This is a genomic window from Salmonella sp. 5800 (genome assembly GCF_046558195.1).
Taxonomy (GTDB): Bacteria; Pseudomonadota; Gammaproteobacteria; order Enterobacterales; family Enterobacteriaceae; genus Salmonella; species Salmonella enterica.
Map to the genome: position 1 here is coordinate 1 of NZ_JBGDOX010000001.1, position 57535 is coordinate 57535.

A 57535-nucleotide genomic window follows, 5' to 3' on the forward strand; every position below is an offset into this window, starting at 1 on the left:
TAACGAAGTTTGATGCAAATGTCAGATCGTATGCGCCTGTTAGGGCGCGGCTGGTAAGAGAGCCTTACAGGCGCATCAGAAAAACCTCCGGCTATGCCGGAGGATATTTATTTATACGTTTTGATTGGCGCTCTGTTTCTGAAACAATTCGCGGAATACCGGATAAATATCCTCCTGATCGCGAATATGCTGCATGGCGAAGTTATCGAACGTCGCCTGCAGATGTTCATACTCGCGCCATAAGGTCTGGTGGGCGCGGCGGGTAATCTCAATATAGCTGTAATAGCGCACTACCGGCAGCAGCTTTTTCGCCAGAATCTCATGACACAGCGGTGAATCGTCGGCCCAGTTATCACCGTCTGACGCTTGCGCCGCATAGATGTTCCACTGACCGGGGTCGTAGCGCTCTTTAACTACTTCGTCCATGAGTTTAAGCGCGCTGGAGACAATCGTCCCCCCGGTCTCTTGCGAATAAAAGAACTCATGTTCATCCACTTCCTTCGCCTGGGTATGGTGGCGGATATAAACCACTTCTACGTTCTTATACGTTCGGCTCAAAAACAGATAAAGCAGAATGTAAAAACGCTTGGCCATATCTTTGGTTGCCTGGTCCATCGAACCCGAGACGTCCATCAGACAGAACATCACCGCCTGGCTGGAGGACTCAGGTCGTTTTTCATAATTTTTATAGCGTAAATCAAAAGTGTCGATAAACGGCACTCGCTCGATTTTAGCCCGTAGTTCGGCAATCTCCCGACGTAACCGCTCCTCTTCAAGCAGTTGCGCTGGTTCGCTGTGGCTGATGGTCTCCAGTTCCGTTTCCAGGGCGTGCAGTTCGCGGCGTTTTCCTGCCGTCATTGCTGTACGGCGCGCCAGAGAGTTTTGTAGCGAACGTACCACGCTGATATTGGCCGGTACGCCGTTTGAGGTGAAACCGGCGCGGTGAGTTTTATACTCGTTAAGCTGGCGATGCTGGTTTTTTTTCAGATTAGGCAGCGCTAAATCTTCAAAGAGCAGATCCAGATACTCATCTTTTGAAATCTGAAAAACAAACTCATCCTGGCCTTCGCCGTCCTGGCTGGCCTGACCTTGACCGCTGCCGGAACCGCCGCCGCCACCACCTTGCGGACGCTCAATGCGATCATTCTGGATAAAGTGATCGTTACCTGGATGGACGCGATGGCGCAGACCGCCGCGCCCCTGATGAAACATCGGTTCGCTAATATCATCGGTTGGAATAGAGACGGACTCTCCGCTGTCGACATCGGTCACAGAGCGTTTATTAATCGCTTCGGAAATCGACTGCTTAATTTGTGCTTTATAACGACGCAAAAAGCGCTGGCGATTCACCGTGCTTTTATTTTTGCCGTTAAGACGTCGGTCTATGAACCAGGTCATATGCCCCCCGTACTGCCAACTGAGCGCCTGTTCTGTCAGTGCCGGATAGCGCTAACGCTTAGCCAGTCTACAGAACATTACTTTGTAGGCCCGGTAAGCGCAAGCGCCACCGGGCATTAATATCACGACGATTTACGCACGCGCAGGTACCACTCGCACAGCAAACGAACCTGCTTACGGGTATACCCTTTCTCCATCATCCGATCGACAAAGTCGTCATGCTTTTTCTGCTCGTCAGTCGACGTTTTGGCGTTAAAAGAAATGACCGGCAACAGCTCTTCAGTATTAGAGAACATTTTTTTCTCAATCACCGTGCGCAGCTTCTCGTAACTGGTCCAGTTTGGATTACGGCCGCTATTGTTGGCTCTGGCGCGCAGGACAAAGTTTACTATCTCATTACGGAAATCTTTCGGGTTACTGATACCCGCTGGTTTTTCAATTTTTTCCAGTTCGGCGTTCAGCGACTCGCGATCGAACAGTTGACCGGTATCCGGGTCGCGATACTCCTGATCCTGAATCCAGAAATCCGCATAAGTCACGTAACGATCAAAAATGTTTTGCCCGTACTCAGAATAAGATTCGAGATAGGCCGTCTGGATCTCCTTGCCGATAAATTCGGCGTATTTCGGGATCAGATAGCCTTTCAGGAACTCCAGATAACGTTCAGCCTGCTCCTGCGGGAACTGCTCACGCTCGATTTGTTGTTCCAGAACGTAGAACAGATGTACCGGGTTTGCCGCCACTTCCGCATGGTCGAAGTTGAATACGCGGGAGAGGATCTTAAAGGCGAATCGGGTGGAGAGACCGTTCATCCCTTCGTCCACGCCCGCATAGTCGCGATACTCCTGGTACGATTTGGCTTTGGGGTCGGTATCTTTCAGGCTTTCACCGTCATAAACGCGCATTTTCGAGTAAATACTGGAATTTTCCGGCTCTTTCAGGCGGGAAAGGATCGAGAAACGCGAAAGCGTTTCCAACGTGCCCGGCGCGCAGGGCGCATGAGTCAGCTCGCTATGATTAAGTAGTTTCTCGTAGATTTTGATCTCTTCGGAGATTCGCAGGCAATAAGGCACCTTCACAATATAGACACGGTCAAGGAACGCTTCGTTATTTTTATTGTTACGGAAAGTCACCCATTCAGATTCGTTTGAGTGGGCAAGTATGATGCCATTAAAGGGCAGAGCAGAAATACCTTCCGTACCATTGTAGTTACCTTCCTGAGTTGCGGTCAGCAAGGGGTGCAGCACCTTAATAGGCGCTTTAAACATCTCGACGAACTCCATGATCCCCTGGTTAGCGCGGCACAGCGCGCCAGAGTAACCATACGCATCCGGATCGTTCTGGGCGTGATGTTCGAGTTTACGAATATCCACCTTGCCGACCAGCGCCGAAATATCCTGGTTGTTTTCATCGCCGGGTTCCGTTTTGGCGATGGCAATCTGCTCCAGAATGGAGGGCCAGACTTTCACCACGCGGAATTTAGTAATATCGCCGCCAAACTCATGCAGGCGTTTGGCCGCCCACGGGGACATAATCGTACCGAGATAGCGGCGCGGAATACCGTACTCTTTTTCCAGAATCTGCGCGTCTTCCTGCGGATTAAACAGGCATAACGGATGATCGTTGACCGGACTACGCTCGCCGTTGGCGCTTAAAACATAAATTGGCACGCGCTGCATTAGCGATTTCAGCCGTTCAGCGAGCGATGATTTGCCACCCCCCACAGGTCCCAGCAAATAGAGAATTTGCTTCTTCTCTTCCAGCCCTTGCGCCGCATGTTTCAGATAAGAGACAATCTGTTCAATCGCGTCTTCCATGCCGTAAAACTCTTCAAACGCAGGATAGCGAGCAATAACCCGGTTGGAGAAGAGTCGGGAAAGTCGGGGTTCCTGGGCAGTGTCGACCATATTAGGCTCGCCGATAGCCATTAATAGCCGCTCTGCCGCGTTGGCATAAGCACTGCGATCTTGCCGACAAATGGTAAGAAAATCCTGCAGTGTGAACTCTTCGTCCTTGGCAGCTTCGTAACGCTGGCGATAGTGATCGAATATATTCATGATATGCCATCCTTTCGTTTTTTCGCACATGTTAAGAGCCGTTCATATGAATAGTAGAGGCTCCCGGAAGAGGTAGACTGAACGCCGTCTCTGCTAAGCAAAAAAAGCAACTCTCATGCCATTTTATTGGTCAGAAGATCAACGTGTCCGGTGATACACCTTCTTAACATTAAGCGTAGATGGCATTTGCAAAACTTGCCTGTACGCGTCAGTGGATTTCGATGACATATCAATAACTCATCAGGTAGAAAAGGCTGGTGGATATCAGAAAAAGCGTTCCCGGTCACATAACGATCATCAGCCGATCATCTGAAAATAATCGGTGATGGTGATATTAAACGGTTACATTGTGTAAAATAGTTGGGCTTACAGGTATTGGCGGTTACACTTTTGCCGCAGAACATTTGAATAAGGAATTATGGATTGTGACCAAACTTAAACTTCTGGCTCTTGGCGTGTTTATTGCAACATCCGCCAGCGTTGCGCACGCTGAAAGCAACCTGACGTTGGGCGCAGGCGTTGGTGTGGTTGAACACCCTTATAAAGATTACGATAGCGATGTTTATCCGATACCGGTCATCGCTTATGAAAGCGAAAACTTCTGGTTCCGTGGTCTGGGCGGCGGGTATTACTTGTGGAATGACAATGCCGATAAGTTGTCAATCATGGCATACTGGTCCCCGATGTACTTCAAACCGGGCGACAGCGATGATCATCAGTTGCGTCGTCTGGACAGGCGTAAAAGTACTATGATGGCGGGCGTTTCTTACGCGCATCACACCCAGTATGGATTCCTGCGTACCTCACTGGCAGGGGATACGTTGGATAACAGTAACGGTATTGTCTGGGATCTGGCCTGGCTTTATCGGTATACCAATGGCGGGCTGACCTTAACGCCAGGTATCGGGGTTGAATGGAATAGCGAGAACCAGAACGATTACTATTACGGCGTATCACGTAAAGAATCTTCGCGTAGCGGCCTGCGCGGCTATAACCCGAACGATAGCTGGAACCCGTATCTTGAACTGAGCGCTAACTATAATTTCGCCGGTAACTGGAGCGTATATGGTACTGCGCGCTACACCCGTCTGTCGGATGAAATTACCGATAGCCCGATGGTGGATAAATCCTGGACCGGTATCCTTTCTACTGGCGTGACCTATAGATTCTGATTGATTGAATTTGCCAGAAAAACCATGACAAAGCCTGCGTTATGCAGGCTTTGTGCTGTCTGAAACGCGAACATGGCGGCTTGCATAAATGCGCTGTTGACCGGGTATGGCGCAGCCTTATGTGATTTATACTTTGTTACATCAATTTAAAAAACTAGCCTTTTATATGAAAAATCCAGGTGATTACAACTGCGCTAACAATTAGCGTAATAATTGTTGCAATGCTGGCTGATATCGCCCTGTCACGTCCCGCTTATGCTATACCCATTCTTCACAGCGAGTAAGACGAATGAGCATAGTATTCAATACCGTAGCCAAGCCCAGCGGCAGTCTGTGTAACTTATCGTGCAAGTACTGTTTCTATCTTGATAAACCCCGGGGCCAGCGCGTCATGTCTGACGATGTGCTGGAGACGTATATCCGCCGGGTAATTGATGATACGCCATCCTCAGAGGTCTCGTTTTGTTGGCAGGGGGGAGAGCCGACGCTATGCGGTCTTTCTTTTTACCAAAAAGTGGTGCGCTTGCAGCAACGCTATGCCAACGGCAAAACTATTTACAACAGTCTGCAAACCAATGGCGTATTAATCAATGAAGAATGGGCGGCTTTCTTTGCGCAGCACCAGTTCCTGATTGGTATATCGATTGATGGGCCGCAAGTCGTTCATGATAATTACCGGAAAACGCCGTCAGGGCGGGCGTCTTTTTCCCGTGTCGTTAATGCTATCCGCCTTCTGCAGGCAAATGATGTCGAGTTCAACACGCTCACTGTCGTGAATGATGTGTCATGCCGTCATGGCAACGCTATTTATCATTTTTTGACGCAGGAATTGGAAAGTAAACACCTGCAATTTATTCCCATTGTTGAGCCGCTCGCGCAAAAAACGCAGCGTTCTTTGACGTTATCTGACAATGAGGATTCGCCTTCGCTGATGCCCTTTTCCGTCACGCCTGAAGGGTGGGGCGCCTTTATGTGCGATGTTTTTGATCAATGGATACGTCACGATGTCGGACGCATATTCGTACAGCTTTTTGACAACTTACTTGGCGTCTGGATGGGGGAGCCCGCCACGCTTTGTACGATGCAGTCGACCTGCGGGCAAAGTTTGCTGGTGGAGCAGAATGGCGACGTGTTTAGCTGTGACCATTTTGTTTTTCCCGCCTATAAACTGGGCAATCTGCAGCAACACTCTTTAGAAGAAATGGCGGCTTCTTCTTTTCAGCAGCAGTTTGGCGCGGCTAAAGCAAACCTTTCCTCACGCTGCCAGAACTGTACGTGGCGCTTTGCCTGTCACGGCGGTTGTCCGAAACATCGAATTTGCATGGACGGCGGCGAACGGCAAAATTATCTCTGTAAAGGATATCTGGAGTTCTTTCAACATGTGACGCCCTATATGAATGTGATGCGTCAATTATTACTGAATCAGCGACCCGCCGCGCATATTACCCGCATCGTCGACATGATTGCGGATGACGTTCGTCAGTGACAAGAAAATCGCCCCCTTGCGCGGTATGATGCCGGACATTACCGTAGGGTCTAAGAGTCCTGTATTGTTTTACCGTCGAGTGACATTGAAAAGGAAATGAAATCAGTGAAAAACGTAACGTTTTGCGGGCAGGTGACGCTTCCTGCCATCGGACAGGGAACATGGTATATGGGCGAGCGCGCGGATCAACGTCAGCGCGAGGTTTCGGCGCTGCGTGCGGGGCTGGATTTGGGGTTGCGCCTTATTGATACGGCGGAAATGTATGCCGACGGCGGGGCGGAAAAGGTCGTGGGCGAGGCGCTGGCAGGGCGACGCGATGAGGCATTTCTGGTGTCAAAAGTGTACCCGTGGAACGCTGGCGGCCAGAAGATAGTTGCCGCCTGTGAGGAAAGCCTGCGTCGTCTGAAAACAGATTATCTCGATCTCTATCTATTGCACTGGGCCGGAAACTTTTCATTCGAAGAGACCGTTGAAGGTATGGAGCGGCTAATCGCGCAGGGGAAAATTCGCCGTTGGGGAGTCTCTAATCTTGCTTATGACGATATGCAGGCGCTGTGGCGCATCCCTGGGGGACAGCAATGCGCGACAAATCAGGTGCTCTATCATCTGGCGTCACGCGGTATTGAGTATGATTTATTGCCGTGGTGTCAACAACAGCGAATGCCAGTGATGGCCTATAGCCCGCTGGCGCAGGCTGGCCGGTTACGTAGCGGTTTACTGAATCATCCGGTGGTGAATGAAATTGCGCAAGCGCATAACGCTACGGCGGCGCAAATCTTACTGACGTGGGTGATTGCGCATCCGGGCGTAATGGCGATCCCGAAAGCCGGAAGTACAGAACACGTGAAGCAAAATGCGGCGGCGCTTGAGATCGCCTTGTCAGCAAACGAACTTGCCTTACTGGACAACGCCTGGCCTGCGCCAAAAGGGAAAACCGCGTTGGATATGGTGTGACGCCGGATAAAATGTGTAAGCGCCGCCATCCGGCAAGTCATGCCTGATGGCGGCTGACGCCTTCCAGAGTCTATAGCAACGCCGTTATCCATTCACTTTTAGCGTTTAGCGACGCAGATAGTCTGCGCCAGACGAGAGGGTTTTTCTTCTGTGGCTTGTTGCGGCGCAGTAGCGTAAACCGTTTCAACGCAGACAAACGTTTTATAGCCGTCATCCGGCATGTCGCCCATGCTGACGGATAACGCCGGGCCAGGGTTCCAGCCTACGACGTTAAGGTGATGGTGGTGGACCACATCAATCGTGCGGTTTAATGTCGCATCGTGGATCACGCTACATGCTTCAGGATTGAGGTAAACGCGATCGGTACGGTCCGGAAAGGTTTGTATACCGTCGGCCAGGACATCTTCTTTAGCGTCGTTAACTTTATCAATAAACCGATCGCCGAGTCCGCTGACCTTAACGTTGGCGATGTCGCCAACGTTAAAATAGCTGTGGAGCGCGGATGTGGTTGCAAACTCGCCATGCGCTTCCAGTTCAATTTCACAGGTTTTGCCCACTTTAAAACGTGCCAGCAGCGTGAAATCGTGCGGCCAGTATTTCCGGGTGGCCTCACTGCTTTGCAGCTCAAATGTCAGCATTACGCCATTATCATCTTCATTATGCGCTTTTAGCGCCCACGGTAGATTACGCGCAAAGCCGTGTGACGGCAGACCCTGTTGAGCCGCAGGTCCAAACCAGGGCCAGCAGATCGGTACGCCGCCGCGTAGCGCCACGCCGGTTTTGAAAGGCGTATTATTACTGAGCCATAATACCTCTTCCTCGCCAACGGGTTTCCAGGAGAGAAGGTGCGCGCCCTGTAATGCAAAAGAGGCTTTAACCTGCGGATGGTCAACGACGATCAGATCCAGGTCATCAAGCTGACGACGGGAAAGGACAGGGGTAAGCTGTTCGATAACCGGGAGGGCAAAAATTTTATTAATCATTACGCAATCCTCTTAACCCTAAATAATTCGAGTTGCATGACAAGGCGCTTGTGCCTTGACCAGTGCTTGCGCTGGCCCGTAGAGGCGGGGCCGCAGGCCGAGTAACGCGGCAAGTGAACGACAAATTCATCGGGAACGAATTTGAACAACCGTAGGTAACCTACGGCCAGGGACATCCCTGATTCATCCCGATAAGTTCGACTTCCGTCAGTGATTCGGGTGAGAAAGCATAGCCAACACACCTGCAACTTGAAGTATGACGGGTATATCTTTAAGCAAAAAAAAGAGCGACCTGAGTCGCTCTTACCAATGACTGTGTCATCTCAACTTATTTGGAGATGTGAGCAATCAGGTCCAGTACTTTGTTGGAGTAACCGGTTTCGTTATCGTACCAGGAGACCAGTTTCACGAAGTTGTCGTTCAGCGCGATGCCTGCTTTAGCATCGAACACGGAAGTGCATACTTCGCCGTTGAAATCGGTAGATACAACGTCGTCTTCGGTGTAACCCAGAACGCCTTTCATTTCGCCTTCGGCAGCAGCTTTAACAGCAGCTTTGATCTGCTCGTAGGTAGCCGCTTTTTCCAGACGAACGGTCAGGTCAACAACGGATACGTTCGGAGTCGGAACGCGGAACGCCATACCGGTCAGTTTGCCATTCAGTTCAGGCAGTACTTTACCTACCGCTTTAGCAGCGCCAGTAGAGGACGGGATGATGTTCTGAGATGCGCCGCGGCCGCCGCGCCAGTCTTTGTGAGACGGGCCGTCAACGGTTTTCTGGGTTGCGGTAGTCGCGTGAACAGTGGTCATCAGACCTTCGATGATGCCGAAGTTGTCGTTGATAACTTTAGCCAGCGGTGCCAGGCAGTTGGTGGTGCAGGAAGCGTTGGAAACGATGTCCTGGCCTTCGTATTTGTCAAAGTTAGCGCCTTTAACAAACATTGGGGTGTTGTCTTTAGACGGACCCGTCAGAACCACTTTTTTCGCGCCAGCGGTGATGTGTTTACGCGCGGTTTCGTCAGTCAGGAAGATACCGGTAGCTTCAGCCACTACGTCAACACCAACTTCGTCCCATTTCAGGTTAGCCGGATCGCGTTCAGCGGTAACACGGATTTTTTTACCGTTAACGATCAGATGACCGTCTTTCACTTCAACAGTACCGTCGAAACGGCCGTGAGTGGAGTCATATTTCAGCATGTATGCCATGTACTCTGCGTCTAACAGGTCGTTGATTGCAACGATCTCGATGTCAGAACGTTTCTGAGCAGCACGGAAAACAATGCGACCGATACGGCCAAAACCGTTGATACCTACTTTGATAGTCATATATTCCACCAGCTATTTGTTAGTGAATAAAAGGTTGCCTGTAAAATTACAAAAACCTTACGCAGCGTCAAGCGGAATCGTGTCAATCATTGCGACAAATCAATCCTCTGCACAACCTTTGCGCGGCTGATTCGCCTCACTCTTCCTTTCGGCTTGAAACCACATGGGGGCGCCGCCCCGAATTTTAAAGGGCAACCGAGATAATAATGTGACATCAGTCACGATTCGTGAGCCGCCATTTCGCAATGATCAAGTTTAGAACAAAAGTTGGTACTGAGGTGTTAATGTTTTGTTAGAATCGGTCAGGCAATGTGAGCACGTTTAAAGTGAGATGTGAGCAAATGGCTAACCAACCTTCAGCAGAAGAACTCAAGAAAAAATTGTCCGAAATGCAATTCTATGTGACGCAGGATCGTGGCACAGAACCGCCATTTACCGGACGCCTGCTACATAATAAACGTGATGGGGTTTATCACTGCCTGGTCTGTGATACGCCGCTTTTTCACTCCCACACCAAATACGATTCAGGCTGCGGCTGGCCTAGCTTTTACCAGCCTGTCAGCGAAGAGGCGATTCGTTACATAGACGATTTTTCCCATGGCATGCAGCGTGTCGAAATTCGTTGCGGTAACTGCGATGCGCATCTCGGACACGTTTTCCCGGACGGGCCGCAGCCAACCGGTGAGCGCTATTGCGTTAACTCGGCCTCGCTGGCCTTTTCTGACGAGAAAAACGGCGATCAACTGAAAGGCTGAAAAAACGATTCAGCAAATTATTCCACAGGAGCGGACACATCATGAATCTTGATGAGATCATTAACAGCATGACGCCGGAAGTGTATCAACGTTTATCCACCGCCGTTGAGCTGGGTAAATGGCCGGATGGCGTGGCGTTGACGCCGGAACAGAAAGAAAACAGCCTACAGCTGGTGATGCTATGGCAGGCGCGGCACAATACCGAAGCGCAACATATGACGATCGATACTCACGGTCAGATGGTGATGAAAAGCAAGCAGCAGCTTAAAGCGGATTTCGGTATTACGTCAAAGCCGATTGCGACATTGAAAATGCAGTAACGGCAGCCGGATAAGAGGTAGCCGCCATCCGGCGGTTTCATTGCCAATGCGTTGTGCTTACCGGGCCTGCTCATTGCTGCCAGACACAGGCCCGCCATATTTTTACGAATAACGCTTAATGTCCAGCGAGTCCGCCAGCTGTTTCGCTAACTGATTATTGTCATCGGCGGCCTATTCCCAGAACATTGCGCCAGCCAGCCCGCGCTTTTTAATCTGTTTTGTTAGAAGCGCTCTCCAGCCTGCGTTGAGCTTTGCCTGGTAGCGACGCTGACGTGACGTATCCGGCCCAAAGATCTATGCAATGGTCTCACCGTTGCGTGATGTATTGACCGGATACGATACCTGCTCCGCTACCTGGCGACAGCCTGGCCCTGCGTCTCTTCCCAGTCTGCCAGCGTATACAGCGTCGCGCCTGCTGCCGCCATCTCCATAAACGCGTGTGCGCTATCCTGCGGGTGAATATTCACGCCGCGACAGCCATCGGTGATAACGTTAACGGCATAGCCCAACTCTAGCGCATCCAGCACCGTAAATTTTACGCAGTAATCGGTCGCCAACCCCATCACGATAAGCTCGGTAACGTCATGCTCGCGAAGCCAGGTATCAAGGGTAGTTTTCTGCCGATGTTCGTTGTCAAAAAACGCGCTGTAGCTATCAATCAGCGGGTTTTCACCCTTATAGATGCAGGCGTCAATCGCATGTTGGTTAAGCAGGGGATGTAACGCCGCGCCGTCGGTATGTTGAACGCAGTGATCCGGCCAGAGCGTTTGCGGCAGCCCGTCCAGCTTTCCCTGACTATAGGGTTCCGCCTGATGCTGGCTGGCGAAGCTGCCATGCTGCGCGGGATGCCAGTCCTGGCTGGCCAGCACCGGAATCTGCCGGGGCTGGCACCAGTCAATAAGAGCGTTGGCGATGTCGATGGTGCTGTCGCCTTCCGCTACAGCCAGCGCGCCGCCGGCGCAAAAGTCATTTTGCAAGTCGACCAGTAATAAGGCCCGGTTTGTCATTATCTTCTCCTTGTCGTCGGGATTTTTTAATCATCCGGCGTCAATTCACCACGCAAGTTTTGCGCCATCGCGCTACGAATCGCCTGAGTGTCCAGACCCTGGCTTAACAAATAATGCAGTTTGGTTAAGGTGGCTTCGACGGTCATATCGGCACCGCCAATCACGCCAGCGTGCGCCAGCGCATTACCGGTAGCGTACCCGCCCATATTGACTCGCCCTGACATGCATTGCGTCAGGTTAACCACCACGATGCCACGCGAACTGGCCTCTTTCAGCTCCTGTAAAAACGCTTTATTTTGCGGCGCGTTGCCTACGCCATAAGAGCGCAGAATCAGCGCTTTTACCGGCTGACGCAGAAAGTTACGTACTACCTCGGCGGAAATCCCCGGATAAATCGTCACTACGCCTATCGGCTGCGGCGTAATAGGGTGAACGATTAATTCACCAGAACCGTAGGGCGCGGGAGGCGTATTTAAACGGCGAATGTGAATTCCTGCTTCCAGCAAGGGCGGCAGATTAGGAGAGGCAAAAGCGTCAAAACCATCCGCATGGGCTTTGGTCGTGCGATTGCCGCGGAACAGACGATTATTAAAAAACAGCGTTACTTCATTAATAGGGTAGTTGGCGGCGACATAAAGCGCATTCAGCAAATTAATTTGCCCGTCGGAACGCAGCTCAGCCAGCGGAATTTGTGACCCTGTCACAATAACCGGTTTACCCAGATTTTCCAGCATGAAAGAGAGCGCCGATGCGGTAAACGCCATCGTGTCGGTGCCGTGCAGAATAACAAAACCGTCATACTCATCGTAGTGCGCTTTGATATCTGCAGCGATATGCTGCCAGTCTTCCGGCGTCATATCTGATGAATCCATCAGCGGGGCATATTCATGGATGGTAAAATCCGGCATCTCCGGGCGGTGGAATTCCGGCATCAGCGCCAGCTGGCGCTGAAGGTGCCCGGACACCGGGATATACCCTTTATCTGAGCGCTGCATACCGATAGTACCGCCGGTATAGGCAACGTAAATTGATTTCTTTTGCATGATAATGTTCAGTCGTGTCGCGAAGGACGTATTAATGATTATCGGATGGCGGCTATGAGCAGACGCCGCCATCCGGTATGGCTATTGATGAAGCATTAGCGAACGTTCGCGCAAGTCAAACAGAACGCATAACGGTTTTGCGGATCGTTAAATGCCGCCAGTTTATCCCCCTCGGCCTTCACCGTGTTGGCGGCGGAAACGAGCGGCGCCGGGAGCATCGCCTGAATGGCCTCCGGCAGCATGGCGCGTACTGATCCGGTCATACTGTCCATGACCATATCAAGGACCGTCGGTTCGTCCTGATAGTAATCAAGATGCCACTGTTTCAGTTTCGCCAGCTCCGCCGCTTTGGCGACGGCGTCGTCAAAGTCGCCGAGACTGTCCACCAGACCATTGGCTTTCGCGTCTTCTCCGGTCCAGACATGGCCTTGTGCGATTTTATCAATCTGCTCCGGCGTACGCTTACGCGCGTCTGCCACCAGTGTGATAAAGCGTTTGTAGCCGTACTCAATACTGAGTTGCATCATCTGCTGCACTTCCGGTGACAGCGCTTTGGTCATCGAAATATCCGCCAGTGGCGAGGTGGAAACGCCGTCGCTGTGTACGCCAATCGACGACAGGCTGTTTTCTACCGTATTGATGACGCCGAAGATGCCAATTGAACCCGTCAGCGTGCTGGGGCTGGCCACGATATAGTTTGCCGGCGTAGAGATCCAGTAACCGCCGGAGGCCGCCATACCGCCCATTGAGACCACCACCGGTTTGCCAGCCGCTCTTGCCGCCGCCAGTTCGGCGCGGATAACTTCGGAGGCGTTGACGCTCCCGCCTGGGCTATTGACGCGCAGCACAATCGCTTTCACTTTAGGATCAAGGCGTGCGTCGCGGATCTGCGATGCCGTAGTGTCGCCGCCGACATTCCCTGGCGTTTCTTCGCCATCCATAATCGCGCCATTGGCGAAAATAACCGCAATAGTACCGCCGGTATCCGCAGGCGTTTTCAGCGAATAATCGTAATAGCTGATCGCGCGATAGTTATTTTCGGTTTTACTCCAGCCAAACTGCTTCGTCAGCGCTTTTTCAACATCTGCGCTGGAGGCGAGGGCGTCCACCAGTTTATGGTTGAGCGCATATTTGGCGGTGTCGCCGCCCACGCTGGTTAACCCGTCGATAATAGCCTGCGCGCCGGGGAAGAGTTGTTGCGGCGAAATCTGGCGATTGGCGGAAACGGTATGCAGGTAGTTCTGCCACAGTTCGCCTATCCAGCGGCTGTCGGCCTCGCGGGCGGCGGGCGACATATCGTCGCGGATAAACGGCTCGACGGCGGATTTATAGGTGCCGACCCGGAAAACGTGGGTAGAGACTTTCAGTTTATCCAGCAGCGTTTTGTAGTACAGGCCATTCGTAGCGAAGCCGTGAAGATCTACCTGACCCTGTGGGGAAAGCCAAATTTTATTGGCGAAACTGGCGAGGTAATACTGACCCTGGCTGTAGTTTTCACCCACGGCGAAAACCGGTTTGCCGCTATCGCGGAATTCGCGCAGCGCTTTACCGATATAGCGCATTGACGGCTGATCGGCGCCGGTGAAGTTTTTCAGATCCAGAACGATACCCGTGATGTTACGGTCATCTTTCGCCTGACGAATAGCGTTGACGATGTCAAACAGGGAGTTTTCCTGCAGACGGTCGGAGCTGGCGCCAAATAACTGGCGTCCCAGCGCGCCCAGACGGTGATTGGTGGAGGGTTTATCCACAATGACGCCGGAAATATCCAGCAGCAAAGCGCCGCGCGCCGTTTGCTCACTGTTGCTGCCGTTACCGATCTGCATCCAGATCCCAACGCCCACCAGAACCAAAAAAATAAAGAACAGGTTGAGTACCATTTCACGGACGAGGTTCAACACTCGCCACGTCCATTTAAAAAATCCGGCAATAAATCGCCACAGGGTTCGCATGTATTCTCCCTATCTGAGTAACAACGCTTATACCTTGGTGAGGATAAAGCATTAAGATGTGGCTATCGTAATGACCCATCAGGCAGTTGTCAGCAGGAATCACTGCCTGCGCTGTAACAAAATCCGCTCCCGTGTTAATTTTGTGAATAAATATCATTACTGGAGTTAATCAAATGGATGCACTAGAACTGCTGGTCAACCGTCGTAGCGCCTCTCGTCTCGCAGAACCGGCGCCTGTCGGAGAGCAATTACAGAACATTCTGCGGGCGGGAATGCGTGTTCCCGATCATAAATCTCTACAGCCGTGGCGTTTTTTTGTGATTGAAGGAGAGGGGCGCGACCGCTTCAGCGCCGTGCTTGAACAAGGCGCTGTCGCTGCCGGGGGCGATGAGAAAGCGATCGAAAAAGCGCGTAATGCGCCGTTTCGCGCGCCGCTGATCATTACCGTGGTGGCGAAATGCGAAGAAAACCATAAGGTTCCGGTGTGGGAACAGGAGATGTCTGCCGGATGTGCGGTAATGGCGATGCAAATGGCGGCGATTGCGCAAGGGTTTAATGGTATCTGGCGTAGCGGTGCATTAACGGAGAGCGCTATCGTGCGGGAAGCCTTTGAGTGCCGCCCTCAGGATAAAATTGTTGGTTTTCTCTATCTCGGCACGCCGCAGCTCAAAGCGTCAACGACGATCAGTACCCCCGACCCCACGCCGTTTGTGCGTTATTTCTGACGCTGAGGGATAAAACTGTCTGGATTCTGAGCAAAGGCGCGGTAATTCAGACAGTGATACTTACCACATCAGGGAATGAGCGCTACCATAGCGCGAATGCAATGACAGGAGATGTCCATGAGCGAGCAAGCCATTCGTTTAACGCAATACAGCCACGGCGCTGGTTGCGGTTGTAAAATTTCCCCTAAAGTGCTGGAGACTATCCTGCATAGCGAGCAGGCGAAGTTCGTCGACCCGAACCTGCTGGTGGGTAATGAAACCCGCGATGATGCGGCGGTTTACGATCTGGGTAATGGCACCAGTATTATCAGCACCACCGACTTCTTTATGCCGATAGTCGACAACCCGTTTGATTTTGGCCGCATTGCGGCAACAAACGCCATCAGCGATATTTTTGCGATGGGCGGCAAACCGATTATGGCGATCGCGATCCTTGGCTGGCCGATTAATACCCTGTCGCCCGATATTGCGCGTGAAGTGACCGAGGGGGGGCGTTTTGCCTGCCGTCAGGCCGGTATCGCGCTGGCGGGCGGACACTCGATTGACGCCCCGGAGCCGATCTTTGGTCTCGCGGTCACAGGCGTAGTGCCGACCGAACGGGTGAAGAAAAACAGTACCGCGCAGGCGGGATGCAAACTCTTTCTGACCAAACCGTTGGGGATTGGCGTGTTGACCACCGCCGAGAAAAAATCGCTGCTTAAACCTGAACATCAGGGGCTGGCGACGGAAGTCATGTGTCGGATGAACGTTGCTGGCGCGGCGTTTGCCAATATCGACGGCGTAAAAGCTATGACTGACGTTACCGGTTTTGGCCTGCTGGGGCACCTGAGCGAGATGTGCCAGGGCGCAGGCGTGCAGGCGCTGCTTTGCTATCAGGACATCCCTAAACTGCCGGGCGTGGAAGAGTATATTGCTCTGGGCGCCGTACCGGGCGGCACAGAGCGCAACTTCGCCAGCTATGGTCATTTGATGGGCGACATGTCGCGTGAAGTTCGTAGCCTGCTGTGCGATCCGCAAACGTCAGGCGGTCTGTTGTTGGCGGTAACGCCGGACGCCGAAGACGATGTTAAAGCCACCGCGGCGGAATTTGGTATCGATCTGACCGCGATTGGCGAACTGGTCGAGGCCCGCGGCGGTCGCGCTATGGTTGAGATTCGTTAACCTGATGCGGTTGTTTATTGCCGAAAAACCGAGTCTGGGGCGCGCCATTGCGGATGTGCTGCCAAAACCGCACCGTAAAGGCGATGGTTTTATTGAGTGCGGAAATGGGCAGGTCGTCACCTGGTGTATTGGTCATTTGCTGGAACAGGCGCAGCCGGATGTGTATGACAGCCGTTATGCGCGCTGGAATCTGGCTGACCTGCCTATCGTGCCGGAAAAATGGCAGCTTCAGCCTCGTCCGTCCGTCACCAAACAGCTCAATGTGATTAAGCGCTTTTTGCATCAAGCCGGTGAAATTATTCACGCCGGCGACCCGGATCGCGAAGGGCAGCTTCTGGTTGATGAAGTGCTGGATTATCTCCAGCTTCCTGCCGAAAAGCGCCAGCAGGTGCGGCGTTGTCTGATAAACGACCTTAACCCGCAGGCGGTCGAGCGTGCTATTGACAGGCTGCGAGCGAACAGCGACTTCGTGCCGCTGTGCGTCTCCGCGCTGGCGCGAGCGCGAGCGGACTGGCTGTATGGCATTAATATGACCCGCGCTTACACGATCCTGGGCCGTAATGCCGGCTATCAGGGCGTGTTATCCGTGGGACGCGTGCAGACGCCGGTACTGGGGCTGGTGGTGCGGCGAGACGAAGAGATTGAGAACTTCGTCGCCAAAGACTTCTTTGAAGTGAAGGCGCACATCGTTACGCCTGCCGACGAGCGTTTTACCGCTATCTGGCAGCCGAGCGAGGCGTGCGAACCTTATCAGGATGAAGAGGGGCGCTTGCTTCATCGTCCGCTGGCTGAGCATGTAGTGAACCGAATCAACGGTCAGCCCGCGCTGGTAACCAGTTATAATGATAAACGGGAATCAGAATCCGCGCCGCTGCCGTTTTCGCTCTCGACGCTACAGATTGAAGCCGCTAAACGCTTTGGCCTGAGCGCGCAAAACGTGCTTGATATTTGTCAGAAGCTATATGAAACCCACAAACTGATTACCTATCCGCGTTCCGACTGCCGTTATCTGCCGGAAGAACACTTTGCCGGACGGCAGGCGGTCATGAACGCGATTAGCGTCCACGCCCCGGATTTACTGCCGCAGTCTGTGGTTAATCCTGATACGCGCAATCGCTGCTGGGATGACAAAAAAGTGGATGCGCACCACGCGATTATCCCGACGGCGCGCAGTTCTTCTGTCCATCTGACGGAAAACGAAGCGAAAGTGTACACCCTGATTGCGCGTCAGTATCTGATGCAGTTCTGCCCGGACGCGGTGTTTCGTAAATGCGTTATTGAACTGGAAATCGCCAAAGGAAAATTTGTCGCCAAAGCGCGTTTTCTGGCGGAGGCCGGTTGGCGGACGTTATTGGGCAGTAAAGAGCGCGACGAGGAAAACGACGGTACGCCGCTGCCGGTTGTCGCCAAAGGTGATGAGTTGCTGTGTGAAAAGGGGGAAGTGGTCGAGCGCCAAACCCAGCCGCCGCGTCATTTCACCGATGCGACATTGCTTTCCGCGATGACCGGAATTGCCCGCTTCGTGCAGGATAAAGATCTGAAAAAGATCCTGCGCGCGACCGATGGGCTGGGGACGGAAGCCACGCGCGCCGGGATTATCGAACTGCTGTTCAAACGTAGCTTTCTGACCAAAAAAGGGCGCTACATTCATTCTACCGATGCTGGCAAAGCGTTAATACATTCGCTGCCGGAAATGGCGGCCCGTCCAGATATGACCGCGCACTGGGAATCTGTTTTGACGCAAATCAGCGAAAAGCAGTGCCGTTACCAGGATTTTATGCAACCGCTGGTCGGCACGTTATATCAGCTGATCGAGCAGGCTAAGCGCACGCCGGTGAAGCGCTTCAGAGGGATAGTCGCGCCAGGCGGCGGAGAAAAGAAAAAGAGCGCGCCGCGTAAGCGAGCGGGCAAAAAAAGCCCGCCTGCTGAGGAGACAGGCCGTCAGACCGAATAAGCGTAAAGCTATCTGGCCTGACGACGGGATTAAATGACGCCCTGCGCCAGCATGGCGTCGGCGACTTTCACGAAACCGGCGATGTTGGCGCCCTGAACGTAGTTGGTATGCTTATTGTCGCCGCCGTACTCGACACAGGCGTGGTGGATATCCAGCATAATGTGATGCAGACGGGCGTCCACTTTCTCGGCTTTCCAGCTCAACCGCGCGGCGTTCTGCGCCATTTCCAGACCTGATGTCGCCACGCCGCCCGCGTTGGCGGCTTTACCCGGCGCAAACAGTACGCCTGCCTCAAGGAAGAGATCGGTCGCTTCAATCGTGGTTGGCATATTTGCCCCTTCCGCCACGGCTTTTACGCCATTGGCAATCAGTACGCGCGCGGCGTCAACGTCCAGTTCGTTCTGCGTCGCGCATGGCAGGGCGATATCCACCGGTACGCTCCAGGGCTGCTGGCCTTCCAGATAGGTTAAGCCAAACTCACGGGCGTAGTCAGCGACGCGACCGTCACGGCTGGCTTTAATTTCACACAGACGCGCCAGCTTCTCTGGCGTGAAGCCACTTTCATCGACCACCGTCCCGCTCGAATCCGACGCGGTAACCACGCGCGCGCCAAAGGCCATCGCTTTCTCAATGGCGTATTGCGCTACGTTGCCGGAACCGGACACGGCGACGCGCATCCCTTCGAAACCGAGACCATGACGTTTAAGCATCGCTTCGGTGAAGTAGACCAGGCCATAGCCCGTCGCCTCCGGACGAATCAGGCTGCCGCCGAAGGAAAGGCCTTTGCCGGTGAAGACGCAGGCGCTGTTATTGGAAAGCTTGCGCATCATTCCCGCCATAAAGCCCACTTCGCGCCCGCCCACGCCGATATCCCCGGCAGGCACGTCGGTATCCGGCCCTAAATGGCGATACAGTTCAGTCATCAGCGCCTGGCAGAAACGCATCACTTCGCCTTCGCTTTTCCCTTTCGGATCGAAATCGCTGCCGCCTTTACCGCCGCCCATCGGCAACGTGGTGAGGGCATTTTTAAAGGTTTGCTCAAAGCCGAGGAACTTAAGGATGGAAAGGTTTACCGAAGGATGAAAGCGCATACCGCCTTTATAGGGGCCAATAGCAGAGTTGAACTGCACGCGCCAGGCGCGATTTACCTGCACCTGGTTTTTGTCGTCCAGCCACACTACGCGAAACTGAATTACGCGCTCTGGTTCAACCAAACGTTCCAGTAAAGACATGTGGCGGTAACGGGGGTTTTGTTCAAGAAACGGCCACAGGGTGGTCATGACTTCACGGACGGCTTGCGCGAACTCGGTTTGATGCGGGTCGCGCTTTTGTACATGGTTGAGGAACGATTCCAGAGAACATGTCTGATCCATAGATATAAAAACCTCTTATATATTAATGTGGTTGTATTTGCGTTTTATCAGAATATGTATTTGCAGTTTTCGACTATACCATCAGCAATGTGACGGTAAGCAAGAAAAAAATGACGCTGCTAAGTAAATTCATAACGGGGCGAGGGTCATAACTAAAAGCGATGACAAAAGAGGATTAAAGTTTTCACGGCGGCTTACCGTTATACTGAGAATATACTTAGAAAAATAAGGAAATCCTATGTGCCGAAGCCTCGTGGTCGCCGTGATGGCGATAATGCCAATGGTCGGGCTGGCAAACCAGAACAGTCGTCCTGATATTCAGGTGAATGTCCCGCCGGAAGTTTTCAGCACGCGCGGTCAGTCGTCCCAGCCCTGCATTCAGTGCTGCGTTTACCAGGATCAGAATTACTCCGAAGGCGCGGTAATAAAAGTGGAAGGCGTCTTGCTCCAGTGCCAGCGTGACGAAAAAACCATCAGCACGAATCCGTTAGTCTGGCGTCGCGTAAAGCCATAAACGCCTGCAATAGCGGAATATCCGCCGGGGCGAGGGGGTACTCCAGCGCCTCTTCCGGCGTACACCAGGCTAATGCCTGATGTTCCAGCGCACGTATCAGACCGTTAAACGCAGGCACATGCCAGGCGTGCAAATGAATTCGTCGGCCAGACACGTCGCGTTGATGACTGGCGATATAGACGCCGGGCGTGGCGTCAATCCCTAACTCTTCGCGTAGCTCGCGGATAAGCGCCTGCGGCTGGGTTTCGCCGGGTTCGACTTTACCGCCGGCAAACTCCCATAAACCGGCTTGATCCGCATGAGCTGGGCGCTGGGCCAGCAGAATTTTGCCGTCGCGTTCAATGATGGCGGCAACAACATCGAGTTTTTTTATCATTGTCGTTAAGGTCGTTATTCCTGCCGGGAAGCGTCGCGCTATCCCGGCCTTACGGTTAATCAGAAAGCGGAATCAAACACGAAACGTCGCCCAGACCGGCGCATGGTCGGAGGGTTTTTCCATACTGCGAATGTCGTAGTCTATACCGGTTTCTGCGCAACATTCCGCCAGCGGAGCGCTTGCCAGCAAGAGGTCGATACGCAGTCCGCGATTATCCACGAAACCTTTTGAGCGGTAATCAAACCACGAAAATTTATCCATCGTTTGCGGATTCGCCTGACGGAACGTGTCCACTAATCCCCACTTCAGTAACCGCGACATCCATTCACGCTCCTCCGGCAGGAAGGAGCATTTACCGGTACGCAGCCAGCGTTTGCGGTTCTCTTCGCCGATGCCAATATCCAGATCGGTCGGGCTGATATTCATGTCGCCCATAATTAATACCGGATTATCGCACTTGAGTTCCGTTTCAAGATAGTTTTGCAAGTTCTGGTAAAACTGCGCTTTTGCGGGGAACTTCAACGGATGATCCCGGCTTTCCCCCTGCGGGAAATAGCCGTTAATGACGGTGATATTACCCAGCGGCGAGGGGATTTCCGCCATGATAATGCGGCGTTGCGCCTCTTCGCCATCATCCGGGAAACCGCGTCTGACGGAAATGGGCGTGGCTTTTGTTAGCAGCGCGACGCCGTAATGGCCCTTTTGTCCATGATAGAAAACGTTATAGCCCAGCTTCGCGACCTCTTCGAGCGGGAACATTTCGTCGTGGACTTTTGTCTCCTGTAGACCGATCACATCGGGCTGGTGTTTTTCGACAATCGCTTCAAGCTGATGGGGACGGGCGCGCAGGCCGTTGATATTAAAAGAGACAAATTTCATAGTCACTGCCACTTTGCAAGGTGAATCGTGTTGGGATGGTAGCAGAAATTTTACCGGGTGACTGCCACTCATCGTCAGATTCGGCCAATGGAAGCGTATGGTGTTTTCTATAGCGCGAAAATGGCACGGTTTGCGTGCAGATGCGCCAGAACGGGGCGGTAATTTCCAGTAAATTTCGTATAAGATCACAATTCCAGAATTATATTTGGCAACTGAATAATATTTCGCTTTTTCCTCTTTTTAGCCACCGATTATGCGGGAATATTCACTTTTCATGCAGTAAAAATGAATATCGCTACGCTGTAACCCATTGATTTACCGTTTATCACTTCTGTTTATGCAATGTTAACGCTGGCTGGCACGAATGCTGCAATCTACATTTACAGCGCAAACACTCATATTAATTAACATATAAATAACTTTATTTTTACCAAAAGAGGTCGCTATGTCTCTGTCAGTTACGCGTGAAAACTTTGATGAATGGATGGTGCCGGTATATGTTCCCGCGCCTTTTATTCCTGTACGCGGAGAAGGCTCACGCCTGTGGGATCAGCAGGGGAAAGAGTACATTGATTTTGCTGGCGGGATCGCGGTCAACGCCTTGGGACATGCGCATCCGGCGCTGCGCGAGGCGTTAAATGAACAGGCGAATCGCTTCTGGCATACCGGGAACGGTTACACCAATGAGCCGGCGCTGCGACTGGCGAAAAAACTGATCGACGCGACCTTCGCCGAACGCGTTTTCTTTTGTAATTCAGGCGCTGAAGCAAATGAAGCAGCATTAAAACTGGCGCGCAAATATGCCCACGATCGTGCCGGCAATCATAAAAGCGGCATTGTGGCCTTTAAAAACGCGTTCCATGGTCGCACGCTCTTTACCGTCAGCGCTGGCGGTCAACCCACCTATTCACAGGACTTTGCGCCGCTGCCGCCGGATATTCGTCATGCAGCCTATAACGATCTGAATTCCGCCAGTGCGCTAATTGATGACAATACCTGCGCCGTGATCGTAGAACCTGTGCAGGGCGAGGGCGGCGTGATCCCCGCCACGAAAGCTTTTTTGCAGGGGCTGCGTGAATTGTGCGACCGGCATCAGGCGTTACTGATTTTTGATGAGGTGCAGACGGGCGTCGGACGTACCGGCGAACTGTATGCATATATGCATTATGGCGTTACGCCCGATATCCTGACGACTGCTAAAGCGTTGGGCGGCGGCTTCCCGATCGGCGCGATGCTGACCACGCAAGACTATGCCAGCGTCATGACGCCAGGCACCCATGGCACCACCTACGGCGGTAATCCGCTGGCGACGGCAGTTGCCGGAAAAGTACTGGATATCATCAATACGCCGGAGATGCAAAACGGCGTCAGACAGCGCCACGATGCGTTTATTGAACGTCTAAATACCCTTAATGTACGTTTTGGCATGTTCAGTGAAATTCGCGGGCTGGGGCTACTGCTTGGCTGTGTGCTACAGACGGAGTTTGCCGGAAAAGCTAAACTCATCGCCCAGGAAGCGGCAAAAGCAGGCGTAATGGTGCTCATCGCCGGCGGCGACGTGGTGCGTTTTGCGCCAGCGTTAAATGTGAGCGACGAGGAGATAGCCACCGGGCTTGATCGTTTTGCCCTGGCGTGCGAACGCCTTCAGACGGGAGGCGCATCATGCGGGTGATTCGTCCTGTCGAACATGCGGATATCGCCGCGCTGATGCAGCTTGCAGGCAAAACGGGCGGCGGCTTAACCTCGCTACCGGCAAATGAAGCGACGCTGGCGGCCCGCATTGAACGCGCGCTAAAAACCTGGTCCGACGAGCTGCCAAAAGGCGAACAAGGGTATGTATTCGTTCTCGAGGACAGTGAAACGGGTGAGGTCGGCGGGATCTGCGCCATTGAGGTCGCGGTCGGTCTTAACGCCCCCTGGTATAACTATCGTGTCGGTACGCTGGTTCATGCCTCCAAAGAGCTGAATGTATATAACGCGTTGCCAACATTATTCCTGAGTAATGATCACACTGGCAGCAGTGAGCTTTGCACGCTGTTTCTCGATCCCGAATGGCGTAAAGAGGGTAACGGCTACCTGTTGTCAAAATCGCGCTTTATGTTTATGGCCGCGTTTCGCGATAAATTCAATGAGAAAGTGGTGGCGGAAATGCGCGGCGTCATTGACGAGCACGGTTATTCTCCCTTCTGGCAAAGTCTCGGCAAACGCTTTTTTTCTATGGATTTCAGCCGGGCGGATTTCTTATGCGGTACCGGGCAAAAAGCGTTTATCGCCGAGCTGATGCCCAAACATCCTATTTATACCCACTTCTTATCTGAAGAGGCACAGGCCGTGATTGGCGAAGTCCACCCGCAAACGGCGCCAGCCCGCGCGGTGCTGGAAAAGGAAGGCTTTCGCTATCGCCACTATATCGACATCTTCGACGGCGGGCCGACGCTGGAGTGTGATATTGACCGCGTGCGGGCCATTCGTAAAAGCCGGCTGGTGGAAGTCGCGGAAGGGCAACCCGCGCCTGGCGACTATCCGGCATGTCTGGTCGCCAATGAAAACTATCACCACTTTCGGGCCGCGCTGGTGCGTGCCGATCCGCAGACTTCACGACTTGTACTTACCGCCGCGCAGTTGGATGCGCTGAAATGTCGCGCGGGCGACCACGTTCGGCTGGTACGCCTTTGCGCTGAGGAGAAAACCGTATGACGCTATGGATAAACGGCGACTGGATAACCGGTCAGGGCGAACGCCGCCGCAAAACGAACCCGGTGAGCGCGGAGATACTTTGGCAGGGGAATGACGCTAATGCGGCACAGGTCGCCGAGGCCTGTCAGGCGGCGCGTGCGGCGTTTCCTCGTTGGGCCAGACAGCCTTTTACGGCACGACAGGCTATCGTAGAGAAATTTGCCGCCCTGCTGGAGGCGCATAAAGCCGATCTCACGGAGGTCATCGCGCGTGAAACCGGTAAACCGCGCTGGGAGGCGGCAACGGAAGTGACGGCGATGATCAATAAGATTGCCATCTCGATTAAGGCTTACCACGCCAGAACAGGCGAACAAAAAAGCGAACTTGTCGATGGCGCCGCGACGTTGCGCCATCGTCCTCACGGTGTGCTGGCGGTATTCGGCCCTTATAACTTTCCCGGCCATTTACCGAATGGCCATATTGTGCCCGCGTTGCTGGCAGGCAATACGCTGATCTTCAAACCTAGCGAGCTAACGCCATGGACCGGGGAAACGGTAATAAAACTCTGGGAACGGGCGGGGCTACCGGCAGGCGTTCTTAATCTGGTGCAGGGCGGCCGGGAGACCGGACAAGCGCTGAGTTCGCTCGACGCTCTCGACGGACTGCTGTTTACCGGCAGCGCCAGTACCGGATATCAGCTTCATCGCCAGCTATCCGGCCAGCCGGAAAAAATCCTGGCCCTTGAAATGGGCGGAAACAACCCGCTCATTATTGAGGATGTGGCAAATATAGATGCGGCGGTACATCTGACGCTGCAATCGGCGTTTATTACCGCCGGACAGCGCTGTACCTGCGCGCGACGCCTTCTGGTAAAACAGGGTGCGCAGGGAGATGCATTTCTGGCGCGGCTGGTTGACGTCGCCGGACGTCTGCAGCCCGGCAGATGGGACGACGATCCGCAGCCGTTTATCGGCGGACTGATTTCAGCGCAGGCGGCACAGCATGTGATGGAGGCCTGGCGTCAACGAGAGGCATTAGGCGGTCGCACGCTACTGGCGCCGCGGAAGGTCAAAGAGGGAACCTCTCTGCTGACGCCTGGCATCATTGAGCTGACCGGCGTCGCGGATGTGCCGGATGAAGAGGTGTTTGGTCCGCTGCTGAACGTCTGGCGTTATGCGCATTTCGATGAGGCGATTCGTCTGGCGAATAATACCCGTTTTGGTCTGTCGTGTGGGCTGGTGTCGACGGATCGCGCGCAGTTCGAACAGCTCTTGCTGGAGGCACGGGCAGGGATCGTTAACTGGAATAAACCGCTCACCGGGGCAGCGAGTACTGCGCCGTTTGGTGGTGTCGGCGCGTCTGGCAACCATCGACCCAGCGCCTGGTATGCCGCCGATTATTGCGCCTGGCCGATGGCCAGTCTGGAATCTCCCGAACTGACGTTGCCTGCGACATTAAGCCCCGGCCTCGACTTTTCTCGCAGGGAGGCGGTATGACGGCGCATGAAGTTAATTTTGACGGTCTGGTGGGGCTTACGCACCATTATGCCGGGCTATCCTTCGGCAATGAGGCATCGACCCGCCACCGTTTTCAGGTGTCGAATCCTCGTCTGGCGGTAAAACAGGGGCTGCTAAAGATGAAAGCTCTGGCGGATGCCGGCTTTCCCCAGGCGGTGATCCCGCCGCATGAGCGACCTTTTATTCCGGCGTTGCGTCAGCTCGGCTTCACGGGTAGCGATGAGCAGATTCTGGATAAGGTTGCGCGTCAGGCGCCACGCTGGCTTTCCAGCGTGAGTTCCGCGTCGCCAATGTGGGTTGCGAATGCGGCGACGGTTTGCCCATCGGCAGACGCGCTGGACGGGAAAGTTCACCTGACGGTGGCGAATTTAAACAATAAATTTCATCGCGCTCTTGAGGCGCCTGTTACCGAAGCGCTGCTACGCGCCATATTTCGCGATGAAAGTCAGTTTTCAGTGCATAGCGCGTTACCGCAGGTCGCATTATTGGGAGATGAAGGCGCGGCGAATCATAACCGTCTTGGCGGCGAGTATGGTTCGGCAGGCGTGCAGCTTTTTGTCTATGGGCGCGAAGAGGAGAATGAAATACGACCCGCTCGTTATCCGGCGCGCCAGAGCCGCGAAGCCAGCGAGGCCGTGGCGCGTCTTAATCAGGTGAATCCGCAACAGGTTATCTTCGCTCAGCAGAACCCGGAGGTCATCGATCAAGGCGTATTCCATAATGATGTCATCGCCGTTTCGAATCGACAGGTATTGTTTTGTCACGAAGCAGCGTTTGCCCGGCAGAAAGTGCTCATTAATCAGTTGCGTACGCGCGTTGACGGTTTTATGGCGATAGAGGTGCCCGCCGGCGAGGTTTCTGTATCAGATGCTGTGGCGACCTACCTGTTTAATAGTCAGTTGCTAAGCCGTAACGACGGCTCAATGCTGTTAGTGTTGCCGCGGGAATGTCAGGACCATGCCGGCGTCTGGCGCTATCTGAATAAGCTGGTGGCGGAGGATAACCCCATCAGCGCGATGCAGGTGTTTGATTTGCGAGAAAGTATGGCCAACGGCGGCGGCCCGGCCTGTCTGCGATTACGCGTGGTGTTAACAGAAGAAGAACGACGGGCGGTGAATCCAGCGGTAATGATGAATGACGCTCTGTTTACGGCCCTTAACGCGTGGGCGGATCGTTATTATCGCGATCGCCTGACCGCTGCCGATCTGGCCGATCCGTTATTATTGCGAGAAGGCCGGGAGGCGCTGGATGTGTTAACGCGTCTGCTGGATTTGGGGTCGGTTTATCCTTTCCAGCAAACGGGGGCGGCTGATGGATAACTTTCTGGCGTTGACGCTAAGCGGCACGACACCACGGGTGAGGCAGGGGAAGGGCGCGGGTTTTCGCTGGCGCTGGTTAGGCCATGGTCTGCTTGAACTCACGCCCGATGCGCCGGTCGACCGCGCGTTAATTCTTTCTGCGGGGATACACGGTAATGAAACCGCGCCGGTAGAGATGCTGGATAGGCTGCTGTCGGCGCTGTTTTCAGGCAGCTTGACGTTAACGTGGCGAGTGCTGGTGGTACTCGGCAATCCGCAGGCGCTGGCGGCGGGAATACGCTATTGTCACAGCGATATGAACCGTATGTTTGGCGGGCGTTGGCAGACCTTTGCCGAAAGCGATGAAACGCGGCGGGCGCGTGAGCTGGAGCTCAGTCTGGAGACCTTCTTTTCATCTGGCCATGCGCGGGTACGCTGGCATCTGGATCTGCATACCGCCATTCGTGGCTCGCATCATTTGCGTTTTGGCGTATTGCCGCAGCGCGACCGCCCGTGGGAGACAGATTTTCTGGCGTGGCTGGGCGCGGCAGGACTAGAGGCGTTGGTATTTCATCAGGCGCCCGGCGGTACGTTTACGCACTTTAGCTCTGAACATTTCGGCGCGCTTTCCTGTACGCTGGAGTTGGGAAAGGCGTTGCCGTTTAGGCAAAACGATCTGACGCAGTTCAACGTAACCTCGCAGGCGTTGTCGGCGTTGCTGAGCGGTGTCGAAACGTCAACCTCGTTTTCGCCGCCGCTACGCTATCGGGTGGTGTCGCAAATCACGCGTCACAGCGACAAGTTCGCGCTTTATATGGATGCGCAAACGCTGAATTTTACTGCCTTTGCGAAGGGAACGTTGCTGGCCGAGGAGGGGGATAAGCGCGTGACGGTGACGCATGACGTTGAATATGTTCTCTTTCCTAATCCCTCTGTCGCCTGCGGATTGCGTGCTGGATTAATGCTGGAAAGACTTCCCTGATAAATGTCCCTGTAAGCTCACGTTAGGATTACAGGGATGATTTGGGACACAGTTTCATGCTATTACGGATTATTCCTGGAGAATTGCTTTATTAATAAGCGTTGCTGCGTTATAGTTCTGCATAATTTCTGCTATATCATGCTGTTGTATATTTCTCTTTCAACTCTGCGCAATTTATTCTTTTTTTCTTCACAATTGGCGAAAAAGTGTTTTTTATACTTTCATTGTTTTACCGTTGTTATGACTAATTGACGCTAAGACGGTTAAAGTTAATCACGACAACACGGCGCTGTTTTAAATATGCCGTAAAAATAACTGAAAGGAAGGATGGAAATATGCGTAAACTGACTGCTCTATTTGTTGCCTCTACCCTGGCGATGGGTGCTGCGAATCTGGCTCATGCCGCTGAGACTACCACCGCCGCGCCAGCGGATGCGAAGCCAATGATGCAGCATAAAGGTAAATTTGGCCCACATCACGATATGATGTTTAAAAACCTGAACCTGACGGACGCACAGAAGCAACAAATTCGCGACATTATGAAAGCGCAGCGCGAGCAAATGAAACGTCCGCCGCTGGAAGAGCGTCGCGCCATGCATGATATTATTGCCAGCGATACCTTCGATAAAGCCAAAGCCGAAGCGCAAATTACGAAAATGGAAGCGCAGCGCAAGGCCAATATGCTGGCGCATATGGAAACCCAGAATAAAATTTATAACGTTCTGACACCGGAGCAGAAAAAGCAATATAACGCTAATTTTGAGAAGCGTCTGACAGAACGCCCGGCGCAAGAAGGTAAAATGCCTGCTGCGGCAGAATAACTTTCCGCATAATTTAAGACCGCCGGTCTTGTCGACAACACAATCGTTGAGGTGGACAGGATCGGCGGTTTTCTTTATGACTGGCGACAGTCGGTGTGCAGTTCAATGATCTCATATTGACCTGACATTAGTGGCTTACAGAGAATTTTATAGCCATCCTGATCAAAGCCCGCAGGGGTGCGCACCAGGGTGGCGGCCTCATCCAGCGAGGGGACCGCCCCCAGCCATAACCAGTTGTTGATAATGTGGAACTGGGTCATTTGTGGGCGGCTCTCTTTTAACGCGATAGCGCCTTTCCAGGGCCAGCAAACCACACGTAACCGTTCCAGCGAGGCCTGCAGACGAAGAAAATGCGCCTGCGGGGTTTCTTGCCCACAGCACGCGCCAGCGCAGCGCTTCAGAGCGAAACGAAAACAGGCGCGCCCACGGCTTACCGGTTCAAGCCCCAGCAGGCCATAACACAATTTTTGTTCATCGGCGAGGTTCTGCAAGCTTTGCAGCGCCGCCCGACGGTTGGCGAAGAGCCCAAACAGGTTCGGCTCATGGGAAAAATCGACGCTGCGGGCGGAAACGACCTCAATCTTTTGTTCGCTCAACTGTAGAGAGCAAAGCTGGCGATTACGCCGTAACCGCTTGTTAAACAGCGGCTGTTGTTCTTTGATCAGCCGCGCCTCCAGCAGCAACGCGCCCATTTCCCCAGCGGTGCAGATCCAGCTTATCCGCCGCGCCTGTCGCAGCATAGCGGCCTCGTCAGGCGTTCGCAGATGTGAGAGCACCCGGCTGCGAATATTCACGCTTTTACCGATATAAAGCGGCAGCGTATCGCTTTCGCTATGAAATATATAGACACCCGGTAAGGCTGGCGCTTCGCTGAGGAAAGGACGTAAATGTTCTGGATATTCGTAAATGGCCGCCGCTTCAAACTCAAGGCGGGGGGCTGATTGACGCCGTACCACAGTGATCTCCGTTAACTGGTTATTCATCCAGTATAACAGCGGATGGGTGATTAAAAAAGAGGCTGGGAAGAGAGGCGGCCGGATAGACGAGCGATATCCGGCACAACAGTAGAAGTACGCTTACTTTTTCCAAAAGTCGTCGAATACCGTAATCGGCAAACGGCGCTTATGTTCAGTTTTTACATACCAGCCTTCGATAGTTTTAGCGATGGCGGAGTCCAGCGTTTTGCCTTCCAGGTAATCGTCAATATTGTCATACGTTACGCCCAGCGCGGCTTCATCAGGCAGTGAAGGGCGGTCGTCTTCCAAATCGGCGGTGGGGACTTTTTTATACAGATGCTCAGGACAGCCCAGCGCTGCGAGAAGCTGTTTGCCCTGGCGTTTGTTAAGGCGATGAAGCGGGTTAATATCGGTACCGCCATCGCCATATTTGGTGAAGAACCCGGTTATCGCTTCCGCCGCATGGTCGGTGCCCACCACGACGCCGTGAGTCATACCGGCGATGCTATATTGCGCTTTCATTCGCTCACGCGCTTTTTCATTGCCGCGAACAAAATCGCTCAGCTCAATTCCCGCTTCGCGCAGCGCCTGTTCGCTGGCGAGGACGGCGCCTTTAATATTGACGGTGAGTACTCTGTCCGGCTGAATAAAAGCAATGGCGTCCTGGCAATCCTGTTCATCGGCCTGCACGCCATAAGGCAGACGAACGGCGATAAACTGCAGCGCATTATCACCAGTCTCTTCCCGCAATTCGGCGATAGCCATCTGGCTAAGTTTCCCGGCCAGCGTCGAATCCTGCCCGCCGCTGATGCCTAACACCAGTGATTTCAAAAAGGGATAGGTTTTCAGGTACGCTTTAAGAAAATCCACGCTGCGGCGAATTTCTTCTTCAGGGTTGATATGCGGTTTCGCGCCAAGCGCCTGGATTATCTCTTGCTGCAGAGTCATTTAACCCCCTTCGACATTAAAAAAATGAATCTTTACCCTGTTAAAGCTAACCCTTCGCCGCTGAAACGACAAGGTTTGGCGGGCTAAGCGGTGTTTAAAACAACATATCGCCGCGTTAGAGAATTTTCCGAAAGGCTTTTTGTGGCGGGTCGCGGCTTGAAAAATATTCTGATGTATTCCAGGCTTACATAACACGCTGATAAACAAGAGGACGGAAAATGAACAAGAACGTAGCAGGAATTTTAAGCGCAGCGGCGGTAATGACTATGCTGGCAGGCTGTACGGCGTATGATCGTACAAAAGACCAATTTGTTGAGCCTGTCGTTAAAGATGTTAAAAAAGGAATGAGCAGGGCACAGGTTGCGCAGATTGCGGGCAAACCGTCATCTGAAGTGAGCATGATTCATGCGCGCGGTACCTGTCAGACCTACATCCTGGGTCAACGTGATGGTAAAGCGGAAACCTACTTTGTTGCGCTGGATGATACCGGGCACGTGATTAACTCCGGCTACCAGACCTGTGCGGAGTACGACACTGACCCACAGGCGCCGAAGCAGTAACAACTGTACATTGCCTGAACATTCAAGGAAACCGGCCTGCGAGCCGGTTTTTTTGTGCCTGCCATAACCTTATTTATTATCGCGAATTATTTGCCCGAAATGTGAGGGGGGTCATAACGCCAGGTCAATGAGAGACAATTTAGTGGGTCAAGGAAATACCATCCGGCGGTCCGATCCCGTATACTCATTTCAGCCACCTAAAAAAGTAAATCCGGTTACGCAAGTCGCCCAGAGTATGGATGCAGGTTGAGGCTTGCGGCGTATCTGGTTGACAGATAATCGCACATGAGGAAGGTTTTTATGGAAAAGAAACACATTTATCTGTTTTGTTCTGCGGGCATGTCAACATCGTTACTGGTATCAAAAATGCGCGCTCAGGCTGAAAAATATGAAGTGCCGGTGATTATTGAAGCATTCCCTGAAACCCTGGCCGGTGAAAAAGGCCCGGCAGCGGACGTCGTGTTATTAGGCCCGCAAATTGCTTATATGCTCCCCGAAATTCAGCGTTTATTACCCGGTAAACCGGTAGAAGTCATTGATTCAATGTTGTACGGCAAGGTAGATGGTTTAGGCGTGCTTAAAGCTGCGGTAGCGGCAATTAAAAAAGCCGCCGCGAATTAATTATTTTTTAATTTTTCCCGTCAAAGAGTTATTTCATACACTAACCGCAATATTTTATTGCGGTATTTAAGGGTATTTTTCTATGAGTAACGTCATTGCTTCACTTGAAAAGGTACTCCTTCCTTTTGCTGTAAAAATAGGAAAGCAGCCACACGTTAATGCAATCAAGAACGGCTTTATTCGTTTAATGCCATTAACCCTTGCGGGGGCGATGTTTGTATTAATTAATAACGTTTTCCTGAGCTTTGGGGAGGGGTCGTTTTTTTATTCCATGGGCATTCGGCTTGATGCCTCAACCATTGAAACACTTAATGGATTGAAAGGCATCGGCGGGAACGTCTATAACGGCACATTGGGCATTATGTCGCTCATGGCGCCATTTTTTATCGGTATGGCGCTGGCGGAAGAGCGCAAGGTTGATGCGCTGGCCGCCGGACTGCTCTCCGTGGCGGCATTTATGACCGTAACGCCGTATAGTGTCGGCGAGGCCTATGCCGTAGGCGCTAACTGGCTGGGCGGCGCGAATATTATCTCCGGTATTATTATTGGCCTGGTGGTCGCGGAGATGTTTACATTTATTGTCCGGCGCAACTGGGTGATTAAACTACCGGACAGCGTACCGGCTTCGGTGTCTCGTTCATTCTCAGCATTAATTCCCGGCTTTATTATTCTCTCTATTATGGGGATTATTTCCTGGGCGCTGTCTAATTACGGTTCTAACTTCCATCAGATTATTATGGACACTATCTCTACGCCGCTGGCATCGCTGGGTAGCGTGGTAGGGTGGGCATATGTCATTTTTGTACCGCTGCTGTGGTTCTTTGGTATTCATGGTTCGCTGGCGCTGACCGCGCTGGATAGCGGCATCATGACGCCCTGGGCGCTGGAAAACATCTCTATTTACCAGCAGTATGGCTCCGTCGATGCGGCACTGGAAGCCGGTAAAACGTTCCATATCTGGGCGAAACCGATGCTGGATTCTTATATCTTCCTCGGTGGTAGCGGCGCAACGCTGGGTCTGATCATCGCTATCTTCCTGGCATCCCGTCGCGCGGACTATCGCCAGGTGGCAAAACTGGCGCTGCCGTCAGGTATCTTCCAGATTAACGAACCCATCCTGTTTGGCCTGCCGATTATTATGAACCCGGTGATGTTTATCCCCTTCATTCTGGTTCAGCCGATTCTGGCGGCGATTACGCTGGTGGCTTACTATTTGGGTATTATTCCGCCGATTACCAATATTGCGCCGTGGACCATGCCAACCGGGTTGGGGGCGTTCTTTAACACCAACGGCAGTGTCGCCGCGTTGCTGGTTGCGCTATTTAACCTGGCGGTCGCTACCCTGATTTATCTCCCCTTCGTGGTGGTGGCTAACAAAGCGCAGAACGCCATCGAGCAGGAAGAAAGCGAAGAAGATATCGCTAACGCACTGAAATTCTAAACTCCGCGCCGGCATGGGATGCCATGCCGGGCTGAATCAGAGGAAAGACTATGTTTGATCTTGAAAATGTTGTAGATAACCAGACAGCGGCTGAGGAACTCGAAGAAGTCGTTATGGGGCTTATCATCAATTCTGGTCAGGCGCGCAGCCTGGCATATGGCGCGCTCAGAAAAGCGAAAGAAGGCGATTTTGAGGCGGCGAAAGCGATGATGGACCAGTCGCGCATAGCGCTCAATGAAGCGCATCTTGTGCAGACAAAACTCATCGAAGGCGATCAGGGCGAAGGCAAAATGAAAGTCAGTCTGGTCCTGGTTCACGCTCAGGATCATTTGATGACCTCAATGCTGGCTCGTGAACTGATCGCTGAGTTGATTGAGCTCCATGAGAAACTGAAATAACAGGGGGCGGATGATGCAGCTACAGGTTAACGCAACGGAAATCAAAACGGTTTATGAGCAGCAGCTCTTCAATGGCAAAAATTTCCATGTGTTTATCTATAACAAGACGGAAAGCGTCACCGGGCTGCATCAGCACGACTACTATGAATTTACCCTGGTATTAACCGGACGTTATTACCAGGAGATTAACGGGAAGCGTGTGCTGCTGGAACGTGGAGATTTTGTTTTTATCCCGGTGGGGTCGAATCACCAAAGTTTCTATGAGTTTGGCGCAACGCGTATTCTGAACGTAGGAATTAGTAAACGTTTTTTTGAACAGCATTATCTTCCGTTACTGCCGTTTTGTTTTGTGGCATCGCAGGTATACAGGGCGAATAGCACCTTCCTTACCTATATTGAAACGGTGATTGCGTCGTTGAATTTTCGCGGCAATGGGCTCGACGAATTTATCGAAGTGGTGACATTTTATATTATAAACCGCTTACGCCATTACCGCGAAGAGCAGGTTTATGATGATATTCCACAATGGCTGAAAGCAACCGTGGAGATAATGCATGATAAAACGCAGTTTGGCGAACATGCGCTGGAAAATATGGTGCGCCTGTCGGCAAAATCCCAGGAGTATCTGACGCGCGCCACCCGACGTTATTACAGCAAAACGCCGATGCAAATCATTAATGAGATTCGCATTAATTTTGCCAAGAAACAGTTGGAAATGACCAACTATTCGGTTACGGATATTGCTTATGAAGCCGGGTATAGCAGTCCAAGTCTGTTTATTAAAACGTTTAAGAAGATGACCTCATTCACGCCGAATAGTTATCGGAAGCGATTGACGGAAATTAATGAGTAACGGTTTACATTGCTCGATTAGTTACATTTCACGCTTGCCCCAATAGCGCGGGGAACGTCACGCTATTTCTTACAAGCGGGCATAGCGTAATACATATCAGTGTCATACACTGAAGGGAGATATTATGAGCCAGAAATTAAAAGTCGTCACTATTGGTGGCGGGAGCAGCTACACCCCTGAATTACTTGAAGGCTTTATTAAACGCTACCATGAATTACCTGTCACCGAATTATGGCTGGTTGACGTTGAAGGCGGGAAAGAGAAGCTGGGCATTATTTATGATCTCTGCCAGCGAATGATTGATAAAGCAGGCGTTCCGCTAAAATTGTATAAAACGCTGGATCGCCGGGAAGCGCTGAAAGACGCTAATTTTGTTACTACCCAGCTGCGCGTTGGTCAACTCAAAGCCCGTGAACTGGACGAGCGTATCCCGCTTAGCCACGGCTATCTGGGGCAAGAAACCAACGGCGCTGGCGGTTTATTTAAAGGGTTGCGCACCATTCCGGTTATTTTTGACATCATTAAAGATGTTGAAGAATTATGTCCGAATGCGTGGGTCATTAACTTTACTAACCCGGCGGGGATGGTGACGGAAGCGGTTTATCGCCATACCAACTTTAAAAAATTCATTGGCGTATGTAATATTCCTGTCGGCATGAAAATGTTTATTCATGACGTGCTGGCGCTGAATGAGAATGACGATCTTTCCATTGACCTGTTTGGTCTAAACCATATGGTCTTTATTAAAGATGTGCTGGTGAATGGCACCTCACGGTTCGCAGAATTACTGGATGGCGTGGCGTCCGGTCAGTTGAAAGCATCAACCGTAAAAAATATCTTTGATCTGCCGTTTAGTGAAGGATTGATTCGCTCGCTGAACATGCTGCCGTGCTCTTATTTGTTGTATTACTTCAAGCAAAAAGAGATGTTGGCGATTGAGATGGGCGAATATTACAAAGGCGGCGCGCGCGCTCAGGTCGTACAGAAAGTGGAGAAACAACTCTTCGACTTGTACAAAAATCCTGAGCTAAACGTGAAGCCGAAAGAGCTTGAGCAACGTGGCGGCGCTTATTATTCCGATGCCGCTTGTGAAGTCATTAACGCTATTTATAATGACAAGCAGACTGAGCATTACGTTAATATTCCACATCATGGGCATGTCGAGAATATCCCGGCGGACTGGGCGGTGGAAATGACCTGCATTCTGGGACGCAATGGCGCGACGCCGCACCCGCGTATCACCCGTTTTGACGAAAAAGTGCTGGGGCTTATCCACACGATTAAAGGATTTGAGGTCGCGGCCAGCAATGCGGCGCTGAGCGGAGACTTTAATGATGTGCTGCTGGCGCTTAATCTGAGTCCGCTGGTACATTCCGACCGCGACGCAGAAGTCCTGGCGCGTGAGCTCATTCTGGCGCATGAAAAATGGCTGCCTAATTTTGCCGCTTGCATCGAAGCGCTTAAAGGTAAGCACCACTGACAGAGGTAGGCTATGGAACGCGTGTTGATTGTGAATGCCGATGATTTTGGCCTGAGTAAAGGGCAAAATTACGGCATTGTTGAAGCATATCGCAACGGCGTTGTGACCTCCACGACGGCGCTGGTCAATGGCGAGGCTATTGACCATGCGGCGCAGCTTAGCCGCGAGCTGCCTGCGCTTGGGGTGGGAATGCATTTTGTTTTGACGTTAGGCAAACCGGTGTCAGAGATGCCGGGCCTGACGCGAGACGGCCTGTTGGGGAAATGGATCTGGCAAATGGCGGAGGAGGATACGCTTCCGCTGGATGAAATTGCGCATGAACTGGCGTGTCAGTATCAGCGTTTCATCGACGTATTTGGCCGCGAGCCAACGCATCTTGACAGCCACCATCATGTGCATATGTTCCCGCAAATTTTCCCCATCGTCGCCCGCTTTGCGGCGCAGCGCGGGATTGCGTTACGTATTGACCGCCAGACGGTGTTGAACGCCGACGATCTGCCGTCGGATTTGCGCAGCACTCAAGGATTTAGTAGTGAATTTTACGGCGAGGAGATCACCGAAGCGTGCTTTTTACGCATTCTGGATGCCTCGGCGCATCGAGGAGAAGCCTCTCTGGAGGTGATGTGTCATCCGGCGTTTGTGGACAACATTATTCGCCAGAGCGCCTATTGTTACCCCCGCTTAACTGAACTGGAGGTGTTGACGTCTGTGTCACTCAAGGCAGCGATTGCAGAACGTGGATATCGTCCTGGCAGTTTTCTTGATATTTAGCTCCTGAGTTTGCGGCGCAAGAATGCGCCGCATTTTTTGCCGTTTATGCAGGAATCGCGTTAATTTTCCCCGCACGCGACCAGACACGGTGTGCCGCCATCAACGTCAATAGAGTGTCCATAAAGTGGTGGTCAACGTTATCTGCCTCAACAAGTCCTTCTTCCCCCTGGCTATCAATGTTTAAAAGCGCCTTAAACCGTCGGGCGTCGCCAGCCAGTGCGATGGGCTTCAGATGTTTGTAGGCTTCCAGAAGGTAGTAACGGGCATCGCCGCAACTCTCGATATCGGCAATATTGCCGCACGGTACTATTACCGCATCGACCGTTAGCGACGGCGCGCCGGCAAAGGTTGCCGCAATAGTTAATGTTGAACCGTCATCAGCCGTTACTTCACCCATCCGTGAATAGAGCAGTTTTGCGTGGACGCCTTTGGCTTTTAAAGCCTGCAAAATGGTCAACAGTTCGGCGGCGTTAACCTTGTCGTTCAGCAGAATAGCGACCACTCGGCCTTTAACATCGCCGTCCGGCACCGCATACAGGCTGAGCGCCGGATCTTTTTTCAGACCGTTGACATCAGGAGGCGGGGCAATTTGCGTTTGCTCATGGGTGAGTGCAAAACCGAGATTATGCGCGACGCCCTCAGCCAGCGTAACATCAATATGCGCTAACTGATCGACCACCCGCTCTCGAATATACGCGCGGGCGACTTTACTCAGTTCAAAGCTGAACGCGTCAATAATATGCTGCTGTTCTATCGGCGTCTGACTGAGCCAGAACAGGCGAGGATGCGCGTAATATTCACCGAAAGAGGGGCTGCGTTCGCGGATTTTATTGCCATCCACGCGTTCCTGGTATGATTCGAAGCCGCCGCGTTTTGGCGCTGGCGGCGTTTCGCGCGGCCAGTTGTCATTAATGGAGTTTGGTTCATAGTTCGCCGGATTGGTGTCGATATCCATCCGGTGCATACCGTCACGCTGGAAGTTATGGTAGGGGCAGGTAGGGCGGTTAATCGGAATTTCGTGGAAGTTTGGCCCGCCCAGGCGGCTGATTTGCGTGTCGGTATAAGAGAACAGACGCCCCTGTAACAGCGGATCGTTGGTAAAATCAATGCCGGGAACGATATGTCCTGGATGAAATGCCGCCTGTTCGTTTTCAGCGAAAAAGTTATCCGGATTACGGTTTAACACCATTTTGCCGACGCGTTGTACTGGCACCAACTCTTCCGGGATCAGTTTGGTCGGATCGAGCAGATCAAAATCGAATTTAAATTCATCCTCTTCGGCAATGAGTTGTAGGCCCAGCTCGTATTCCGGGAAATCGCCCGCTTCGATGGCCTCCCACAGATCCCGGCGGTGAAAATCCGGATCGCGACCGGTCAGTTTTTGTGACTCATCCCATACCAACGAGGCTTTACCCGCCAACGGTTTCCAGTGGAAACGGACAAAGGTCGCTTTCCCTTGTGCATTGATCAGACGGAAGGTGTGAATGCCGAACCCTTCCATCATCCGATAACTGCGTGGAATACCGCGATCCGACATTGCCCACATGACGTTGTGCAGCGTCTCAGGCTGTAAGGAAACATAGTCCCAGAAGGTGTCGTGCGCGCTCTGTCCTTGCGGAATAGCCCAATGTGGTTCGGGCTTAACGGCGTGCACAAAATCCGGAAACTTATGCGCATCCTGGATAAAAAAGATCGGCGTGTTATTACCGACGAGATCGAAAATTCCCTCTTCGGTATAAAATTTGGTCGCAAAACCGCGGATATCACGTACGGTATCAGCAGACCCCGCGCCGCCCTGTACTGTCGAAAAGCGAACAAAGACCGGGGTAATTTTCTGTGGATCGCACAGAAACGCGGCTTTCGTGATGTCGCTCAGGTCTTTATATGGCTGAAAATAGCCGTGCGCTGCTGATCCGCGGGCGTGAACGATCCTCTCCGGGATACGCTCATGGTCAAAGTGGGTAATTTTCTCGCGCAGGATAAAATCTTCCAACAGCGTAGGGCCACGGCTGCCGGCGCGAAGAGAATTTTGATCGTCGGCGATGCGCACGCCCTGATTGGTGGTCAGCGCATAATTTTCGCTGCCTTTACGAAAGGCGTCGAGGGCGGTGAGCTTATCATTCGCGGTCTCGGGCGCTTTTAAGCTGCCGGGGGCCGTTGGTTGCGCGCCCGGCGGCGTCGGTTCTGGCGTGGGGCGATGTGAACCGTCTGACGGCGCCAGGGAGTCCAGGCCGGGCTGTGATTCACGGGTATCATGCACGGGGGACTGATGGGGGGATTTCTCATTATGCGACATTGAACTCGTCTCCTGCTTTCATCACTGAAATGGGCGTGGTAGTAGTCAAAATCACTCTAACTATAGAACATTTCAGCAATTATGCCGGGGGAGAGCGGAACAGCAGACAGGGTATAACAGGGAAATCGCACGCGCGGAACAGGACGTCGGGGGCGAAGATCGGCTAAAATAGTGTTTTTCTGATTTTTAGCCTTAGAGCCTATCCCAGTAGGCGTTATTGGCGCAGCCAGTTTGGACACGGACAGCGCGCAAAAACCGGAGCGTACACGTAGTACGTGAGGATTTTGAGCACTGCCCAGGACCAAAATGGCAAGTAAAATAGCCCTAATGGGATAGGCTCTTAGCCTCTTTTAGTGAAGCATTAATGATGAAACCTCTTCGCCAGCAAAATCGCCAGATTATTAGCTATATTCCGCGTGTTGAACCCGCGCCGCCGGAACATGCGATAAAAATGGATACGTTTCGCGACGTCTGGATACTGCGCGGTAAATATGTTGCCTTTGTTCTGACGGGGGAGTCATTTCAACGGTCGCCCGCCTTTAGCGTGCCAGAATCGGCGCAGCGTTGGGCGAATCAGGTTCGCCAGGAAAACGAAATCGCTGACTAAGAAAAAAACAAAACGCCGGTACTGGAGACCGGCGTTTTTAGTGACAGACATTTTGAGTTGCCGATCGTCGTGTCTCAGACGATGTGAACTCCCGATAATGTATTATCGATGCGCCAGTTCAGCGTCTTCTTCGCTATCGAGAATGGTTTTATCGGTCTGCTTCAGCCACTGGCTGGTCAGCGTACCCGCGGTCATTGAGCCACTCACGTTCAGTGCGGTACGGCCCATATCAATCAACGGTTCGACGGAGATTAACAGCGCGACCAGCGTGACCGGTAAGCCCATGGCAGGCAGCACAATCAGCGCGGCGAAGGTCGCGCCGCCGCCAACGCCGGCAACACCCGCCGAACTTACGGTAACGATACCCACCAGCGTGGCTATCCATACGGGGTCTAAGGGGTTGATGCCGACCGTCGGCGCAACCATTACCGCCAACATCGCAGGATAAAGACCGGCACAACCGTTTTGGCCGATGGTCGCGCCAAAAGAGGCAGCAAAGCTGGCGATGGACTCCGGCACGCCCAGGCGGCGGGTTTGCGCTTCCACATTAAGTGGAATGGAGGCGGCGCTGGAGCGGCTGGTAAAGGCAAATGTCAGCACCGGCCACACCTTGCGGAAATATTTCAGCGGGCTAATCCCGTTCACGCCCAATAGTATGCCGTGAACCACAAACATTATCGCCAGACCAAGATATGACGCTACCACGAAGCTTCCAAGCTTAATGATGTCCTGCAGATTAGAGCCGGCAACCACTTTCGTCATCAGCGCCAGTACGCCGTAAGGCGTAAGTTGCATCACCAGACGCACCAGCTTCATTACCCAGCTTTGCAGGGTATCGATAGCAACAAGCACACGCTCGCCTTTTGGCGCATCATCTTTCAGCAGTTTAAGCGCGGCCACGCCCAGGAAGGCGGCGAAAATTACCACGCTGATAATAGACGTAGGATTTGCGCCAGTCAGATCCGCAAACGGATTTTTCGGTACAAAAGACAGCACCAGTTGCGGCACGCTGAGATCGGCCACTTTGCCGACATAGCTCGTCTCAATGGCATTCAGACGCGCGGTTTCCGCGCCGCCCTGAACCAGACCTTCCGCCGTCAGTCCGAACAGATTGGTGACCAGCACGCCCACCAGCGCTGCGATAAGGGTAGTAAACAGCAGCGTGCCGATAGTCAGAAAACTGATTTTCCCCAATTGAGAGGCGTTATGCAGTCGTGCCACGGCGCTTAAAATAGAGGCGAATACCAGCGGCATCACAATCATTTGTAGCAATTGCACATAACCGTTGCCGACAATATTGAACCACTGAATGGAGTCTTTTAACACCTGACTGTCAGCGCCATAAATGGTGTGCAGGGCCAGACCAAAGACCACGCCCATCACAAGGCCGACAAGCACTTTTTTAGCCAGACTCCACTGTTTATGACGGGCCTGCGCCAGTACAAACAGCAGAATGACGAACACCGCAATGTTCGCAATTAATGGAAAATTCATCCCCGTTCTCCTGATTTTTTTATTATGAAGCGCTGTGTTTTAGCGATTCTGTTCGCGCAAGATTAGCAGAACTGTGAGCTGGCTCTTATATTCAAATGGAATGGTTTATACCAAAAATGACTTTGGCGTTGATTTACTAATCAATCTGGTGATTTATAAAACGATTGAACTGCATTTGCAGGATAGTGATCATCTGCGAAGACCAGCGTATGACGTTGTTTTCCGGCATGGACTGCGGCATCCACACCGCCCAGGCAAACAACGCCATACATAAAAATCGCTCCAGCTGATTGCCTTTGCGCGGCGCCAGAATAGGCAGGCGGAAACGCCAGCGGCACGGCCACAGTAAGGGAACGCCTGCGGGGGTGAGCATATCCGCGACGATATGGCTTAAATAGCCAAGTACCATGCCTTGCAGCGCATCCGCCGGGATAATCCACGTATCCGGTACCTTGAGATAAAAGGTCGCCAGTAGGGCAAAGACCGCCAGCAGACTATGGGTAAACCCCCGGTGACCGAACGCGCGGGCGATTGGTTTTGATACCCATTTCAGGCGCTGACCAAGAAAAGATTTGGGGTGGTCGATATCCGGCAGCAGACAGGTCAAAATAGCCGAAGGAATAATATGCCACCAGTCGCCGTGCGCAAGGACGGGCGTTAACTCGGCATTCTTGGCGAAAACCGCGCTGGCTATAGAAAAAAGAAGATGTCCTTCCGCCGTCATGATAAAACCCATTAAACTGTCAATTCATACAGTATAGGGTTTTTATACAGTAGGCGGAAGTGGTGACGTTGTAACTCTTTGTCTCTGTCAAAGCCGCTTGCCGTCTGGCTCAGCGGCTAATTGCCCGTTGACTTTGTTTCGGAAACATCTTAACCGAGTAGATGCGCCGCCGTCAGCTCTGTCAGTGAGTTAAGTTTGACATTCGCCAGCGCAAAGCGCGGATCATGCTGGTTTTCTTCTGCTGGCACCACAATGGCGCGCATTCGCGCCGCCTTTGCCGCGATTAAACCATTCACCGAATCTTCCAGCGCCACGCAGGTTAATGGATCAACGCCTAGTTTGGCCGCACAATCCAGATAGACCTGCGGGTGCGGTTTGCTGTAGGGCAATTTTTCCGCAGAAGCCAGCGCGTCAAAACTGTCGCGCAGTTCGAACATGGTGAGCACTTTTTCCAGCATATGCAGCGGCGATGCCGAGGCAAGCCCCACTAATAGCCCCTGCGCTTTACACAGCGCCACGGCCTCGCGCACACCCGGTAAAAGAGGGCGCGTCTCTTCGATAAGCGTAATCGCGCGGGCAATGACACGGTTTGTCACTTCCTGGCGATCGGGGCCGCTCCACGGTTGCTGCGCAAACCAGAGATCGACAACCATATCAATGCGTAGCCCAAGCGTGTCTGGTAACTCATGGCGCCGAGTAATATCTACGCCTAAACTTGCCATCACGTCCAGTTCAGCGCGATCCCAGAGCGGTTCGGAATCGATCAGTAGTCCATCCATATCGAAAATTGCAGCAAGAATTTGACGTGGGGTTGACATCACAACCTCTCCTGTTGAGATTAAAAAATAACGAATTAAGCGTTCATTATGACCATGTTCTTAGTATATCGCCCTTAAAGATCAGGCGAAAACGGGAATCAACAGGTAGACTTAGGCCAAAACGACGCGTCTTTATCAAGGGGAACTCATGACGTATCAACAAGCTGGACGCATTGCAATCCTAAAAAGAGTTGTTGGGTGGGTTATTTTTATTCCGGCACTGCTTTCCACGCTCATCTCAGTCCTTAAATTTATGTATGCGCACAGTGAAAAGCAGGAGGGGATAAATGCGGTAATGCTGGATTTTACCCACGTAATGATAGACATGATGCGCGTGAATACGCCGTTTCTGAATGTTTTTTGGTACAACTCGCCGACGCCGAATTTTCAGGGAAGCCTGAATATCGGTTTCTGGCTCATTTTTATTCTGATTTTTGTCGGGCTGGCGATGCAGGATTCCGGCGCCAGAATGAGCCGCCAGTCACGTTTTTTGCGTGAAGGCGTGGAAGATCAGTTGATTCTGGAAAAAGCAAAAGGCGCGGAAGGACTAACGCGTGAGCAGATAGAGTCACGTATCGTGGTGCCGCACCATACCATCTTTTTACAGTTTTTCCCGCTCTATATTTTGCCGGTCATTATTATCGTGCTCGGCTACTTTTTCTTTTCCTTGTTAGGCTTCATGTAAACTGAAAAATGCCGGATAGCCCGTATCCGGCATGGGCTGTACCTATACCGCAAGCAGCCGATCCATCGCTTTTTGCGCAGTAGCCAGGTGCTGACCGCCAAACAGCCTTGCCCGATTAAGCAGGGTGTAGAGCTGGTAAATCGGCTGCCTGTCGAGAAAATCCAGCGGTAGCGGCGAAACGGACTGATAGCCATCATAAATCTGCGGTGGCTGATCGGTATGCAGCGGCAGCATCGCCAGATCGCATTCTCTGTCGCCCCAATAGCAGGCTGGATCGAAGATATAGGGGCCGTCAGGGCCAAGCGCGCAGTTCGCCGACCATAGATCGCCATGCAAAAGAGAAGGCTGCGGTTGATGCGACGCCAGACGTTGCTGAACATGTTCAACAATGGCGTCAATATTACCAAAGGTAATGCCTTTTTCCGCAGCGAGTTCAAGCTGCCAGCCAATGCGCTGTTCGGCGAAAAAAGTCGACCAACGGCGTTGCCAGGTATTCGGCTGCGGCGTGGTAGAGAGCGCGTTATCAAAATCGAGGCCGAATTGAGGTTGGTCGCTCCATTGGTGCAGGCGCGCCAGCTGTTGCCCAAGAATAAACGCATTATGGGCATCCAGCGGGCGGGGCGAGAGGTAGTCCATGACTAAAAAGCTGTAATCCCGATCCGAACCTACCGCCCATACCTTAGGCACAACAACGGTTTTACTGCGGGAGAGCAGCTCCAGCTGATCGGCTTCAGCGGTAAAACCGCGAAGCATTTCTCGTTCATCGCACTTCACGAAAAAATCATGGCCTGCATAACGTAAATGCCATGCGGCATGAACTTCTCCGCCTGGCAGTTCATTACGCAGTTCGATTTCGCCTTCACCGACTTGCTCGCTTAAAAGACGACTGATAGCTTGCCACATAATGTCTCTCCCCACGTTGTCTGCCAGATCATAAGGTTAGCGCAAAAATGCGGTTAAAAAATACGAACTAACGCACATCACGGACGCGCCGCGGCGGGAATGGCACTTATTGTGCGTTTTTACTCCACGCCTCCCAGGTCGCCACGGTAATGTCGACATCCTTATCTAACGCGCTTTTCGCAAGTCCGGCGACAAGCGCTTTGATTTCATCAGCGCTCTGAGCGCTAATAAAGCCAAACGTATTGGTGCCGAGCTCATGCACATTCCCTTCATCGTCCGTTAATGTCAGCAAAAAACCGCTACGCGTCAGATGGTTATTGAGTTCGTTAATCTCGGTCAGGGAATCTTCATGGAAGGTTACGGTAATAACATAACGGGTAATATCGCCACTGGCCATCGTTCACCTCGTTGGGAGCAACTGTGTTTTTAACAGCGGCGGATGCGCCGCCCGTTAACCGATTTTCCGGTATCCCCCTCGGCGAGGGGGAAACGATTATTGCGCGGAAAGATAGGCGTATATTTTTTGGGTATCGTCACGAGAACACAGACGCGTACCTTGATTGAGCGTAGCGGCGCTGCCTGCCGCCACACCGAAGCGCACCATCTCTTCCAGCGACGCGTCTTGCGCCAGTTTTAACGTCATCGCGCCCACCATACTGTCGCCTGCGCCAACAGTACTTTGACTTTTCACCGGGGGAGGAACAACCTGGATGCAATTCTCACTGTCTATGCCCAGCGCCCCTTGCGGCCCCAGAGAGACCACTACCCGGCGAGCCTTGCCGCTTTGCACTAATTCCTGGGCCGCTTTACGCACATCATCAGGTTGCGTCAGATCGCGATTAACCAACGCGCTCAATTCTTTCAGGTTAGGTTTCACCAGTTCGATATCGCCAAGCGCCAACGCAGCGGTGAGCGCGTCGCCAGAGCTATCAATAATGCAGCGAATGCCTTGCTTCTGCGCGGCGGAAATCAGTTGCGTGAGTTTCTCAACCTTAACGCCGGGCGGAAGGCTGCCGCTGATAACCAGAATTGCCCCGGATTCAATTTCCAGTACCTGTTCTTCAAGCTGGCGAAATTCGTCATCGTCCAGCGTGGCGCCGGGCATAACAAAACGATACTGTTCGCCGCTGGACTCGACGTGGACGTGCAGGTTCTGACGCGTCCAGTCTTTCGCATCGACGGTAGACACGGGGACATTTTCGTCAGCCAGTAGTGCGACCAGATGTTCGCCGGTAGCGCCGCCAGCCGGGAAAATTGCGGTCGCGGCGCCGCCAAGATGCGCAATGGCGCGAGCGACATTAATACCCCCGCCGCCGGGTTCGAATACCGGCGCGGAGCACCGCAGTTTACCTTCGGGATAAATTTGCGGCGTGATTGTTGCGCTATCGAGAGAGGGCGCAAGCGTCAACGTATAGATACGTACCATCGTTACCTCCTGTTAGGCTGATTTCAGTCTGGCACTTAATCCCCGGAAAGTGAAGGAATTAACAATATGATTTTCCGGATCTTTATTTAAAGAAGTACGATGTAAAGTTATATAAATAAATGAATGCTTCGGGAGGGTTCTTATTCAAAAAATGAAATAGTAATTGATTGCTATGTTATTCGGGGCTTCTTATAATTCGCTACCTTTCCAGGGGCGTTTGTCATTGATCCCTATGAAAGTTTCCGGGACCGTCGTGGTCTCTTTTTTAGTTGTACGGACTCTATATAAATGAAGCTTTTGAAGGCAGTACCCGCTGTAGTTATGCTGGCGGGTGGCGTGTTCGCGTCTCTGTATGCCGCCGCCGATGATTCCGTTTTTACTGTCATGGATGATCCCTCCACCGCGAAAAAACCTTTTGAAGGTAATCTGAATGCGGGCTACCTTGCTCAGTCAGGCAATACTAAAAGTTCTTCCTTAACGGCTGACACGGCGATGACCTGGTATGGACAACGTACCGCCTGGTCATTATGGGGCAATGCCAGCAATACCTCCTCTAATGATGAACGCTCTTCAGAAAAATATGCGGTAGGCGCGCGTAACCGTTTTAATATGACGGATTATGATTATACCTTTGGCCAGGCCAGTTGGCTGACAGACCGTTTCAACGGTTATCGTCAGCGCGACGTACTGACCGCCGGTTACGGGCGGCAGTTCCTTAATGGTCCAGTGCACAGCTTCCGTTTTGAATTCGGTCCAGGGGTTCGCTATGACGAACATACGGACGATACCACTGAAACGCAGCCGTTGGGTTATGCTTCCGGCAGCTATGCCTGGCAGTTAACTGACAATGCTAAGTTTACACAGGGGGTGTCAGTATTTGGCGCAGAAGACACCACACTAAATTCGGAAACAGCCCTCAATGTCGCCATTAACGAACATTTTGGTCTAAAGGTGGGGTATAATTTAACGTGGAACTCGCAGCCACCTGAATCAGCGCCGGAACATACCGATCGCCGCACTACGGTAACGCTGGGCTATAAGATGTAATATTGTACCGGGTTACATTACGTAACCCGGTTATTCCGTGGTGACGCCTCAGAAGAAGAAGGTGATGTCGCCGTTGATATAAGAATAGTCGTCTCCGGTGCGAAATTCCGACGTGACTTTGTTTAAAGAAAGAGAGAATGCGACGGGAGAATAGCCGATGGTAGCACCGACGCGATATTCATCCACGGTTTTATTAATATCCACCGTTTCCATTTTTGTTTGCAGCGTTTTCCCCTGTAACGTGTAGTTTTTATCAACTTCCCTGCGCTCAACGCCAGCAAATACCTTATAGATCAATCCCTCTTTTTGAGTGTGTATTAATCCTCGGCGGGACAGTAACCCAAACCCATTATCAGAGTTGAAGGTCTTATCATTTCCCAGCGCAACGGTTGCGCCGTACCCCAAATACTGGAAGAGATTGCCGCCGACAGCAGAGACTTCTGGATAGAAGCCCACATTGACGCCCAGAATATCAATAGCTGGCGTAAGGGACACCATTCCTTTTGCCGTATAACCATAACGGTTTTCAATTTGATCCTGCCAGGCAGGGTATTTTTCTGCGCCTATTATTCGATGCGCCCGATTCTGAACCTCCTGACCACCTGCGTCAGGACCAATAACGCCGATATCGGTACCTAAACGATAACGTAACCAATTGGTGGCTAATGAATTCCACTCCAGTCCGGTATGAAGAAAGGCGCTGAACGCGCGATCGCCTTTGACGGCTTCAGGCTTTCTCTTGTTAGCGCCTGATGGAGAATAAATATCTTGCGCGATATGAAAAGAGAGTTGACTGGCGTCAGTGAGATCGTGGCTGTAGCCTAAAAAGAGCCCGGCAGTATAATCACCCCGGTCTGCAGCCTTGTGCCCATAAAGGGCATTTAAGGATGGTTGAAATATACCTGCATCATCATTCGCCACTGAAATAGCAAGGCTACTGGCATTGGCCATTGTGGTCGTACTGAGTATGGCGGCAATCATCGTTGCGCAATAGCTGTATTTGTTCACTTTTTACCCCTGAATATGAAAGTGAATACTCTTATTTTTACAAAGTAATAAGCACAGCAGCATGATGCGCAGTGCTTATTAAACCTTTAAATATAACTAAACTCCTGCCAGCAGCGAGTCATTGAGAGGATACGTTGCCTTAATGTTGAAAAATGGTGTTGAAAAACATGCGTCAGATATTATTGAATATCCATTTTTCATTCGCTATCTGAGTGCGAGAAATTATTGGCTTCACGATTATGCATATAATACGATGTTTTTTGGTATCAACATGAATATCACGTTGTATTCTTTTGAGCTCATTTTCTTTGATGGCTTCGATGTTTATCTGTTATTAATTTTTACCGTGATAGTGTTGTCTTTAATGATGAGAGTATCTAACGGCTGGTAGGGTAATATAACCAAATTATTACTATCTGAATTATTAGGGCGGTTATTATTAAGGAAGCAAAAGTGAATAAGACCATTAATCTGCTAAAATTACTGCCCGTAGTATTATTAAGCGCATGTACTACATCGTATCCTCCCCAGGATACAACATCGGCACCCGAGTTACCCCATCGTAACGTACTCGTTCAGCAACCTGATAACTGTAGCGTTGGCTGTCCTCAAGGAGGAAGTCAACAAACAATCTATCGCCATGTCTATACGCTCAATAATAATAGCGCCACGAAATTTGCCAACTGGGTTGCCTATAGCGTGACAAAGACCAGCCAGGCAAGCGGTCGCCCGCGGAACTGGGCGCAGGACCCCGATTTACCGCCCTCGGATACGTTGGCCCCTTCCGCCTATAAAAATGCCCATACGCTATTAAAAGTCGATAGGGGACACCAGGCGCCGTTGGCAGGATTGGGCGGCGTATCGGACTGGCCGTCGTTAAATTATTTATCGAATATTACGCCGCAGAAATCCGCCCTGAATCAGGGAGCATGGGCTGCACTGGAAAACCGGGTGCGCGAACTTGCCAAACAGGCTGATGTATCTGTAGTGCACGTAGTGACCGGCCCCCTTTTTGAGCGGCATATCGCCACATTGCCAGAAGATGCGACGGTAGAAATTCCCAGCGGGTACTGGAAGGTTTTATTCACCGGAACGGCGCCGTCAAAAAGTGAAGGAAATTACGCTGCGTTTATTATGGATCAGAATACGCCCCGTTCGGCGAATTTTTGCGACTATCAGGTTACCGTGGAGGCTATCGAACATAAAACGAAGCCAGTGCTGACGCTGTGGTCTGCCTTGCCTGAAGCGGTAGCCAGCGAGGTGAAAACGACAAAGGGGAGTCTGGCGCAGAAGTTAGGTTGTCGATGAGAAGCGCTATACGGCGCGTAGAAAGATAACGGAGAAATCCTGTCAAGGGTCTTGATTTGCTACAGAGTGATGCAATCTCCCTTTTTTTAGTGTTACCATCGTCATGCCGGACGAAAATAGCGATTTTCGTCTGTGTCGAAGGTTGTGCGCCAATTTAGCAATGGTTGGCTAGATGGATACACAACTCACTGTCAATAAATTCATTTTCTCTTTGTATGTGATCTTGCGTATGGGTCACCACTGCAAATAAGGATATTACATGCCTGTTATTACTCTTCCTGATGGCAGCCAACGCCATTATGACCACCCTGTAAGCCCGATGGATGTTGCTCTGGACATTGGTCCTGGCCTGGCGAAAGCCACCATTGCGGGCCGTGTGAATGGCGAGCTGGTTGATGCTTCCGATCTGATTGAAAATGATGCGACGCTTTCCATCATCACCGCAAAAGATGAAGAGGGTCTGGAGATCATTCGTCACTCTTGCGCGCATCTGTTAGGTCACGCAATCAAGCAACTTTGGCCGCACACGAAAATGGCGATCGGCCCGGTTGTCGACAACGGTTTTTACTATGACGTTGATCTTGACCGCACACTAACTCAGGAAGATGTCGAAGCGCTCGAAAAGCGGATGCATGAGCTCGCCGAGAAAAATTACGACGTTATCAAGAAGAAAGTCAGCTGGCACGAAGCGCGTGAAACCTTCGTGAAGCGTGGTGAAAGCTACAAAGTTTCCATTCTTGATGAAAACATTGCTCATGATGACAAGCCAGGCTTGTACCATCATGAAGAATATGTCGACATGTGTCGTGGTCCGCACGTGCCGAATATGCGTTTCTGCCATCACTTTAAACTGATGAAAACTGCCGGCGCATACTGGCGCGGTGACAGCAATAATAAGATGTTGCAGCGTATTTACGGTACGGCATGGGCAGATAAAAAAGCCCTGAACGCTTATCTGCAGCGCCTGGAAGAGGCCGCAAAACGCGACCACCGTAAAATTGGTAAGCAGCTTGACCTGTATCATATGCAGGAAGAAGCGCCGGGCATGGTGTTCTGGCATAACGACGGCTGGACTATCTTCCGCGAGCTGGAGGTCTTTGTTCGTTCTAAACTCAAAGAGTACCAGTATCAAGAAGTTAAAGGCCCGTTCATGATGGATCGTGTGCTGTGGGAAAAAACCGGGCACTGGGACAACTATAAAGATGCGATGTTCACCACATCCTCAGAAAACCGCGAATATTGCATCAAGCCGATGAACTGCCCGGGCCACGTTCAGATCTTTAACCAGGGTCTGAAATCCTATCGTGATTTGCCGCTGCGTATGGCGGAATTCGGTAGCTGCCACCGTAACGAGCCATCAGGCGCGCTGCATGGTCTGATGCGCGTACGCGGCTTTACGCAGGATGATGCGCATATCTTCTGCACCGAAGAGCAGATCCGCGATGAAGTTAACGCTTGTATTCGTATGGTCTACGATATGTACAGCACCTTTGGCTTCGAGAAGATCGTCGTCAAGCTTTCCACTCGTCCTGACAAGCGTATCGGCAGCGATGAGATGTGGGATCGTGCTGAGGCGGATCTGGCGGTTGCGCTGGAAGAAAATAATATCCCGTTTGAGTATCAACTGGGTGAAGGCGCATTCTACGGTCCGAAAATTGAATTTACCTTATATGACTGCCTCGATCGTGCATGGCAGTGCGGTACAGTACAGCTGGACTTCTCCTTACCGTCTCGTCTGAGCGCCTCCTATGTAGGCGAAGACAACGAGCGTAAGGTGCCGGTAATGATTCACCGTGCGATTCTTGGGTCGATGGAACGCTTCATCGGTATCCTGACCGAAGAGTTCGCTGGTTTCTTCCCGACATGGCTCGCGCCTGTTCAGGTAGTCGTGATGAATATTACCGATTCGCAGTCTGAATACGTTAACGAATTGACGCAGAAACTACAAAATGCGGGCATTCGTGTAAAAGCAGACTTGAGAAATGAGAAGATTGGCTTTAAAATCCGCGAGCACACTTTACGTCGTGTCCCTTATATGTTGGTCTGTGGTGATAAAGAGGTGGAAGCAGGCAAAGTTGCCGTTCGCACCCGCCGCGGTAAAGACCTGGGCAGTCTGGACGTAAATGACGTGATTGAGAAGCTGCAACAAGAGATTCGCAGCCGCAGTCTTCAACAACTGGAGGAATAAAGTATTAAAGGCGGAAAACGAGTTCAAACGGCGCGTCCGAATCGTATTAATAGCGAAATTCGCGCGCAAGAAGTTCGCTTAACAGGTCTGGAAGGCGAGCAGCTTGGTATTGTGAGTCTGAGAGAAGCTCTGGAAAAAGCTGAAGAAGCCGGAGTAGACTTAGTCGAAATCAGCCCTAACGCCGAGCCGCCGGTTTGTCGTATAATGGATTACGGCAAATTCCTCTATGAAAAGAGTAAGTCTTCTAAGGAACAGAAGAAAAAGCAAAAAGTTATCCAGGTGAAGGAAATTAAATTCCGTCCTGGGACAGATGAAGGCGACTATCAGGTAAAACTCCGCAGCCTGATTCGCTTTCTCGAAGAGGGCGATAAGGCCAAAATCACGCTGCGTTTCCGCGGTCGTGAAATGGCCCACCAGCAAATCGGTATGGAAGTGCTTAATCGCGTGAAAGACGATTTGCAAGAACTGGCAGTGGTCGAATCCTTCCCAACGAAGATCGAAGGCCGTCAGATGATCATGGTGCTTGCTCCTAAGAAGAAACAGTAAGGCCTTCAAGTAACAATTCTGTGAAGCCTTCGGGCTTCACAGGTTTTGTTCGCCTATGTTTCGTTTATTAACAATGCGAAGTGGAAGTTATTAAAATGCCAAAAATTAAGACCGTACGCGGTGCTGCTAAGCGCTTCAAAAAAACCGGTAAAGGTGGTTTTAAGCACAAGCACGCTAACCTGCGTCACATTCTGACCAAAAAAGCGACTAAACGTAAACGTCACCTGCGTCCGAAAGCCATGGTTTCTAAAGGCGATCTGGGCCTGGTTATCGCGTGCCTGCCGTACGCATAAGCCGTTAACGTTTTTAACTTTTTAATTAGAATAGATACAGGAGAGCACATATGGCTCGCGTAAAACGTGGTGTAATTGCACGCGCACGTCACAAGAAAATTTTGAAACAAGCCAAAGGCTACTACGGTGCGCGTTCTCGCGTATACCGCGTTGCCTTCCAGGCAGTTATCAAAGCTGGTCAGTATGCTTACCGTGACCGTCGTCAACGTAAGCGTCAGTTCCGTCAACTGTGGATTGCGCGTATCAACGCAGCAGCACGTCAGAACGGTATTTCTTACAGCAAATTCATCAACGGCCTGAAAAAAGCCTCTGTTGAAATCGACCGTAAGATCCTGGCTGATATCGCCGTATTCGACAAAGTCGCGTTCACCGCGCTGGTTGAAAAAGCGAAAGCAGCTCTGGCATAAGCCAGTGAAAAGAGGGAGCCTGGCTCCCTCTCTTTTATTTACTGTTCAGTGAGTTGACAATTGACCTGTAACCCTTTTCAATAAAGGATATTCGGTTTTACCACATAAGGTAACGCAAGCATGAACGCTGCTATTTTCCGTTTCTTTTTTTACTTTAGCACCTGATCCCAGGAGGCTAGCGCGTGAAAAACGAAACGAAAAACAGCGCAAAAAAGCCTCCTGATGGAGGCTTTTTTTGTATCTGAAATCGAGAGATTACGTCCAATGAACCGGTGTCTTCACCGACACAATGAGGAAAACCATGTCACATCTCGCAGAGCTGGTTGCCAATGCAGCGGCCGCCATTAACCAGGCGTCAGATGTTGCCGCGTTAGACAATGTACGCGTCGAATATTTGGGCAAGAAAGGGCATTTAACCCTTCAGATGACGACCCTACGCGATCTGCCGCCGGAAGAGCGTCCGGCAGCCGGGGCAGTCATTAACGCCGCGAAAGAGCAGGTACAACAGGCTCTTAACGCGCGTAAAGCCGAGCTGGAAAGCGCAGCGCTTAACGCCCGTCTGGCCGCTGAAACCATCGATATCTCCCTGCCGGGGCGCCGTATTGAGAACGGCGGTCTGCATCCGGTCACGCGTACCATTGACCGTATTGAAAGTTTCTTCGGCGAGCTTGGTTTTACCGTGGCGACTGGCCCGGAAATCGAAGATGACTACCATAACTTCGACGCGTTAAACATTCCGGGTCATCATCCGGCCCGCGCCGATCATGATACCTTCTGGTTTGACGCGACCCGTCTGCTGCGGACCCAGACGTCTGGCGTCCAGATCCGGACGATGAAAGCGCAGCAACCGCCGATCCGCATTATTGCGCCGGGCCGTGTATACCGTAATGACTACGACCAGACGCATACTCCGATGTTCCATCAGATGGAAGGTCTGATTGTTGATACCAACATCAGCTTCACCAACCTCAAAGGTACGCTGCACGACTTCCTGCGCAATTTCTTTGAGGAGGATCTGCAGATTCGCTTCCGTCCTTCTTATTTTCCGTTTACCGAACCTTCTGCAGAAGTGGATGTGATGGGTAAAAACGGCAAATGGCTGGAAGTGCTGGGCTGCGGGATGGTGCATCCGAATGTGCTGCGTAATGTCGGTATCGATCCGGAAATCTATTCTGGCTTCGCTTTTGGTATGGGGATGGAACGTCTGACCATGTTGCGTTACGGCGTCACCGACCTGCGTTCATTCTTCGAAAACGATCTGCGTTTCCTCAAACAGTTTAAATAAAGGCAGGATAAAACAATGAAATTCAGCGAACTGTGGTTACGCGAGTGGGTTAACCCGGCAATTGATAGCGATGCGTTGGCTAACCAGATTACGATGGCTGGCCTGGAAGTAGACGGCGTTGAGCCGGTCGCGGGAAGCTTCAATGGCGTTGTGGTTGGGGAAGTGGTTGAGTGCGCCCAGCATCCGAACGCTGACAAATTGCGTGTAACGAAAGTCAACGTTGGCGGAGAACGCCTGTTGGATATCGTCTGCGGCGCGCCAAACTGTCGTCAGGGGCTGAAAGTAGCGGTGGCCACCATTGGCGCTATTCTGCCGGGCGATTTCAAAATTAAAGCGGCAAAACTGCGCGGCGAACCGTCTGAAGGGATGCTGTGCTCCTTCTCCGAACTGGGGATTTCCGACGATCACAGCGGCATTATCGAACTGCCGGCGGATGCGCCGCTGGGTACCGATATCCGTGAATACCTGAAGCTCGACGACAATACCATCGAAATTAGCGTCACGCCAAACCGTGCGGATTGCTTAGGTATCATCGGCGTTGCGCGTGATGTGGCGGTACTGAACAAAGCGCCGCTCCAGGAGCCTGAAATGGCGCCGGTTGCGGCAACCATCAGCGATACGCTGCCGATTACGGTAGAGGCCGCTGATGCGTGTCCACGCTATCTTGGCCGGGTGGTAAAAGGCATCAATGTTAACGCGCCGACGCCGCTGTGGATGAAAGAGAAACTGCGTCGCTGCGGTATTCGCTCCATCGATGCGGTGGTTGACGTCACCAACTATGTGCTGCTCGAACTGGGTCAGCCAATGCATGCTTTCGATAAAGATCGCATTGATGGCGGTATTGTCGTGCGGATGGCAAAAGAGGGTGAAACCGTCGTCCTGCTGGACGGTAGCGAAGCGACGTTAAATGCGGACACGCTGGTGATCGCCGATCACCATAAGGCGCTGGGGATAGCCGGTATTTTTGGCGGCGAACATTCCGGCGTGAACGGCGAAACGCAAAATGTGCTGCTGGAATGTGCGTACTTTAATCCGCTGTCTATCACCGGTCGCGCTCGCCGCCACGGTCTGCATACCGATGCGTCTCACCGCTACGAGCGCGGGGTAGACCCGGCGCTGCAATATAAAGCGATAGAGCGCGCTACTCGTCTGCTTCTTGATATCTGTGGCGGTGATGCGGGTCCGATAATTGATGTGAGCAACGAAGCAACGTTGCCGAAACGCGCCACCATTACGCTGCGTCGCAGTAAACTGGATCGCCTGATCGGGCATCATATTGCGGATGAGCAGGTCAGTGATATTCTGCGTCGTCTGGGCTGTGAAGTGACCGAAGGGCAGGACGAGTGGAAAGCCGTGGCGCCGACCTGGCGTTTCGATATGGAGATTGAAGAAGATCTGGTGGAAGAGGTGGCCCGCGTTTACGGTTATAACAATATTCCGGACGAGCCAATCCAGGCCGGTTTAATCATGGGGACGCACCGTGAAGCCGATCTGTCGTTGAAGCGGGTTAAAACCATGCTGAACGACAAAGGCTATCAGGAAGTGATTACCTATAGCTTTGTCGATCCTAAAGTACAACAGCTTATCCATCCAGGCGCAGAAGCGCTGCTGCTGCCAAACCCTATCTCCGTTGAGATGTCGGCGATGCGTCTGTCTCTGTGGAGCGGATTGCTGACGACGGTGGTCTATAACCAAAACCGCCAGCAGAATCGCGTGCGTATTTTTGAAACCGGTTTACGTTTCGTTCCGGATACACAAGCCAATCTGGGTATTCGACAGGATCTGATGCTGGCTGGCGTGATTTGCGGTAACCGCTATGATGAGCACTGGAACCTGGCAAAAGAGACCGTTGATTTCTATGATTTGAAAGGCGATCTGGAAGCAGTATTGGATTTAACCGGCAAACTGGGTGATATCCAGTTTAAGGCGGAGATGAATCCGGCTCTGCATCCGGGACAGTCTGCGGCGATTTATCTGAAAGATGAACGTATTGGTTTTATTGGGGTTGTTCACCCTGAACTGGAACGTAAACTGGATCTGAATGGTCGTACACTGGTGTTTGAACTGGAATGGAATAAGCTCGCAGACCGTATCGTGCCGCAGGCGCGGGAGATTTCACGCTTCCCGGCCAACCGTCGCGATATTGCGGTTGTTGTTGCAGAAAACGTTCCCGCAGCGGATATTTTATCCGAATGTAAGAAAGTTGGCGTAAATCAGGTAGTTGGCGTAAACTTATTTGACGTGTACCGCGGTAAGGGTGTTGCGGAGGGTTATAAGAGCCTCGCTATCAGCCTGATCCTTCAGGATACCAACCGTACACTCGAAGAAGAGGAGATTGCCGCTACCGTCGCCAAATGTGTAGAGGCATTAAAAGAGCGATTCCAGGCATCATTGAGGGATTGAACCTATGGCGCTTACAAAAGCTGAAATGTCAGAATATCTGTTTGATAAGCTTGGGCTTAGCAAGCGGGATGCCAAAGAACTGGTTGAACTGTTTTTCGAAGAGATCCGTCGTGCTCTGGAAAACGGTGAGCAGGTGAAACTCTCTGGTTTTGGTAACTTCGATCTGCGTGATAAAAATCAACGTCCGGGGCGTAACCCGAAAACGGGTGAAGATATTCCTATTACAGCACGGCGCGTGGTGACCTTCAGACCCGGGCAGAAGTTAAAGAGCCGGGTCGAAAACGCTTCGCCCAAAGAAGAGTAATCAGATCCAGGCATAACATCCATCAGGGTGTATTGCGGCAGATACGCTGCCATCCCGAAAGTAGATCAGCGGGATGACAGCGTATCTGTCAGCCTGAAAGATGACCCGTATAACTAAAAAGGCCGCATTGCGGCCTTTTTTCTTTCAAGTAGAGGATACCCACCGTAAAATCACGCTACCTCTTTTCAGCTGAATGGATAACATGCTGACTTTTGCCCGCCAACAACAGCGACGAAACGTTCGCTGGCTTCTGAGCCTGTCACTGCTGGTGCTACTGGCTACACTTCTGAGCTTATGCGCAGGCGAACAGTGGATTGCCCCCGGTGACTGGTTAAGCGCCCGGGGGGAACTGTTTGTCTGGCAAATTCGCCTTCCCCGCACGCTTGCGGTATTGCTGGTTGGCGCTGCGCTGGCGCTATCTGGCGCTGTGATGCAGGCGCTGTTTGAAAACCCACTTGCTGAACCGGGTCTGCTCGGCGTTTCGAATGGGGCCGGTGTTGGGCTTATTGCCGCCGTCTTACTGGGGCAGGGGCAACTGCCAGGATGGGCGCTGGGACTGTGCGCTATAGCCGGCGCGCTCATTATTACGTTAATTCTGCTGCGTTTTGCGCGTCGCCATCTCTCTACCAGCCGCTTGTTGTTGGCGGGCGTCGCGCTGGGCATTATCTGTAGCGCGCTGATGACGTGGGCTATCTATTTTTCCACCTCTTTCGATCTGCGGCAATTAATGTACTGGATGATGGGAGGATTTGGCGGCGTTGACTGGCAGCAGAGCTGGCTAATGATTGCGCTCATCCCGGTACTGATCTGGATATGTTGCCAGTCGCAACCGCTGAATATGCTGGCGCTAGGGGAAACCTCGGCGCGGCAGCTTGGCCTGCCGCTGTGGTTCTGGCGCAATTTGTTGGTCATCGCCACCGGCTGGATGGTGGGTGTCAGCGTGGCGATGGCGGGGGCGATTGGTTTTATCGGTCTGGTTATTCCGCACATCCTGCGCTTATGTGGTTTAACCGATCACCGGGTTTTACTTCCCGGCTG

Annotated in this window: 55 protein-coding genes, 1 pseudogene and 1 other annotated feature (1 of these 57 cut by a window edge); of the genes and pseudogenes, 36 read left to right on the forward strand and 20 right to left on the reverse strand. The window is 52.0% G+C overall.

Features of this window, described 5'->3' with window-relative positions:
• Positions 1–111: 111 nt before the first annotated feature.
• Together ACLJZ5_RS00005 and yeaG are read right to left on the reverse strand one after the other, a co-directional pair.
• The gene (locus ACLJZ5_RS00005; protein WP_024797453.1) at positions 112–1398 is read right to left on the reverse strand and encodes a YeaH/YhbH family protein; all 1287 of its coding nucleotides are present in this window, start codon (positions 1396–1398) and stop codon (positions 112–114) included.
• A gap of 122 nt (positions 1399–1520) precedes the next feature.
• Positions 1521–3455, reverse strand: coding sequence for a protein kinase YeaG (gene yeaG / locus ACLJZ5_RS00010; protein ID WP_023179719.1), 1935 nt, complete (start codon positions 3453–3455; stop codon positions 1521–1523).
• Between the two features lie 425 nt (positions 3456–3880).
• On the opposite strand from yeaG, the gene ACLJZ5_RS00015 reads away from it, so the two are divergent.
• The 3 genes from ACLJZ5_RS00015 (at position 3881) to ACLJZ5_RS00025 (ending at position 7067) form a co-directional block, all read left to right on the forward strand.
• Complete coding sequence (locus tag ACLJZ5_RS00015) at positions 3881–4627, forward strand: MipA/OmpV family protein (RefSeq protein ID WP_000163762.1); 747 nt, start codon at positions 3881–3883, stop codon at positions 4625–4627.
• Positions 4628–4916: 289 nt separating this feature from the next.
• Entirely contained in the window at positions 4917–6113 is a 1197-nt protein-coding gene (locus tag ACLJZ5_RS00020; protein WP_000029250.1) for an anaerobic sulfatase maturase, read from the forward strand.
• 96 nt (positions 6114–6209) lie between these two features.
• Positions 6210–7067, forward strand: a complete 858-nt coding sequence (locus ACLJZ5_RS00025) for an aldo/keto reductase (RefSeq protein ID WP_000843744.1) — start codon at positions 6210–6212, stop codon at positions 7065–7067.
• Between the two features lie 98 nt (positions 7068–7165).
• On the opposite strand, the gene ACLJZ5_RS00030 is transcribed toward ACLJZ5_RS00025, so the two are convergent.
• Entirely contained in the window at positions 7166–8050 is an 885-nt protein-coding gene (locus ACLJZ5_RS00030; RefSeq protein WP_000608657.1) for a D-hexose-6-phosphate mutarotase, read from the reverse strand.
• Between the two features lie 328 nt (positions 8051–8378).
• Positions 8379–9374 (reverse strand): glyceraldehyde-3-phosphate dehydrogenase, encoded by a 996-nt coding sequence (gapA, locus tag ACLJZ5_RS00035; protein ID WP_000153505.1) that lies wholly within the window; start codon positions 9372–9374, stop codon positions 8379–8381.
• A 341-nt stretch (positions 9375–9715) separates the two neighbouring features.
• Between gapA and msrB the strand changes: the two genes are divergently transcribed.
• Positions 9716–10129 (forward strand): peptide-methionine (R)-S-oxide reductase MsrB, encoded by a 414-nt coding sequence (gene msrB, locus ACLJZ5_RS00040; protein ID WP_001519539.1) that lies wholly within the window; start codon positions 9716–9718, stop codon positions 10127–10129.
• A gap of 41 nt (positions 10130–10170) precedes the next feature.
• Positions 10171–10449 (forward strand): YeaC family protein, encoded by a 279-nt coding sequence (locus tag ACLJZ5_RS00045; RefSeq protein WP_001046864.1) that lies wholly within the window; start codon positions 10171–10173, stop codon positions 10447–10449.
• A 350-nt stretch (positions 10450–10799) separates the two neighbouring features.
• Here the strand turns inward: ACLJZ5_RS00045 and pncA are convergent, their stop codons facing one another.
• The 3 genes from pncA to sppA all read right to left on the reverse strand — a co-directional run bounded on the left by pncA (position 10800) and on the right by sppA (position 14451).
• Positions 10800–11456 carry a bifunctional nicotinamidase/pyrazinamidase gene (pncA, locus tag ACLJZ5_RS00050; protein ID WP_000184707.1) on the reverse strand — a complete coding sequence of 219 codons (657 nt, stop codon included), beginning with the start codon at positions 11454–11456 and terminating at the stop codon, positions 10800–10802.
• A gap of 26 nt (positions 11457–11482) precedes the next feature.
• On the reverse strand, positions 11483–12499 hold the full coding sequence (ansA, locus tag ACLJZ5_RS00055; RefSeq protein WP_001170134.1) for an asparaginase: 1017 nt from the start codon (positions 12497–12499) through the stop codon (positions 11483–11485).
• A gap of 95 nt (positions 12500–12594) precedes the next feature.
• Positions 12595–14451 carry a signal peptide peptidase SppA gene (gene sppA / locus ACLJZ5_RS00060; protein WP_024797454.1) on the reverse strand — a complete coding sequence of 619 codons (1857 nt, stop codon included), beginning with the start codon at positions 14449–14451 and terminating at the stop codon, positions 12595–12597.
• A gap of 173 nt (positions 14452–14624) precedes the next feature.
• On the opposite strand from sppA, the gene ACLJZ5_RS00065 reads away from it, so the two are divergent.
• The 3 genes from ACLJZ5_RS00065 to topB all read left to right on the forward strand — a co-directional run bounded on the left by ACLJZ5_RS00065 (position 14625) and on the right by topB (position 18291).
• On the forward strand, positions 14625–15176 hold the full coding sequence (locus tag ACLJZ5_RS00065; RefSeq protein WP_000339313.1) for an NAD(P)H nitroreductase: 552 nt from the start codon (positions 14625–14627) through the stop codon (positions 15174–15176).
• Between the two features lie 117 nt (positions 15177–15293).
• Positions 15294–16337, forward strand: coding sequence for a selenide, water dikinase SelD (selD, locus tag ACLJZ5_RS00070; RefSeq protein ID WP_001294900.1), 1044 nt, complete (start codon positions 15294–15296; stop codon positions 16335–16337).
• A 4-nt stretch (positions 16338–16341) separates the two neighbouring features.
• Positions 16342–18291 carry a DNA topoisomerase III gene (gene topB, locus ACLJZ5_RS00075; RefSeq protein ID WP_024797455.1) on the forward strand — a complete coding sequence of 650 codons (1950 nt, stop codon included), beginning with the start codon at positions 16342–16344 and terminating at the stop codon, positions 18289–18291.
• A gap of 29 nt (positions 18292–18320) precedes the next feature.
• Here the strand turns inward: topB and gdhA are convergent, their stop codons facing one another.
• Positions 18321–19664: an NADP-specific glutamate dehydrogenase gene (gene gdhA, locus ACLJZ5_RS00080; RefSeq protein WP_000372865.1), complete on the reverse strand. Its 1344-nt coding sequence runs from the start codon at positions 19662–19664 to the stop codon at positions 18321–18323.
• 238 nt (positions 19665–19902) lie between these two features.
• On the opposite strand from gdhA, the gene ACLJZ5_RS00085 reads away from it, so the two are divergent.
• Positions 19903–20178, forward strand: coding sequence for a YnjH family protein (locus tag ACLJZ5_RS00085; RefSeq protein WP_000336847.1), 276 nt, complete (start codon positions 19903–19905; stop codon positions 20176–20178).
• On the opposite strand, the gene ACLJZ5_RS00090 is transcribed toward ACLJZ5_RS00085, so the two are convergent.
• Together ACLJZ5_RS00090 and xthA are read right to left on the reverse strand one after the other, a co-directional pair.
• Entirely contained in the window at positions 20138–20554 is a 417-nt protein-coding gene (locus ACLJZ5_RS00090; RefSeq protein ID WP_000592136.1) for a pyrimidine (deoxy)nucleoside triphosphate diphosphatase, read from the reverse strand. The genes ACLJZ5_RS00085 and ACLJZ5_RS00090 overlap by 41 nt on opposite strands.
• 72 nt (positions 20555–20626) lie before the next feature.
• Positions 20627–21433 (reverse strand): exodeoxyribonuclease III, encoded by an 807-nt coding sequence (gene xthA, locus ACLJZ5_RS00095; protein WP_024797456.1) that lies wholly within the window; start codon positions 21431–21433, stop codon positions 20627–20629.
• A gap of 445 nt (positions 21434–21878) precedes the next feature.
• Here xthA and ACLJZ5_RS00100 point away from each other — a divergent pair, with 445 nt between their 5' ends.
• From ACLJZ5_RS00100 to spy, 6 genes are all read left to right on the forward strand, one after another.
• On the forward strand, positions 21879–23105 hold the full coding sequence (locus tag ACLJZ5_RS00100; protein ID WP_024797457.1) for an aspartate aminotransferase family protein: 1227 nt from the start codon (positions 21879–21881) through the stop codon (positions 23103–23105).
• Complete coding sequence (gene astA, locus ACLJZ5_RS00105) at positions 23096–24130, forward strand: arginine N-succinyltransferase (RefSeq protein WP_024797458.1); 1035 nt, start codon at positions 23096–23098, stop codon at positions 24128–24130. The genes ACLJZ5_RS00100 and astA overlap by 10 nt, the downstream gene beginning before the upstream one ends.
• A complete protein-coding gene (gene astD / locus ACLJZ5_RS00110) occupies positions 24127–25605 on the forward strand; it encodes a succinylglutamate-semialdehyde dehydrogenase (protein WP_024797459.1) in 1479 nt (492 codons plus the stop codon). Before astA ends, astD begins: the two co-directional genes overlap by 4 nt.
• Complete coding sequence (gene astB, locus ACLJZ5_RS00115) at positions 25602–26945, forward strand: N-succinylarginine dihydrolase (RefSeq protein WP_000123951.1); 1344 nt, start codon at positions 25602–25604, stop codon at positions 26943–26945. The genes astD and astB overlap by 4 nt, the downstream gene beginning before the upstream one ends.
• Positions 26938–27906: a succinylglutamate desuccinylase gene (astE, locus tag ACLJZ5_RS00120; RefSeq protein WP_024797460.1), complete on the forward strand. Its 969-nt coding sequence runs from the start codon at positions 26938–26940 to the stop codon at positions 27904–27906. Before astB ends, astE begins: the two co-directional genes overlap by 8 nt.
• A 335-nt stretch (positions 27907–28241) precedes the next feature.
• Positions 28242–28727: an ATP-independent periplasmic protein-refolding chaperone Spy gene (gene spy / locus ACLJZ5_RS00125; protein WP_001229001.1), complete on the forward strand. Its 486-nt coding sequence runs from the start codon at positions 28242–28244 to the stop codon at positions 28725–28727.
• Positions 28728–28801: 74 nt separating this feature from the next.
• Here the strand turns inward: spy and cho are convergent, their stop codons facing one another.
• Together cho and nadE are read right to left on the reverse strand one after the other, a co-directional pair.
• Complete coding sequence (gene cho, locus ACLJZ5_RS00130) at positions 28802–29683, reverse strand: excinuclease Cho (RefSeq protein WP_001518228.1); 882 nt, start codon at positions 29681–29683, stop codon at positions 28802–28804.
• 120 nt (positions 29684–29803) lie between these two features.
• Positions 29804–30631 (reverse strand): ammonia-dependent NAD(+) synthetase, encoded by an 828-nt coding sequence (gene nadE, locus ACLJZ5_RS00135; protein WP_000174982.1) that lies wholly within the window; start codon positions 30629–30631, stop codon positions 29804–29806.
• A 218-nt stretch (positions 30632–30849) separates the two neighbouring features.
• On the opposite strand from nadE, the gene osmE reads away from it, so the two are divergent.
• From osmE to chbG, 7 genes are all read left to right on the forward strand, one after another.
• Entirely contained in the window at positions 30850–31191 is a 342-nt protein-coding gene (gene osmE / locus ACLJZ5_RS00140; RefSeq protein ID WP_001039301.1) for an osmotically-inducible lipoprotein OsmE, read from the forward strand.
• Between the two features lie 300 nt (positions 31192–31491).
• A complete protein-coding gene (gene chbB / locus ACLJZ5_RS00145; protein ID WP_000412161.1) occupies positions 31492–31812 on the forward strand; it encodes a PTS N,N'-diacetylchitobiose transporter subunit IIB in 321 nt (106 codons plus the stop codon).
• A gap of 82 nt (positions 31813–31894) precedes the next feature.
• Positions 31895–33253: a PTS N,N'-diacetylchitobiose transporter subunit IIC gene (gene chbC / locus ACLJZ5_RS00150; protein ID WP_000073064.1), complete on the forward strand. Its 1359-nt coding sequence runs from the start codon at positions 31895–31897 to the stop codon at positions 33251–33253.
• A gap of 50 nt (positions 33254–33303) precedes the next feature.
• Entirely contained in the window at positions 33304–33651 is a 348-nt protein-coding gene (chbA, locus tag ACLJZ5_RS00155; protein WP_000459883.1) for a PTS N,N'-diacetylchitobiose transporter subunit IIA, read from the forward strand.
• Positions 33652–33661: 10 nt separating this feature from the next.
• Positions 33662–34504 (forward strand): transcriptional regulator ChbR, encoded by an 843-nt coding sequence (chbR, locus tag ACLJZ5_RS00160; protein ID WP_000983393.1) that lies wholly within the window; start codon positions 33662–33664, stop codon positions 34502–34504.
• Between the two features lie 124 nt (positions 34505–34628).
• Complete coding sequence (locus ACLJZ5_RS00165) at positions 34629–35984, forward strand: 6-phospho-beta-glucosidase (RefSeq protein WP_024797461.1); 1356 nt, start codon at positions 34629–34631, stop codon at positions 35982–35984.
• Between the two features lie 12 nt (positions 35985–35996).
• Positions 35997–36755, forward strand: coding sequence for a chitin disaccharide deacetylase (gene chbG, locus ACLJZ5_RS00170; RefSeq protein ID WP_023212244.1), 759 nt, complete (start codon positions 35997–35999; stop codon positions 36753–36755).
• A gap of 43 nt (positions 36756–36798) precedes the next feature.
• Here chbG and katE read toward each other — a convergent pair whose 3' ends face one another.
• On the reverse strand, positions 36799–39051 hold the full coding sequence (gene katE / locus ACLJZ5_RS00175) for a catalase HPII (protein ID WP_024798597.1): 2253 nt from the start codon (positions 39049–39051) through the stop codon (positions 36799–36801).
• Positions 39052–39415: 364 nt separating this feature from the next.
• Here katE and cedA point away from each other — a divergent pair, with 364 nt between their 5' ends.
• Entirely contained in the window at positions 39416–39658 is a 243-nt protein-coding gene (gene cedA / locus ACLJZ5_RS00180; protein WP_000977510.1) for a cell division activator CedA, read from the forward strand.
• A 102-nt stretch (positions 39659–39760) separates the two neighbouring features.
• Here the strand turns inward: cedA and tcyP are convergent, their stop codons facing one another.
• The 3 genes from tcyP to hxpB form a co-directional block, all read right to left on the reverse strand.
• Entirely contained in the window at positions 39761–41152 is a 1392-nt protein-coding gene (gene tcyP / locus ACLJZ5_RS00185; RefSeq protein ID WP_001010662.1) for a cystine/sulfocysteine:cation symporter, read from the reverse strand.
• Positions 41153–41288: 136 nt separating this feature from the next.
• Positions 41289–41888, reverse strand: coding sequence for a metal-dependent hydrolase (locus ACLJZ5_RS00190; RefSeq protein WP_000505804.1), 600 nt, complete (start codon positions 41886–41888; stop codon positions 41289–41291).
• Positions 41889–42025: 137 nt separating this feature from the next.
• Positions 42026–42694 carry a hexitol phosphatase HxpB gene (gene hxpB / locus ACLJZ5_RS00195; protein ID WP_000106854.1) on the reverse strand — a complete coding sequence of 223 codons (669 nt, stop codon included), beginning with the start codon at positions 42692–42694 and terminating at the stop codon, positions 42026–42028.
• A gap of 148 nt (positions 42695–42842) precedes the next feature.
• On the opposite strand from hxpB, the gene ACLJZ5_RS00200 reads away from it, so the two are divergent.
• Positions 42843–43379 carry a YniB family protein gene (locus ACLJZ5_RS00200; protein WP_000222158.1) on the forward strand — a complete coding sequence of 179 codons (537 nt, stop codon included), beginning with the start codon at positions 42843–42845 and terminating at the stop codon, positions 43377–43379.
• Between the two features lie 42 nt (positions 43380–43421).
• Here the strand turns inward: ACLJZ5_RS00200 and ACLJZ5_RS00205 are convergent, their stop codons facing one another.
• The 3 genes from ACLJZ5_RS00205 to pfkB all read right to left on the reverse strand — a co-directional run bounded on the left by ACLJZ5_RS00205 (position 43422) and on the right by pfkB (position 45708).
• Complete coding sequence (locus tag ACLJZ5_RS00205; protein WP_000267686.1) at positions 43422–44282, reverse strand: fructosamine kinase family protein; 861 nt, start codon at positions 44280–44282, stop codon at positions 43422–43424.
• A gap of 106 nt (positions 44283–44388) precedes the next feature.
• Positions 44389–44679 carry a type V toxin-antitoxin system endoribonuclease antitoxin GhoS gene (gene ghoS / locus ACLJZ5_RS00210; protein ID WP_000146129.1) on the reverse strand — a complete coding sequence of 97 codons (291 nt, stop codon included), beginning with the start codon at positions 44677–44679 and terminating at the stop codon, positions 44389–44391.
• Between the two features lie 96 nt (positions 44680–44775).
• Positions 44776–45708, reverse strand: a complete 933-nt coding sequence (gene pfkB / locus ACLJZ5_RS00215; RefSeq protein WP_000251697.1) for a 6-phosphofructokinase II — start codon at positions 45706–45708, stop codon at positions 44776–44778.
• Between the two features lie 288 nt (positions 45709–45996).
• Between pfkB and ACLJZ5_RS00220 the strand changes: the two genes are divergently transcribed.
• On the forward strand, positions 45997–46755 hold the full coding sequence (locus ACLJZ5_RS00220; RefSeq protein ID WP_000770981.1) for a YdiY family protein: 759 nt from the start codon (positions 45997–45999) through the stop codon (positions 46753–46755).
• Between the two features lie 48 nt (positions 46756–46803).
• Here the strand turns inward: ACLJZ5_RS00220 and ACLJZ5_RS00225 are convergent, their stop codons facing one another.
• Complete coding sequence (locus tag ACLJZ5_RS00225; protein ID WP_001046434.1) at positions 46804–47763, reverse strand: lipid A deacylase LpxR family protein; 960 nt, start codon at positions 47761–47763, stop codon at positions 46804–46806.
• A gap of 142 nt (positions 47764–47905) precedes the next feature.
• Between ACLJZ5_RS00225 and ACLJZ5_RS00230 the strand changes: the two are divergent.
• The 11 genes and pseudogenes from ACLJZ5_RS00230 to btuC form a co-directional block, all read left to right on the forward strand.
• Positions 47906–48220 (forward strand): annotated as a pseudogene (locus ACLJZ5_RS00230) (hypothetical protein).
• Positions 48217–49071 carry a DNA/RNA non-specific endonuclease gene (locus ACLJZ5_RS00235; protein ID WP_001044093.1) on the forward strand — a complete coding sequence of 285 codons (855 nt, stop codon included), beginning with the start codon at positions 48217–48219 and terminating at the stop codon, positions 49069–49071. Before ACLJZ5_RS00230 ends, ACLJZ5_RS00235 begins: the two are co-directional and overlap by 4 nt.
• 259 nt (positions 49072–49330) lie before the next feature.
• Positions 49331–51259: a threonine--tRNA ligase gene (gene thrS, locus ACLJZ5_RS00240; RefSeq protein ID WP_001144226.1), complete on the forward strand. Its 1929-nt coding sequence runs from the start codon at positions 49331–49333 to the stop codon at positions 51257–51259.
• A 3-nt stretch (positions 51260–51262) separates the two neighbouring features.
• Positions 51263–51805 carry a translation initiation factor IF-3 gene (infC, locus tag ACLJZ5_RS00245; RefSeq protein WP_001574431.1) on the forward strand — a complete coding sequence of 181 codons (543 nt, stop codon included), beginning with the start codon at positions 51263–51265 and terminating at the stop codon, positions 51803–51805.
• A 95-nt stretch (positions 51806–51900) separates the two neighbouring features.
• Positions 51901–52098: a 50S ribosomal protein L35 gene (gene rpmI, locus ACLJZ5_RS00250; RefSeq protein ID WP_001124225.1), complete on the forward strand. Its 198-nt coding sequence runs from the start codon at positions 51901–51903 to the stop codon at positions 52096–52098.
• 50 nt (positions 52099–52148) lie between these two features.
• The gene (gene rplT / locus ACLJZ5_RS00255) at positions 52149–52505 is read left to right on the forward strand and encodes a 50S ribosomal protein L20 (RefSeq protein WP_000124850.1); all 357 of its coding nucleotides are present in this window, start codon (positions 52149–52151) and stop codon (positions 52503–52505) included.
• 115 nt (positions 52506–52620) lie between these two features.
• Positions 52621–52744, forward strand: a sequence feature (Phe leader region).
• Positions 52626–52670, forward strand: a complete 45-nt coding sequence (pheM, locus tag ACLJZ5_RS00260; RefSeq protein WP_001386830.1) for a pheST operon leader peptide PheM — start codon at positions 52626–52628, stop codon at positions 52668–52670. It overlaps the preceding feature by 45 nt.
• Positions 52745–52806: 62 nt before the next feature.
• Positions 52807–53790, forward strand: a complete 984-nt coding sequence (gene pheS, locus ACLJZ5_RS00265) for a phenylalanine--tRNA ligase subunit alpha (RefSeq protein ID WP_000018570.1) — start codon at positions 52807–52809, stop codon at positions 53788–53790.
• Between the two features lie 15 nt (positions 53791–53805).
• Positions 53806–56193, forward strand: coding sequence for a phenylalanine--tRNA ligase subunit beta (gene pheT / locus ACLJZ5_RS00270; RefSeq protein WP_000672395.1), 2388 nt, complete (start codon positions 53806–53808; stop codon positions 56191–56193).
• A gap of 4 nt (positions 56194–56197) precedes the next feature.
• Positions 56198–56497 carry an integration host factor subunit alpha gene (ihfA, locus tag ACLJZ5_RS00275; RefSeq protein WP_001229266.1) on the forward strand — a complete coding sequence of 100 codons (300 nt, stop codon included), beginning with the start codon at positions 56198–56200 and terminating at the stop codon, positions 56495–56497.
• A gap of 202 nt (positions 56498–56699) precedes the next feature.
• Positions 56700–57535, forward strand: the 5' portion of a protein-coding gene (gene btuC, locus ACLJZ5_RS00280; protein ID WP_000954982.1) for a vitamin B12 ABC transporter permease BtuC. It continues 145 nt past the right edge of the window; 836 of the gene's 981 nt are visible here — the first part of the coding sequence; the start codon lies at positions 56700–56702; its stop codon lies beyond the right edge, outside the window.

Bases quoted from the DNA above. Each gene is read 5' to 3' on its own strand.
- topB (WP_024797455.1), top strand. From the start codon at position 16,342: ATGCGGTTGTTTATTGCCGAAAAACCGAGTCTGGGGCGCGCCATTGCG.
- msrB (WP_001519539.1), top strand. From the start codon at position 9,716: ATGGCTAACCAACCTTCAGCAGAAGAACTCAAGAAAAAATTGTCCGAA.
- ACLJZ5_RS00100 (WP_024797457.1), top strand. From the start codon at position 21,879: ATGTCTCTGTCAGTTACGCGTGAAAACTTTGATGAATGGATGGTGCCG.
- rpmI (WP_001124225.1), top strand. From the start codon at position 51,901: ATGCCAAAAATTAAGACCGTACGCGGTGCTGCTAAGCGCTTCAAAAAA.
- ACLJZ5_RS00045 (WP_001046864.1), top strand. From the start codon at position 10,171: ATGAATCTTGATGAGATCATTAACAGCATGACGCCGGAAGTGTATCAA.
- astB (WP_000123951.1), top strand. From the start codon at position 25,602: ATGACGGCGCATGAAGTTAATTTTGACGGTCTGGTGGGGCTTACGCAC.
- ACLJZ5_RS00020 (WP_000029250.1), top strand. From the start codon at position 4,917: ATGAGCATAGTATTCAATACCGTAGCCAAGCCCAGCGGCAGTCTGTGT.
- ghoS (WP_000146129.1), bottom strand. From the start codon at position 44,679: ATGGCCAGTGGCGATATTACCCGTTATGTTATTACCGTAACCTTCCAT.
- rplT (WP_000124850.1), top strand. From the start codon at position 52,149: ATGGCTCGCGTAAAACGTGGTGTAATTGCACGCGCACGTCACAAGAAA.
- pfkB (WP_000251697.1), bottom strand. From the start codon at position 45,708: ATGGTACGTATCTATACGTTGACGCTTGCGCCCTCTCTCGATAGCGCA.
- ACLJZ5_RS00200 (WP_000222158.1), top strand. From the start codon at position 42,843: ATGACGTATCAACAAGCTGGACGCATTGCAATCCTAAAAAGAGTTGTT.
- chbC (WP_000073064.1), top strand. From the start codon at position 31,895: ATGAGTAACGTCATTGCTTCACTTGAAAAGGTACTCCTTCCTTTTGCT.
- chbB (WP_000412161.1), top strand. From the start codon at position 31,492: ATGGAAAAGAAACACATTTATCTGTTTTGTTCTGCGGGCATGTCAACA.
- thrS (WP_001144226.1), top strand. From the start codon at position 49,331: ATGCCTGTTATTACTCTTCCTGATGGCAGCCAACGCCATTATGACCAC.
- yeaG (WP_023179719.1), bottom strand. From the start codon at position 3,455: ATGAATATATTCGATCACTATCGCCAGCGTTACGAAGCTGCCAAGGAC.
- ACLJZ5_RS00025 (WP_000843744.1), top strand. From the start codon at position 6,210: ATGAAATCAGTGAAAAACGTAACGTTTTGCGGGCAGGTGACGCTTCCT.
- astA (WP_024797458.1), top strand. From the start codon at position 23,096: ATGCGGGTGATTCGTCCTGTCGAACATGCGGATATCGCCGCGCTGATG.
- ACLJZ5_RS00030 (WP_000608657.1), bottom strand. From the start codon at position 8,050: ATGATTAATAAAATTTTTGCCCTCCCGGTTATCGAACAGCTTACCCCT.
- ACLJZ5_RS00005 (WP_024797453.1), bottom strand. From the start codon at position 1,398: ATGACCTGGTTCATAGACCGACGTCTTAACGGCAAAAATAAAAGCACG.
- ACLJZ5_RS00065 (WP_000339313.1), top strand. From the start codon at position 14,625: ATGGATGCACTAGAACTGCTGGTCAACCGTCGTAGCGCCTCTCGTCTC.
- chbR (WP_000983393.1), top strand. From the start codon at position 33,662: ATGATGCAGCTACAGGTTAACGCAACGGAAATCAAAACGGTTTATGAG.
- chbA (WP_000459883.1), top strand. From the start codon at position 33,304: ATGTTTGATCTTGAAAATGTTGTAGATAACCAGACAGCGGCTGAGGAA.
- hxpB (WP_000106854.1), bottom strand. From the start codon at position 42,694: ATGTCAACCCCACGTCAAATTCTTGCTGCAATTTTCGATATGGATGGA.
- tcyP (WP_001010662.1), bottom strand. From the start codon at position 41,152: ATGAATTTTCCATTAATTGCGAACATTGCGGTGTTCGTCATTCTGCTG.
- nadE (WP_000174982.1), bottom strand. From the start codon at position 30,631: ATGACTCTGCAGCAAGAGATAATCCAGGCGCTTGGCGCGAAACCGCAT.
- sppA (WP_024797454.1), bottom strand. From the start codon at position 14,451: ATGCGAACCCTGTGGCGATTTATTGCCGGATTTTTTAAATGGACGTGG.
- ACLJZ5_RS00190 (WP_000505804.1), bottom strand. From the start codon at position 41,888: ATGGGTTTTATCATGACGGCGGAAGGACATCTTCTTTTTTCTATAGCC.
- ansA (WP_001170134.1), bottom strand. From the start codon at position 12,499: ATGCAAAAGAAATCAATTTACGTTGCCTATACCGGCGGTACTATCGGT.
- gapA (WP_000153505.1), bottom strand. From the start codon at position 9,374: ATGACTATCAAAGTAGGTATCAACGGTTTTGGCCGTATCGGTCGCATT.
- ACLJZ5_RS00085 (WP_000336847.1), top strand. From the start codon at position 19,903: ATGTGCCGAAGCCTCGTGGTCGCCGTGATGGCGATAATGCCAATGGTC.
- cedA (WP_000977510.1), top strand. From the start codon at position 39,416: ATGATGAAACCTCTTCGCCAGCAAAATCGCCAGATTATTAGCTATATT.
- ACLJZ5_RS00090 (WP_000592136.1), bottom strand. From the start codon at position 20,554: ATGATAAAAAAACTCGATGTTGTTGCCGCCATCATTGAACGCGACGGC.
- ACLJZ5_RS00165 (WP_024797461.1), top strand. From the start codon at position 34,629: ATGAGCCAGAAATTAAAAGTCGTCACTATTGGTGGCGGGAGCAGCTAC.
- astE (WP_024797460.1), top strand. From the start codon at position 26,938: ATGGATAACTTTCTGGCGTTGACGCTAAGCGGCACGACACCACGGGTG.
- selD (WP_001294900.1), top strand. From the start codon at position 15,294: ATGAGCGAGCAAGCCATTCGTTTAACGCAATACAGCCACGGCGCTGGT.
- chbG (WP_023212244.1), top strand. From the start codon at position 35,997: ATGGAACGCGTGTTGATTGTGAATGCCGATGATTTTGGCCTGAGTAAA.
- osmE (WP_001039301.1), top strand. From the start codon at position 30,850: ATGAACAAGAACGTAGCAGGAATTTTAAGCGCAGCGGCGGTAATGACT.
- pheT (WP_000672395.1), top strand. From the start codon at position 53,806: ATGAAATTCAGCGAACTGTGGTTACGCGAGTGGGTTAACCCGGCAATT.
- ACLJZ5_RS00220 (WP_000770981.1), top strand. From the start codon at position 45,997: ATGAAGCTTTTGAAGGCAGTACCCGCTGTAGTTATGCTGGCGGGTGGC.
- ACLJZ5_RS00205 (WP_000267686.1), bottom strand. From the start codon at position 44,282: ATGTGGCAAGCTATCAGTCGTCTTTTAAGCGAGCAAGTCGGTGAAGGC.
- xthA (WP_024797456.1), bottom strand. From the start codon at position 21,433: ATGAAATTTGTCTCTTTTAATATCAACGGCCTGCGCGCCCGTCCCCAT.
- spy (WP_001229001.1), top strand. From the start codon at position 28,242: ATGCGTAAACTGACTGCTCTATTTGTTGCCTCTACCCTGGCGATGGGT.
- pheS (WP_000018570.1), top strand. From the start codon at position 52,807: ATGTCACATCTCGCAGAGCTGGTTGCCAATGCAGCGGCCGCCATTAAC.
- katE (WP_024798597.1), bottom strand. From the start codon at position 39,051: ATGTCGCATAATGAGAAATCCCCCCATCAGTCCCCCGTGCATGATACC.
- astD (WP_024797459.1), top strand. From the start codon at position 24,127: ATGACGCTATGGATAAACGGCGACTGGATAACCGGTCAGGGCGAACGC.
- gdhA (WP_000372865.1), bottom strand. From the start codon at position 19,664: ATGGATCAGACATGTTCTCTGGAATCGTTCCTCAACCATGTACAAAAG.
- ihfA (WP_001229266.1), top strand. From the start codon at position 56,198: ATGGCGCTTACAAAAGCTGAAATGTCAGAATATCTGTTTGATAAGCTT.
- pncA (WP_000184707.1), bottom strand. From the start codon at position 11,456: ATGACAAACCGGGCCTTATTACTGGTCGACTTGCAAAATGACTTTTGC.